Here is a 56995-nt window from a genome sequence, read left to right as displayed (position 1 = left end):
TCATGCCACAGGAACGGTTCGAAGACGTCAAGGCCGAATTCGAGAATTTCGTCAGCCATTTCGCCCAGACGGACGCATGGATGCGCGATCACCCCCCGGCAATCGAATGGGATCTGTTCGGACTGAACTTCCCGCCGATGAATACACCTGTCGACGACCCTCTGGTTTCCTCGCTCGCCGAAAGGGCCAGGCTCGTGCAGCGCAAGGCACCGGAAATCAAGGGGTTCGAGGCCGTCACCGATGCCGCTCATTACGCCGGTGCTGGGGTCGTGCCGGTGATCTACGGACCCGGCGGCGACGGCTTCCATGGCGACAACGAATGCGTGGAGATCGAAAGCCTGATCGAAACGACGAAGGTGATCGCCGCCGCGATCATCGACAACTGCGGAACGCGCTAGGGCAGCTGGGGCAAAAGTGCGCAGCGATTAGCGCCCGCAATTGCATAAAAACAAAGAGTTAGGGCACCTCGACGTTTCCGTGAAGCGGAAACGCTCCAGACAAAACGGCAAGGGGAACGACATGCTGACAAGACGTATTTTCCTGGGCGCGGCATCCGCACTCGCACTGGTCGCCGCAACCGCTTCCGCAAGCGCGGATGTGATCAAGCTGGGCATCCTTGCTCCCCTCACCGGCCCTGCCGCCGCGGATGGTCAGGAAATGGCCAATGGCGTCAAGCTCGCCGTGGAAGACCTCAACAAGGCTGGCGGTGTGGCCGGCCATACCTTCGAAGCCGTTGTGGCCGACGTTGGGGATGCCAGCGCCGACAAGGTCGCCACTGCGGCCGAACGCCTACTCGGCGATCAGGCGACCGGTGCCATCTTCACCGGCTACGCATCCACCAGCAATTTCGAAATCGACATGATGGCCGAGCAGGATATGATCTATCTCGTGTCGGGCAACTCCCAGCAGACGAAGGATATCGTCTCGGCCGATCCGTCCCGCTTCTCTACCGTCTGGTCGCTGACGCCGTCCTATGACGCCTACAATACGGAGATCGTACCAGTCATCGACGAACTCGCCACAAGTGGCAAGCTGAAGCTGCCCAACAAGAAAGTGGCGCTGGTGGCATCCGACAATCCCTATTCCAAAGGCATCGCCAACGGCATGGCCGAGGCTTTCAAGGCCGATGGCTGGGAAGTGACGCAGAACGACCTCCTGCCCTTCGGCGAGATCAACGACTGGCGAGGTTTCCTGGCCAAGGTGCGACAGGACCCGCCTGCCCTCCTGATCAACACCGACTACGTCTCCGCGAACGCCGCAACCTTCATGCGGCAATTCATGGAAAATCCAACCAACAGCCTTGTCTTCATCCAATACGCACCTTCGGTGCCGGAATTCTTGGAACTCACCAAGGAAAAGTCTTCGGGCATCGTCTACAACGCACTCGGTGGCGCGGTTCGCGCGGCCAGCAATCCACGAGCCGACGAAGTCATCGGCAAGTACAAGGCGGCATACAATGTCGAGCCGGGCTCCTATGGCGTCATGCTCTACGAGCAGGTGATGCTCTACGCAGACGCCTTGGGCAAAGTCGGCGATCCTTCAAAACGCCAGGAAATCGGTGCCGAGATCGGCAAAGCCGACAAGCAGACAGCCATGGGGCGCACAAGATTTGATCCGGCCACACACCTTGCGGTCCAGGGCAAGGATGGGATGCCCATCCAGTTCTACCAGATTCAGGACGGCAACCGCGTGCTGTTCTATCCGAAGGAATATGCGGGCGGCGAGTTCAAGCAGCCGGTTTGGATGAAGTGATCCGCCGTGCCGTGCCCTGGAGCAATCGCTCCAGGCGTCCCCCTTCCATCGAGCAAGACGCATGAGCGAAAACATTCTCGAGATCGCCGGAGCCTGCAAGTTCTTCGGCGGGTTGAAGGCTGTCAACGGCGTTAGTTTCACCGTCGCACGAGGTGAGATGCTGGGCATTGCCGGCCCCAACGGGTCCGGCAAGAGCACCTTGTTCAACCTGATCACCGGCGTCCCATTCGGCCCGACATCCGGAGAGGTGCGGTTCATGGGAGAACGTATCGATCGTTGGCCGGCGCATCGCATCTCGCGGGCCGGCCTTGTGCGCACTTTCCAGAAAGACGCCGAATTTCCGGCGCTGTCCGCGCATGACACTTTGCTCGTCAGTGCCACCTACAACGGCCAGCTTTCCCGCGCCCAAGCCGAAGCGCGCATCGACAACGCCTTTCGCTCGGTGGATTTCGGCCAGACGCGCCGCTCGATGCCGTCGCGCGAATTATCCGTCTATGAAAAGAAGCAGCTCATGATTGCCTCGGCTCTGATATCCGAGCCGGCCTTGTTGATGCTGGACGAGCCCGCATCGGGTCTGACCAAGCCGGAAATCCAACGCCTCGACGATCTCCTGGTGGCGGTGAACAGGAGCGGCGTCACAGTGCTCCTGATCGAACATGTGCTCAGTCTGCTGTTGTCGGTTTCGCAGCGCCTGATCGTGCTGAACCAGGGCAGCGTGCTTGCCGCGGGCGATCCGCACGACGTCGTCAAAAATCCGCAGGTGATCGAAGCCTATCTTGGAGGACGCAGTTGATGCGGCGGCTTCTCGACATCATCGGCCTGCAAGCCGGCTATGGGGCGTCCCGCGTCCTGAACGATCTTTCGCTCCACATTGATGAAGGCGAGTCGATCGGCCTGTTTGGACCGAACGGCCACGGCAAGTCGACATTGCTGAAGGCCATTTCCGGCCTGCTGCGCCCGACCGCCGGCTCCATCGCTTTTGACGGCAAAGATATCACCACACAGCGCCCGCCTTCGATCGTAGCGGCAGGCCTAATCCATGCACCTCAGGGCAACACCTTGTTCGGCAACATGCGCATAGCCGAAACGCTGGAACTTGCGGCCTTCAGCAAGCGCGCAAAGGCGGAGGCAGGACGACATCTCGAAGAAGTCTACGCTCTGTTCCCACGCCTCGCCGAACGCAAGCAGCAATTTGCCCGAACGCTGTCCGGCGGCGAACGCCAGATGCTGTCGATCGGCTGCGCACTGATGTGCGCGCCGCGCCTGCTGATGCTGGACGAACCGACTTTGGGGCTATCGCCGCGGTTGAAGGAAGAACTGGCGGCTGCCATAGCCAAGATTTCCAAGACCGGCGTGCCGTTGATCGTCGTGGAGCAGGATGTCGAGTTCCTGCTGTCGCTGACCGACCGTCTCTACATGATCGAACACGGCGAAGTGGTGCGCGAGATCAGCAGCGCCAATGCACCGGACCATGAAGAGGTGATGCGCCTCTACTTTGGTGCGGAGGGAGCACACTGATGGATGCCCTTCTCGCTACGCTCGTCTCCGGTCTCGTGCTTGGTTCGCTCTATGCTTTGATGTCGAGCGGCCTCAGCCTCGTGTGGACCACTTTGGGAGTCTTCAACTTCTCTCACGGCGCACTGATGATGGTTGGCGCGTTCGTTGCCTGGACGGTCAGTGAAATACTCGGCCTCGGGCCGGTGACCGGTATCTTGTCGGGCACGCTTGCCGCCGGCCTGATCGGGATCATCATCGAGCGCCTTCTCGTCCGGCCATTCTACAGCAATCGTAACATGCTCTTGATCACCGCCATGACCACGCTTGCTGCCATGGTCATTCTCGAGCGTGGCGCACAGATGATCTGGGGCGCGCGGTTGAAGCAATTGCCGCGCCTCATTCCTGGCGAGGTACAGATCCTGGGCACTACCATTTCCGCTCATGAAGCCTTGCTGATCGTGCTGGCGCCGCTGATCCTGGTTGCCTTGTGGCGCTTCACGGTAATGACCAATCGCGGTCGTAGCCTTCGCGCCGTCGGCCAGAACCAGGATTCGGCGGCACTTCTCGGCATTGATGTGCCCGTTGCCTTTGCATTGGCATTCGGCATTTCCGCCGCCCTGGCGGGCCTTACCGGCGCCTTGCTTGGCTCGATACGCTTCATCACGCCGACGATGGGCAGCGAACCGCTGACGAAAGCCATGATCGTTGTGATCTTCGGCGGACTGGGCAATCTCGGTGCAACAGCGGGGGCCGCCTATCTCATCGGTTTCATCGAGGCGTTTCTGATCTTCGGACTGGGCCTTTACTGGACACCTTTCGTGCTGTTCCTGCTCATGATCCTGGTCCTGCTTTTCAGGCCGAACGGCGTGTTCGGAGGCAAATGATGGCCAACAAACGTCAACTCTTTGCCATCGCCGCACTGTTCGCGGCCCTGGCGTTCGTGCCCCTGTTCGTCACCGACAGCTACATCCGGCACCTGTTCATCATCGCTTTTGTCTATGCGGTCATCGCCTCGAACTGGAACTTAAGCCTCGGGCACTGCGGCGTGTTCAATTTCGGGCACCTCACCTTCTTCGGCATCGGCGTCTACACAGCCGCCATCGCCAGCAAGACATTTGGCATCAATCCCTGGATCGCCATGCTGCTGGGCGGCGGCACAGCAGCTCTGTCAGCTCTGCTGCTGGCAGCACCGGTCGCGCGGCTGAAGGGCATCTATGTCGTTCTGGTCACCTTCGCCTTCAGTCAGCTGGCATTGCAATTGGTGCTCAGCCAGTCCCAGATTACCGGAGGAGCCGAGGGCATGGTGCGCCTGCCGTTCCTGCAGCTGGGCAGCTACAGCTTCCTGAAGGACTTCAAATTCGGCTACTACTATGTCGGTCTGCTGCTTTTGGCGCTTTCCTGTCTTTTCCTCGCATTCTTGAGCAACTCGTCCTTCGGCAAGTCGCTCAAGGCTGTCCGCGATGCAGAGGATTATGCAGCGGCACGCGGCATTTCCGTTGCCCGTCAGCGCATTCTTGCCTTGACGCTGAGCGCCATTTTCACCGGGATCGCGGGCGGCTTCTACGCGATCTACCTGCGCGTCGCCTCGCCAGAGGTCTTTGGTTTTGGAACGCTATCGCTAGCCCTGTCGATGGTCCTGATCGGCGGCGTCAACACGGTCTTCGGACCAGTGCTTGCCGCGCTCGTTCTCACCTTCGCCACCGAGGCGATGGCTGGCCTGCAGGGTTTTGAGGATGCGCGTTTCATCGTCATCGCGGTTGCGATGATCCTGGTCCTCAGGCTGGCACCCGAAGGGCTGGTGGACCTTCTGGGCAAGCTGCGGCTGCCTGTCCGCCCGGCAAGGACATGATCACAGGCCGGGCGCAATAAGTGGAGGAGATAGCAGATGGTCAAATCGCCGATTGACAACAGCCTCGTTGAGGAGGCTACAGCCTGGCGCCGCCATCTTCACGCTTATCCGGAGACCGCCTTCGAGGAAAAGGCGACTGCCGATTTCGTAGCCACGAAACTGGAGGAATTCGGCATCGAAGTGCATCGTGGACTCGGCGGAACAGGCGTGGTCGGAACGTTGAAGCGTGGCACCAGCCCCGTCGCGATCGGCCTTCGCGCCGACATGGATGCCTTGTTCATCCAGGAAGAGAACACATTCGATCATCGGTCGAAGGTCGACGGAAAGATGCACGCCTGTGGACATGACGGTCATACCGCCATGCTGCTCGCCGCAGCCAGCCATCTCGCCAAGAACGGCAATTTCGACGGAACCGTGCGCTTCATTTTCCAACCCGCCGAGGAAACGGGTGATGAGCATTGCGGCGGCAATGCCATGGTCAAGGACGGCCTTTTCGAGAAATTCCCCGTCGATGCGGTCTTCGGCATGCACAATTTTCCCAACGCTCCCGCCGGCCGCTTCATGATGCGGACAGGGCCGATGCTCGCATCGATCGACACTTTCGAATTTCATGTTTTGAGCCGCATCGCACATCCTGCAACGCAGTTCGCCGTCGCGGATCCCCTGCTCACCGCAGCCACGATCGTGCAGGAAATGCATATGTTCAAGGCGCGTTATCTGAACCCTGCCGAACCTGTGGTGCTATCGATCACGCAATTTCGCAGCGGCGATCCAAGCCATCGCCAAAGCGTCCATGTCACACCGGATGAAGCGGTCGTTCGCGGCACCCTGTACACACTCAACGACAGCGTTCGCGACGCCTTCGAGGCCGGATTGGAGAAGATCGTGCGCAACGCCACCGAAGCTATCGGCGCAGGGCATAAGTTCATTTTTGAGCGAGGCTACCCCGTTCTTCGCAACACCCGGACTGAAACGCGGTTTGCCGCCTCCGTCGCCGAGGAAGTCGTTGGAGAAAAGCTTGTCGACGACGACATGCAACCGATCATGGGGGCCGAGGACTTCGCGTTCATGCTGGGCAGCGTACCCGGCAGCTACGTGTTCCTCGGCTCAGCCAGAGAGGGCGAGGCAGCACCTCGCCCCTTGCACACCGCGCAATACGACTTCAACGACGACATCATCGCCACCGGTGTGCGTTACTGGACGACGCTGGCGGAGCGCTATCTCGCCGAAACGCCAGGCCGGCACTAGAAGCGTTTCCGTTTTTCACGGAAACGCGGAAACGTTCTAAGTTTTGTTTTCGTCGCATTTTTGTAACGCCAAGTGATTCCACTTAGCTACAACCGGCACAGCTTGCGTCAGGCGGCGCCCTTGGCGCCGCCTTGCTTTTTATCTGCCCTGAGCAGCATGCCGAAGAGGTCACGCGGTTCGTCGGGATCGGCAAGCAGGTCGAGTTCCTCATAGAGGCCGGTGGCCTGTAGCTGGTCGCGCACATAACGCAGCGCCGAGAAGTCCTCGGTGGCAAAGCCGACCGAATCGAACAGCGTGATCTGCTTGTCGCTGGTGCGCCCCGCAGCCTTGCCCGTCATCACCTGCCACAGCTCTGTCACCGGATGATCGCCATCCAGCTGCTGGATCTCGCCCTCGATGCGCGTCTGCGGCGGGAACTCAACGAAGATGTCGGAGCGCAGCAGGATGTCGCGATGAAGCTCCGTCTTGCCTGGACAGTCGCCGCCGACCGCGTTGATGTGCACGCCCGAGCCGACCATGTTGTCGGTCAGGATCGTCGCATACTGCTTGTCGGCCGTCACCGTGGTGATGACCTGAGCTCCCTCCACCGCTTCCTGGCCGGAGGCGCAGATGGTGATGTCGAAGCCCATCCCGGCGAGGTTCTTGGCGCAGCGCCGCGAGGCCGACGGATCGATGTCGTAAAGCCGCAGCCGGTCGATGCCGGTGATGGCCTTGAAGGCGATGGCCTGGAACTCCGATTGCGCGCCATTGCCGATGATGGTCATGGTGCGGGCGCCCTTCGGCGCCAGGTACTTTGCGACCAGCGCCGAAGTGGCGGCGGTGCGCAACGCCGTCAGGATGGTCATTTCGGTGAGCAGCATCGGATAGCCCGAGCCGACATCGGCCAGAACACCAAAAGCGGTCACCGTCTGCAGGCCCTCGCGCGTGTTCTTCGGGTGGCCGTTGACATATTTGAAGCCGTAGAGATGGCCATCGCTGGTCGGCATCAGCTCGATGACGCCGTCATGGCTGTGCGAGGCGACGCGCGCCGTCTTGTCGAACAGTTCCCAGCGGCGGAAGTCCTCCTCGATATAGGTGGCAAGCTCGGTCAGGAAGCGCTCGACGCCGATGGCAAGCACTAGCTTCATCATGGAATCGACGCTCACGAACGGAACGATGTTCAGTTTGGCTGCGGGCATGCCGCTTCTCCTTGTTTTGCTTACGAGCGCGGCGTGGCTTCATCGAGCGATCAAGACCACAGTGCCGCTGCCCGGCGGCTTGATGTGTACCGCGATCCCTTCAGAACTCAGCTTCTCTGCACGCGCACGGCCGGGATGAGACCCTGAGGCCGGATCAGCAGCACGGCAATGACACCCGACAGCACGATGGCGTCGCGATAAGGTGCTATGGCAGCCGGCAGCGTCGCCTGCAGGAGGACTTCGATCACCCCAAGGAGGAAGCCCCCCGCCACGGCGCCCGGCAAGCTGCCCAGCCCGCCAACCACGGCGGCTATGAACGCCTTAAGTACGGGGGTGAACCCCATCAGCGGATCGACCGAGGCGCGGCTCGCCACCCACAGCATCGCTGCCAGCCCGGCGAGCAGGCCGGACAGGAGAAATGCCGTAGCGATGATACGGTTGGCGGGAATGCCCATCAGCCGCACGACGTCGAAATCCTCCGCTGCCGCGCGCATGGCCGTACCGGTCACGGTACGCTTCAGGAAGAATTCCAGTGCGATCAGCGCGACGATGGACACAACGATCGAAATCGCTGGCCCGACGCCGATGGTGAAATCGCCAATCGAGAAAGCGCCGGTCATCCAGTTGGGTATGGCGACGGCTTGGGGACGCGCCGACACTCCGTTCTGGAAGATGACCTTGAGCAAGCCGGAAACGGCGAAACTTGTCAGAAGGAGGCTGGTGACGCTGGCGCCACGCATCGGCCGAAAGGCAAGACGCTCCATAGCCACCGCGCCGACGGCCGCGCAGATGACGGCAAGCAGCACCGCTGCCGGAAACGGTACGCCGGCAATGAGGGCTGCCAGCAGCACATAACCTGTCAGCGTCATCAGCTCGCCATGGGCGAAATTGATCAGCCCGACGATGGAAAAGACGATGGCCAGTCCGAGCGCCAGCAGCGCATAGACGCCGCCGAGGCTCACTGCATTGATGATCTGCTGGGCGATCATGATCAGGCTCCGAGATAGGCTTGGCGCACGAGATCCGAACTGGCGAGTTCGGCGGCCGTGCCTGCCAATGCGACCTCGCCATTGGCAAGCACCGTGGCGCGATCGGCGATCTCGAGCGCGAGCGCGACGTTCTGCTCCACCAGAAGCACCGTCAGCCCGTCGCTGCGCAGCTGCGCGATAAGGTCGAACACGGTATCGATGATCTGCGGGGCAAGTCCGAGCGACGGCTCGTCGAGCAGAATGAGCTTCGGGCGCGCCATCAGCGCGCGGGCTATTGCCAGCATCTGCTGTTCGCCGCCGGATAGGTTTCCACCTTTGACCTGATGGTAGCGGCGTAGGATGGGAAAGAGCTCGAGCATCTCCTCTTCCCGCGCCTTCGCCTCGGAAGCGGTCTGGTGGACAGCACCGCCCAGGCGAAGGTTCTCGGCCACGGTCAGGCTTGCGAAGATGCGTCGTCCCTCAGGCACCAGCGCCACGCCGCGGCGTGCGATCGCTTCGGCAGGCATGCCGGTGATGTCGTTGCCTTCGAGCAGCACCCTGCCGCCGGCAGCCGGCACCAGCCCGGCGATGGCGCCGAGCGTCGAGCTCTTGCCAGCGCCGTTGGCACCGACCAGCGCGACGATCTCACCGGCGCCAACCGTGAGGTCGACGCGGCGCACCGCCTCGACTTCGCCATATCGGATCCTGAGGGCGTCGACGCTCAGCATGGCGTCACGGCGCCGGAACGTCGGCCGCGGCCGGCACGACGGTTTCGACATATTTGGGCTCTCCGTCTTCGTAGCGCATCAGCACCACAGGTCGCAGCGGCATGCGGTCGGTACCGGCATAGGTGATCTTGCCGGTGATACCTTCGAAGTCCTTCAGATTGGCAATCGCATCACGGATCGCCTTGGGATCATCCGAACCGGCCGTCTTCACTGCCTCGTCGAGGATCAAGCCGATCTCGTAGCCGTTGACCTCGTAGGTCGATTCCGGCGCGTGGCCGGCGTGTTTGGCGAAGGCAGCGTTGAAGGCTTCCAGCTTGCTGCCCGCTTCCGGATAGCCGGCCGCGGTGTAGACGACACCGTCCACCAGCTTGCCGAGCGCCTTGATGGTCGGGGTCCCGATCGCGTCGGCACCATAGACAGGAATATTGATACCGGCGCCGCGCAATTGCTGGATGAAGGCGGGAAAATCCGGCTCATAAGCTGCCGTCATGATCAGATCGGGTTGCTCGGCCAGGCCCTTGATGTTGGTGATCTCGGCTGAGAAGTCTGGCTGGTTCATCGTGAACGTGCCCCGCCCGACAATCTTGCCGCCCTTCTTCTCGAAGACCTTGCCGAAATATTCCGGCAAGTTGGCAACATAGGTCGCGTCGGGCGATGTCAGCAGGAAGACCTTGCGTTTGCCTTCGGCAATGGCGAAGTCCGCGACGGCGGTCGCCTGCAGATTGTCGGCAGGATAGGTACCGAACATAACGTCACCGACCGCCTGGGTCAGCACCGGTGCCGAGCCGCAGAGTGTCAACGACGGGATCCCGAGCGGCTGGGTGAGTTGGCCGGCCGAGATCGATGGGTCGGCATCGCAGGGCGTGATCATGATCTTGGCGCCGGCATCGATCAGCTCCTGCGTGACGGTGGCCGTCTGCGCGGTATCGCTGCGCGTGTCCTTGATGATCAGGTTGACCTTGTATTTGCCGGCCAGTCCGCCCTTGGCGTTGAGTTCGTCGATCGCCATGCGCAAGCCGGCCAGCGCTGGCTGGTCGTAAGGTGCAAGTCCACCCGTCTGGGCGGTCGCCGCTCCGATGATGATCTCTTCCGCGAAGGCCGGCGCGGCGGTCGCGACGGTGATGGCGGATATGGCTGTCAGTAATGCTGAACGCTTCCGAATATGCCTCATGTTAGTCTCCCATTTAATGTCCGGTTGTTCTTGTTCATTGGACGTCGTTGCCTTGGCGGGCACGTGCCGTGCGGCTGCCGAGATAGGCAGCTACGACCGCCGGGTTGTTCTGCACCTCTGCCGGTGCACCGTCGGCGATCACGCGGCCGCGGTCGACCACGACGATGCGCTCGCACAGGTTCATCACAAGCCGCATGTCATGCTCGATCAGGATCACGCCGATCCGCCGTTCGCTGCGTACCGCCGCCAGGATCGACACAAGCTCGGCTGTTTCGACCGCGTTCATGCCAGCGGCAGGCTCATCAAGCAGCAGGAAACGAGGTTTCAGCGCCAGTGCGCGTGCCACCTCCAGCCGGCGGCGCTGGCCGTAAGCGAGACTGGCCGCAGGACGATCAGCGAAGCGCTCCAGCCCCATGCGGGCAAGTTCGCGCCTCGCGGCTGCCTCTGCGGCTGCCAAGCCAGGCTCCACCACGCGCGCCGCCACGACAACGTTCTCAAGCACGGTCATACGCGGAAAGACGCGGATGTTCTGGAACGTGCGGGCGATGCCGGCGCGGGCGAAACGGAAAGCGCTGGCCTGCCGTACCGGCGCCCCGATACGTACGATTCCGGAACTCGGCATGACGTCGCCGGCGATCATGTTGAGCAACGTCGTCTTGCCCGCGCCGTTGGGACCGATGATGCCTGTGATGCTGTCGGGCTCGAAAGAAAGTGTCACATCATCCACCGCCACCACGCCGGCATAGCGTCGAGACAGGTGGTCGACCGAGATCGGCCCAGCTGCCGCGCGCGTCGGCGCGACATCCGTAGCCGGTTTGACAGGGTCCATTTTCGCGTTGGGACGGCGCAGAAGGTTGAGCTCACGGTCACCGAACAAGCCAGCAGGCCGTCGCCAGATGACGAGGATCATGGCGACTGCCAGAACCCCTTGCGTGAGGCCGAAGAGGACTGGCATCTGCAAGCCGAAAATGACCCCACCGCCCTCGAACCGGCGGACCACCTCGACCACGAGCACTGTTACGACAACGCCGGCGAATGCGCCGAGCGAGGACGTCATGCCACCAACGATCAGCATGGCGAGCATGGTGAAACCGAAATCGAAATAAAAATCCTTGGGCGAAAAGGCCCCGAGGAACTGAGCCATCATAGCGCCGGCGGCAGCTGCGGCCACAGCGCCCAGAACCCATGCAGCCAGCCTCGCGACACGATGGTCGACACCGACGGCGGCTGCACCGCGCTCATCGTCGGCGGCCGCGCGCGTGGCAAGGCCGAAGGACGTCTCCCTGAACAGCCTCGCCAGGATGATCGCCATGGCCGCGACCCCAACTGCCGTCCACAGACCGATCTCGCGCGGTACACCATAGAAAGGTTGACTGCCCCGGGTGATCTCACGTCCCGCCACGAGCAAGGTGTAGACGATGATGAGCAACGCCAGCGTCGCGATCGAAGCACTCGAGCCGGAGAGCCTGAACAAAGGTATGCCCGTGACCAAGCCGACCAACATGGCCAGCACCAGCACCACCACGAGTGCCGTGAAGAAGGACATCTCATGCCCGGCCAGGAATTGAGGCAGGTCGCGCAGAGCAGTGCGTTGCAGGGCGGCGGGCATGGTCAGGATGCCCGTGGCATAAGCACCAAGCCCGACAAAGGCGGCATGGCCGAAGGAAACGATACCGGTGTTGCCGGAGAATATTTGAAGACCAAGCACCGCCGTCAGCATGATCGCGGCATAAGTTACCACGCGCTGCATGGCGGCATTGCCGAACAGGTAGATCGCCAGAGCCGCCAGCACCATGGCAACGATCATCGCCAGCGCATCGACCCCGGCAGTGCGGAAGGCTGCCGGCAGGATCGATCGGGATGTGCTCTGTTCCATCGTCATGACCGCCATCACGCGACTCCAAAACGGAGCGGCGAAAACGGCGCCAGAATGGGTTGGGCACCATACAGTGCCAACTGACCGACAGCCTCGCCCACCGCCGGCCCAGTCTTGAAGCCGTGCCCGGACGAACCCGCCGAAACGATCAGACCTTCAACACCCGGCATGGTGCCGATCACTGGCAGATCGTCAGGGCTCATGTCGTAGAGACCTGCATAGCCGGGTCTGATTCCGAGTTCCATCATCGCCGGAACACGAGAGGCGAAGGTCTCAAGAATGTCGACCGACTCGCCTTCTTCGACACCCTCCATGTAAGTGTCGGGATTGTTGACCAACCTGGGCCGAATGGCCTCTTCGTGACGCACTCCAGTGCCGCCACCGGCCCAGGTGCCGGCGAGGATCACGCCGTCATTATCGGGCCTCGCATAGTTGCGGGAAATGTCGTCGCACCAGGCCCACGGCATGACCTGGCGAGCCTTGCCGCGGGCATCCAACACCGCCATCGGATGGCGTTCCACATGCAGCGGCAGGTCGAGCGACACCGTCGCGAGGAGGCGACGCGTCCACGGCCCGGCGGCCAGGATGACCGTGTCGGCTTCGAGCACTGCTCCATCGGCAAGCGTGACTCCTGCGATCCGATCCCCCCTGCGCAGTAGTCTGGAAACCGGGGTGTTCTGCAGGATCTTGGCACCGCGTGCACGCGCTGCGCGGGCTATCGCGTTTGTGGCTCCGAAGGCGTCGGCATAGCCATAATCAGGTTCCCAGATGGCTAACGCCACACCGTCGGTCGAAAATCCAGGCGCTTCGGCGGCGAACTCGGTCGCGGTCAGCGTCTCCATCCGGGCGCCCTCCCCGCGAATACGCTCTGCGGCAGCTGACCAGCTTGCGGCATTCTCCTCGCCGCAGACCCACATCATGCCGACCTGTGTCACGAACGATCCCTCCTGCGCGATCACCGGAAGCGCGACGAGGATCTCCCGCCCCCGGATGGCGAGTTGCGACAGCTCCGGCATCAAATAGAAGGCATGGAGAAGCGCCGATGACTTCCCGGAAGGTCCTCCTGCGGGATGGGTCTGCTCGATGAGCGTTACCCGCGCGCCTTCCCCGGCAAGATGCATCGCCGCGCTTGAACCTACAATTCCGGCGCCCACGATGATGATGTCATCGCCGTTCTTCATTCGTCGTTCCCCACAGTCTGTCGCTGCTTTGCGGCCAGCTAAGACGACATCCGACGCAATGTCAATATTTCTTCATTATTGACCGACAATTCACTTTCTGTAATAAACTCTGCACCGAAAAAAACACTATCAGGGGAGGCAAATGGCGATACGCGATGTTCTGATGCGGCAGGATCTGGCGCTGACTCCTTCCGAGGAGAAGATCGTCCGCCTGCTGCTCACGGACTATCCGGGCGCCGGCCTCGGCAGCGCTTCGAGTCTCGCCCGTCGTGCCGGCGTGAGCGACCCCACCGTTGTACGGTTGGCTGTCAAGCTCGGCTACGAAGGCTATCCGGACTTCCAGGCAAAGCTTTTAGCAGAGGTCGAAGCGAGGCTGCATTCGCCGCTGCTGATGATGGAGGCCAAGCGTCCGTCCGGCTCGGAGGACAACCCTATCTTGGCCTATCTGGCGTCCGTGAACGAGGCGATGGGAAAGGCCGCAGGTATCACGCCCCTGACCACTTACGACCGCACCGCCCGCCTCATCATGGAAGCCAAAGGTGAGGTCGTGCTGGTCGGCGGACGCTTCAGCCGCCACGTCGCAGGCATGTTTGCTGGATATCTGCTGCAATTCCGCCCGAATGTTCGTGAGATCGGCGTCCTTTCCAGCCAGTCTTTCGACATCCTCGCCGACCTTGGGCGCAAGGATGTGCTCGTCGTTTTCGACTATCGTCGCTATCAGCTCGACGTCGTCTCGTTTGCCCGGCAGGCTGCAGCGCGCGACGTCCGCATCGTGCTGTTCACCGACCAATGGCTGTCGCCGGTGGCGGAATTCGCGGAGACGACCATCGTCAGCCCGCTCGAAGTCGCCTCTCCCTATGACACGCTGGCGCCAGCGATCGCCCAGATGGAAGCGCTCACAGCGCATATCCTCTCGACACTGGGTGACGACGGCCGCGCCCGCATCGAGCGGCTGGAGGAGGTGCGGCACGCCAACGCCGTCACCCTCGACAATGAGCCCGCGCAGGATGGCGCCAGGACAACCCCCGGACCGAAATCATCAAGGCAGGACCGCAGATCATGATCCAATCCCTTCCCAAGCGCGACGAACCGTTTCGGCGCGGCGAAACCGCGCTGCTGCTCGTCGATATGCAGCGGATCTGGTTGGAGCCGGGTGCCGATCCCGACCATCCGGAACTCGGCCCGGAAGACTATTTCTACCGCCAAACGGCGACGGAGACGATCCCCAACCAGGAGCGGTTGCTGAAGGCGGCTCGTGCCAACGGGGTCGAGGTGCTGCACACCATCATCCAGAGCCTGACCGAGGACGGGCGCGACCGCTCGCTAGACCACAAGCTCACCCCTATCCACATCCCGCCGAGCCTGCCGGAAGGGCTTCCGATCGCGTCACTCGCTCCTGTCGGCGACGAGATCATGCTGCCCAAGACTTCATCAGGCATCTTCAACTCGACCAACGTCGACTACCTGCTGAAGAACCTCGGCATCCGCTATCTTATTGTGGTCGGCGTCCTCACGGACCAATGCGTCGACATGACGGTGCGCGATGCCGCCGACCGCGGCTATCTCGTCACATGTGTGTCGGACGCTTGCGCCACCCGCACCCAGGAACGCCACGACATCGCGCTGAAAGCATTCGGGGGCTATTGCTGGGTCACCGATACCGACACAGTCGTTGCCCGCATCGAAGCGATGGGGAAGGCCGCATGACCATGCCTGTCGAATCTCTTGTCGCCGTCGTCACGACAGACCTCGCAGCGATCACGCGCGGCCGCTCTGTCACTGAGAGCCGCCTGGACAAGGTCGCCGCCACCGGTGTCGGCTGGTTGCAGGCAAACCTGTCGCTTACGCCGTTCAACTCCATCGTCGTGCCCAATCCCTGGGGTTCGTCGGGAGACTTGCGCCTTGTTCCCGATCTCAAGGCGCGCTTCCGCACGGCGTTGACCGGCTCCGCGACACTATTCGACATGGTGGCGGGCAACATCGTGGAACTCGACGGAACGCCATGGCTCGGGTGCACACGCACCATGCTCATCGACGCGCTGGCCGAGCTGAAGGCCGCGACCGGTCTCAGCCTCACGGGCGCCTTCGAGCAGGAATTCCAGATTTCCGGTGCCGATTTTGCGCCTGCCCATTCGCTTTCATTCGCGGCGCTGCGGCGTGCTGATCCCTTCGCGCCGACGCTGATGGCAGCACTGGAGGAAGCCGGCGTCGCGCCAGAGGTCATCATTGCTGAGTTCGGCGATGAGCAGTTCGAGGTCACGCACGCCCCGGCCGATGCGCTAGCGGCAGCAGACCGCGCGGTGGCGATTCGCGAGATCACCCGCGAACTCGCCCGCAACAATGGCTGGCATGCGACATTCGCACCGAAATCCGTGCCGGACGGGGTCGGCAATGGTGTGCATATCCACTTCAGCTTCACCGACGACGCCGGCAAGCCGGTGACATACGACGCCAGCAAGCCGGGCGGCCTCTCGGCCATTGCAGGCGCGTTCTGCGCTGGTGTCCTGAAGCATTTGCCGGCGATCACCGCGTTGACCGCCTCGAGCGTCCCTTCCTTCTACAGGCTGAAGCCGCATAGCTGGAGTTCTTCCTACACCTGGCTTGCTGACCGCGACAGGGAGGCTTCCTTGCGCATCTGCCCGACTGTCACGATTGGCGGACGCGATCCATCGCGCCAGTACAACATCGAGTATCGTGCAGCCGATGCGACCGCCAACCCGTATCTGTCCATGGCAGCCATCGTTCGCGCTGGGCTGGAGGGCATCAAAGCCGGGCTCGCCACGCCGCCATTGGTAACCGGCGACCCCGAACAGATGACCGAGGCAGAAAAGACGAAACTTGGCCTGACGCGATTGCCGGAAAATCTTCCCGCAGCGTTGGACGCCCTGCTCGCCGACAAAACAGTCACGGGGTGGTTCGCTCCGGTTTTCATCGAGACCTTTGTGGGCGTCAAACGCCATGAAGCCGAACGTCTCGCCGGGCTCGACCCTGTCGGCGTATGTGACCTGTACCGAAAGCTCTACTGAATATGGATGCCGAACCTGAACACGACTGGCCTCAGGCCGTCGAGGTGCTCAATGAGGACGGCCGTTCCGGTATCGTGCTTCTGTGCGAACACGCTTCCAACCACATGCCCGCCCGCTACCATGGGCTGGGCCTGGAAGCGCCACATCTGCAGCGCCACATCGCCTGGGATATCGGCGCGGCAGAAGTGACGCGACGTTTGTCGGAGCGGCTGAACGCGCCCGCTTTCCTCAGCAACTACTCGCGTCTGCTCATTGACCTCAACCGGCCGCTGGGCTCGGAGGGCAGCATTCCCGTGCGCTCTGAAGACACCGACATTCCCGGCAATATCGGTGTGGACGAAGCTGAGCGGATGCGACGGGCAGCGATCATGTTCACGCCGTTTCACGACGAAGTCGCACGCCATCTCGATATCCGCCAAGCTGCCGGGCGGCCGACGCTTATCGTCACGATCCACTCCTTTACGCCGATCTTTCTCGGCAAAACACGCCCATGGCATGCGGGCGTGCTTTATGACCGGGCCGTTACGTTGGGCGAAGCCATCATCGACGGGCTGCGTCTCGACCCATCGCTCAACGTGGCGCCCAATGTCCCCTACGTTATTAGCGAAGATGCCGACTATGCTGTTCCGGTCCATGGCGATCGGCGCGGCATCGAGGCGGCGCTGGTGGAGATCCGGCAGGATCTGCTGGCCGACGAAGCCGGCATCGAGGAATGGGCCGGAAGGATGGCCGCAGCGCTCACACGCATTCAGGAAGCTCAAAGATGAGCCATGTGGGGCTGCGCCAGCGCGATGCACGGGCAATCGCCGAGATCGGACGGTTGCGCTTCTCGCCGCTTTCGCTGGTTGGTGGTCGCGGCAACAGGCTGATCGAGGAAGGCGGCCGCGCGGTGCTCGACCTGTCCGGCTCCGCAGGCCCCGCCCTGCTAGGCTATGGTCATCCGGCCATCGTCGAGGCGGTAGAGAAGTCTATACGCAACATGGCAGGCGCCAGCCTGCTGCTCTACCCGAATGAACCGGCCGTTTCGCTGGCGGAAAAACTGCTGGCGGTGACGCCTGGGGAAGGCGAGCGCCGGGTCTGGTTCGGTCATTCCGGGTCCGACGCGAACGACTGCGCCTTGCGCGTGCTGGCGGCCGCAACAGGCAGACCGCGGTTCATCTCCTTCATCGGCTCTTACCACGGCAATCTCTCCGGTTCGATGGGCATCAGCGGCCACACCGCGATGACGCATACGCTTCCGAGGCCAGGCGTCCTGCTGCTCCCTTATCCCGACCCTTACCGGCCGCGCTTCAGCGCCGAGGCCGTGCTGTCCATGCTCGACTACCAGTTCGAGACCACGTGCCCGCCTCACCAGGTCGCGGCCGTCTTCATCGAGCCGATGATGTCCGACGGTGGCTTGATCGTGCCGCCGCCAGGATTCTTGAAGGCGTTGCAGGAACGCTGCCGCCGGCACGGTATCAAGATCGTCGTTGACGAGGTGAAGGTCGGTCTGGCGCGCAGCGGTCTCATGCATTGTTTCGAGCACGAGGGGCTGACACCCGACATGGTCGTGTTCGGTAAAGCGCTGGGTGGCGGCCTTCCTTTGTCGGCCGTGGTCGGTCCGAAAGAGATCATGGATCATGCGGCAGCCTTCGCCTTGCTGACGACCGCCGGCAACCCGGTTGCGACGGCGGCCGGCGGCGCGGTGCTTAAGGCGATCGAAGACGAGCGCCTGCCAGGACGCTCTGCCCGCATCGGCACGCTGTTCGCTGAAGGTCTGCGCGCGCTGGCCGGCCGGCACGAGATCATCGGCGAAGTGCGTGGCAGGGGCCTCGCTGTCGGTGTCGACCTGGTCGTGAACCGCGACACGCGCGAACCCGTGCCCGCGACCACCACGGCCAAGATCATCTACCGCTGTTACGAATTGGGCGCGGCACTCACCTATGTCGGGCTGAAGGCCAACGTGCTTGAATTCATGCCGCCGCTGACGCTGACCGCGGACGACGCCGCTGAGGGCGTCGCCATCGTCGACCAGGCGATCGCCGACGTCATGGCCGGCAAGGTCTCGGATGCGGATGTCGCTTCCTTCATGATGTGGTGAGGAGAGAGCCATGGGACTGGGTTGGCGCACGATCCCCGACGAGATGCGTGCCTTCATCGAGGCGCAGAAACTGTTCTTTGTCGCGACGGCGCCGCATGACGGCCGTGTGAACCTGTCGCCGAAGGGGCTCGACACGCTGCGCGTACTGGATGAGCGCACCGTGACCTATCTCGATCTGACCGGCTCGGGCAACGAGACCGCCGCTCATGTCACCGAGAACGGACGCATGACCATGATGTTCTGCGCCTTTTCCGGCAAGGCTATGACCTTGCGCCTCTATGGCAGGGCCGAACTGATCCGGCCCGATCATCCCGAGTGGCCAGCTCTGCGCGCGCCGTTCCCCGACCTGCCTGGCGTGCGCCAACTTTTCCGTCTCAATGTCGAGAGCGTGGCGACCTCCTGCGGCTGGAGCATCCCCCTCGTCGGCGAAATGCAGGAGCGCGACGAACTGGTGAAATGGGCCGGGGCCCAGAGCGAGGACCAGATCGAAGCCTATCGTCTCGCCAACAACGTTGTCAGCATTGACGGGCTTTCCACCGGCTACGTGTCCGACGATTTCTGATGGAGAGCCCAGATAATATCCGCATCACCTTTTCCGATGGCGAGGCCATGGACTTCCCGCCGATCAATGGCGAGTCGATCCTAGGCTCGGCGGAGAAGGCCGGCAATACGCTGGCCAGCAATTGCCGCGAAGGCACCTGCCGCACATGCATGGCGCGCGATGCAGATGGCAACGAAGTGCTTTTGTGCATTACCCCGGCACAACCTGGCATGGCTTTGAACCTGCCCTATCAGCGCCCCGACGTGATGCCCCCTTCCCTGCGGCGCGCCAAGATCAATGCGTTTTCCCGCGCATCCCGTTCGGTCTGGGAAATCCGCTACAGGTTGCAGTTCCCCCTGCCCTTCCTGCCCGGCCAATATGTCGAGGTGCTTTTTCCCGGCATGGCCAGTCCGCGCCGCTTTTCGATGGCCAACCCGCCCTCCGGCAAGGAGCAGGTGCTGCATGTGCGTGACCTGCCGGGCGGCGCCATGTCCACCTATCTCAATGAGCGGGCCAAGCCCGAGGACGCCTTCACGGTGCGCGGTCCTTTCGGTGTCTTCTACCTGCGCTCGACCGCGCGGCCCAAACTGTTCGTCGCCGGTGGCACCGGCCTGGCACCGATCGTATCGATGCTGTCAAGCATCGACCCTGCAACCACGCCGCCGCTGGCCGTGATTGCCGGTTTTGCCGACGCCGAAGACGCTTATGCGTTGGAGGCCCTGCGCACGCTCGCCAAAACGCTGCCTCTGGAGCTGATACTCGCTGCCGACAAGGCCAGCGAAGCGTGGAGGGGTTTCGTCGGCAACCCAATCGCGGCGCTGGGAGAGATCCGTACGATCCCGCTCGACAACAGAACCGAGGCCTATCTGTGCGGACCGCCCGGAATGGTCAACGCAGCACGCAGCGCGCTTTTGGCGCGCAACCTCCAGGCCGCGGCGATCTTCAACGAAGAGTTCGTCCACTCCTCTTGATGTGGCGTGAAGGCCGCGCGCAAATCCGGTTGCATGAGCCCCCATTCGCAGCTAAGGAAATCGCCATGAACATGCTTTCGATCAAGACCGTTTGGTGGTGGGCCAGCTAAGAGCGGCCTGTCGGAACGCGTGTGCGTGAAAGACCAGAGTGGCCGCAGGAGAAGTCCGGCGGCCTTTTGTTTTCCAGAAATGCCTCCAGACCTCACCGCGGCGGAACAGGGAGATGGCAATGACGGTGGAAATCCTGGAAAACGGCGCGGAGCGGTTCGTGACCGCCGGCGGCATCGCGATCACGCGACAGCGGCATGACACACCCTATCAGGGCGCGATCGAATCCTACCTTGACGGGCTGAACTCGCGGCGCGGCGCGGTCTTCTCTTCCAACTATGAATATCCTGGCCGCTACACGCGCTGGGACACCGCCATCATCGATCCCCCGCTCGTCATCTCCTCGCGCGGCCGCGCCATGAAGATCGAAGCGCTGAACGCTCGTGGCGAAGCGCTTCTGCCGACGATCAACAAGGTATTGGCGAACCTTTCGGAAATCGCGATCACCGAGAGCACCAAGGCGCTGACCAGGCTGGAAGTTGCCAAACCCGGCCGGATATTCACCGAAGAAGAACGCAGCCGGATGCCCTCGGTCTTCACCGTGTTGCGCGCCATCACCGGCCTGTTCAAGAGCCCCGAAGACAGTAATCTCGGCCTCTATGGCGCTTTCGGCTATGACCTTGCCTTCCAGTTCGACCCAGTCGAGCTGAAGCTGGAGCGCAAGGAAAGCCAGCGCGATCTCGTGCTGTTCCTGCCCGATGAGATTCTCGTCGTCGACCACTATTCAGCCAAGGCCTGGACCGATCGTTACGACTATGCCGGCGACGGGTTTTCCACCGAGGGCCTGCCACGGGAACCGGTCGCGGAACCTTTCAAACCAGCCGATCGTATTCCGCCACGCGGCGACCACGAACCGGGCGAATACGCCAAGCTGGTGCGCCGGGCGATGGACAGCTTCAAGCGCGGCGACCTGTTCGAGGTCGTGCCTGGCCAGATGTTCTACGAACGCTGCGAAACCGCGCCTTCGGAAATCTCGCGCCGTCTCAAGACGATCAACCCCTCCCCCTATTCCTTCTTCATCAATCTCGGTGAGGGCGAATATCTGATCGGTGCCTCGCCGGAGATGTTCGTGCGCGTCAATGGCCGCCGTGTCGAGACCTGCCCGATTTCCGGCACCATCAAACGCGGCGACGACGCCATCTCGGACTCCGAGCAGATCCTCAAGCTGCTCAACTCCAAGAAGGATGAATCCGAACTCACCATGTGTTCGGATGTCGACCGCAACGACAAGTCCAGGGTTTGCGAGCCGGGCTCGGTGCGTGTCATTGGCCGTCGCCAGATCGAGATGTATTCGCGCCTTATCCACACCGTCGATCATATTGAAGGCCGCCTGCGCGAGGGCATGGACGCTTTCGACGCCTTCCTGTCTCACGCCTGGGCGGTGACCGTCACCGGTGCACCGAAACTCTGGGCGATGCGCTTCATCGAGCAGAATGAGAAGAGCCCGCGCGCCTGGTATGGCGGTGCCATCGGCATGGTGCATTTCAACGGCGACATGAACACCGGCTTGACGCTGCGCACCATTCGCATCAAGGACGGCATCGCCGAAGTGCGCGCCGGCGCCACGTTGCTCTTCGATTCCGTTCCCGAGGAAGAAGAAGCAGAAACCGAACTGAAGGCCTCCGCCATGCTCTCTGCCATCCGCGACGCCAAGGCCGGCAATTCCGCTGGCATCGAACGTGCAACCGCTCGTGTCGGCGAGGGTGTCCGTATCCTGCTCGTCGACCATGAGGACAGCTTCGTCCACACGCTGGCGAACTACTTCCGCCAGACCGGCGCAGATGTGTCCACCGTGCGCACACCAGTGCCGGAAGAGGTATTCGATCGCTTTAAGCCGGATCTCGTGGTGCTCTCGCCCGGCCCCGGCACGCCGAAGGATTTCGACTGCGCCGCAACCATCAAGAAGGCGAGAGCGCGCGAACTGCCGATCTTCGGTGTCTGCCTAGGCCTGCAGGCACTTGCAGAAGCTTATGGTGGCGAGTTGAGGCAACTCGCCATCCCCATGCACGGCAAGCCGTCGCGCATCCGGGTCTCGAAACCCGGCGTCGTCTTCTCGGGACTGCCGAAGGAAGTGACGGTCGGCCGTTATCATTCGATCTTTGCCGATCCGGTTCGTCTGCCCGATGACTTCGTCGTCACTGCAGAGACGGAGGATGGTGTCATCATGGCCTTCGAACACAAGAAGGAGCCGATTGCCGCGGTGCAATTCCATCCCGAATCGATCATGACCCTCGGTCACAATGCAGGCATGCGCATGATCGAAAATGTCGTCGCGCATCTGCCGCGCAAGGCAAAGGAAAAGGCAGCCTGAGCGGAATGACAGCAGTAACGGCCAAGGACGCGACCAAACGGAAAGTCGCCACGCTCGCTTTTTGGTCGATCGTGGTGGCATTTGCCGTTCTTGGCCTGAAGCTGCTCGCCTGGGTCATCACCGGCTCTGTCGCTCTCTACTCGGACGCGCTGGAATCGATCGTCAATGTGATCGCTTCGGCCGCCGCCTTCTGGGCGATCCGCATCAGCCACAAGCCAGCCGACCAGGATCACCCCTTCGGCCATCACAAGGCGGAATATCTATCGGCCGTTCTCGAAGGCGTGCTGATCGTCGTTGCTGCCATGCTGATCCTCAATGAGGTTTGGCGCACCTGGCAAAATCCGGCTCCCCTCGAGCAACCTTGGACGGGTCTCGCCGTCAACGGCCTTGCGACCTTGCTCAACGCCGTCTGGGCTTGGATCCTGATCAGCATAGGTCGTTCAGCACGGTCCCCCGCCTTGGTCGCCGACGGCAAGCATATCATGACCGATGTCGTCACCTCGGTCGGCGTCTTCGTTGGCTTGGTCGGCGCTGTCTTCACCGGTTGGCACGTCCTCGATCCCGCACTTGCCGTCATCGTTGCGTTGAACATCCTGTGGCAGGGCTGGCACGTCATCGGCTCATCAATGAGCGGGCTGATGGACCGCGCTGTCGATATGGATGAGCACATCCGCATCCGCGACATCATCTCGGCCAATTCCAAGGGTGCGCTGGAAGTCCACGACCTGCGGACCCGTATCGCCGGGCGCGCTACCTTCATCGAATTTCACATGGTGGTCGATGCGGATATGTCGGTCGGCGAGAGCCACATCATCTGCGATCGCATCGAGGATGCCTTGAAGGCTGAAATCCCATCGGTGCGCATCACCATCCATGTCGAGCCGGATGACGAAGCCAAACTGCCGAAGGGGACGGTCGCCGTTCCCTTCGCCTGAGCCCCGCCTACTGCGCGCAGGCCAACTGCGGCATTGCCTCCAGTCGGAAAACCTTGTCGTCCGACTTCGTTTCGCCGCTGATTTGACAAAGATTGGCTAAGGGCAGGCTCTCGTTAGGATTGGCCAGCATCATCATGCCATTGGCACCGCGACGCAGATAGATCTCCTTCTCCGACAGATCGCAGGAGGCTCCATTGGCGGCGGCGATCGCCACACAGCGCCATTGGTCGGCCTCGCCTTGGCAGGAATAGGTTTGTGTGGCCTTCGCCGCCCCCTTGCGGGAGGTCATGGCGACAACGAGGTCAGCCCCGTTCGGCCACTCGGCAATCGTTCCCTTGGTCGCAAAGGAAGCAAGCTCCGCCTTGCCGCGAAACACACGGATTGCCTGCGTCAATTGATCAGGATGTGACGCGAGATGTTCAGCCGAATAGTCTCTTCCAAAACAAAAAGGTTGGTCTGGCTTCAACCGCACGCGCAACGGATCGCCCAGCGCTGGGTTGACTGGATCGATCCGAGCGAACTCGGCGTTGCAGTCCGCCACGGGCCTTCGTTCGAGCAGAAAACCGTCATCATCCGTTCCAAGCGCCTGCCGTTCGTACTCCGCCTTGCCGAGTTCTTCTTCCGCGCCGACGTCGAGGTAGATGTCGCGGTCGAAGGCATCGACTTTCAGCCGTCCGTTTGCATCCAGGCTGAGCTCGGACATGGTCCTGTCGCATTCCATACCGCAGTGGATCGGACCCTTTTCCTCGCCTTCTCCGAATGTATTGCACCAGCCACCGACCCAATCCGGCTTGGAAGCGCCCCGCACGGTTGTCGTCATGAAACCGTTGAAGCCAGCGGAACCCACGCCATCATATGGGTCCTCGCTGACCCGACTGACCGGGTCAGGGCCGTGATAGAAGAATATCCGTGCCACCTTCTGGTGCGGATGGGCTTTCAGATGACTTGCGTCGTAGATCCGGCCGAAACAGGCACTGCCACCATCCGGGCTGAGTTCTTTCAGCATCCGTGGCTGGTCGGCGTATGCGCTTCCTTCCACGGTGAGCATGGCAGCAACAGCGCCCGCAACTGCGATCTTCGTCGACGTCACCATCGGCCCTCTCCCACCAAGATCCGCTGGCCAGGATTTTATGCTAGGAACCTGCCGAAGGCCACGTGCATTATGCTGTCGAGAACGGGACGGTTTTCATGCTTCGCAGGGATATTTTCCGCGGGTTCTTGGCTTCGGCCGGGGCTGTCTTCGGGGTAAAAATGGCAACTGCCGCACCGGCGGCATCTCCCAGGCAGAGAGTTGCCTACCATCTCAACGACATCGACAAGGTTGCTTTCGTGCTCGGCAACATCAAGAACCATTATGAGGGCACAGCTGGTGATGTCGAGATCGTTCTGGTGGTTCACGGCCCTGCGCTTGCTGCGTTCAAACGCGATGGCGCTTCCGCGGCGATCTCCAGCCGTTTTGCCGGACTGGTGAAAAAGGGTATGACACCGCATGCCTGCGCCAACACCATGCACGGCATGGACATCGCGCTACCCGATCTGTTCGAAGGCTTTGCCAGCGCCGATGCCGGCGGCGTCGTGAAGCTCGCCGAGTTGCAAATGGCGGGTTATGTTTATCTAAGGCCTTGATACCGGGCTCGTTTTCGTTCGATGATCGGTCCAGCGCATCGGCCGAAAACTGAAATCGCTTTTAGGAATGCAGGATGCGCGAGTTTAAGGTCCGAGAGCGTCCTCTGCGTGTCCAAATCGGCCCGCGCGGCGCTCTGGAGGGGTAACGATCGAAGGAGTGCCTGATGTATGGCCTGATCGGAAAGATGCGAGCAACTCCCGGCAAGCGAGAGGAACTCTTGCAGCTCTTGCTCGAGGCGACCGATTCCATGCCCGGCTGCCTGAATTATATCGTTGCCCGTGACCCAGCCGATACCACGGCTATCTGGGTCACCGAAGTCTGGATCGACGCGGCAAGTCACAAGGCGTCGCTTCAACTTCCGCATGTGCAGGAAGCAATCGCGCGAGCCCGTCCGATGGTGGCTGGCTTCGATTTCCAGTTCGAAACCGAGCCCGCAGGCGGATATGGGTTGAACCAACCCGCCGAGGCGGGCGGCGAAGTGCGGGGCTGACGCCCCGCACAGCGTGTTTGAAGGTCAGGCGGCGGAAACGCTCGATCACTCGACCTGAATTTTGGCCTGCTTGACGATCGGTTCCCACTTGGCGAGTTCTGCCTTGACGTGAGCTCCCAGTTCTTCCGGCGTCGAACCGACAATGGTGGCGCTGAAATCGCCCATCTTGGCGATCACTGCCGGATCCTTCATCGCCTTGTTGGCCGACGCGTTGAGGCGATCGACGACCTCCTTCGGCGTGCCGGGCGGCGCAAACAGCGCGTTCCATGTATAGGTTTCATAGCCGGGCACCCCGGATTCGGCGATGGTCGGGAGGTCCGGGAACGACGTCACACGCTTGGCTGTCGTCACGCCGAGCGCCTTCAGTGTCCCGCCCTTGATGTGCGACGAGGAGGACGGCAGGTTGTCGAACATGATCGGCACTTGGTTGGCGATCACATCGTTGAGTGCCGGGCCAGCGCCTTTGTAAGGGATGTGCTGCATCTCGACGCCAGCCATGATTTTGAACAGTTCGCCCGAAAGATGCAGCGGCGTGCCGATGCCCGATGAGGCATAGGAGTATTTATCTGGCTCCGCCTTCAGCAGCGCGACCAGTTCCTGGACATTCTTGGCCGGCAATTCCGGATTGACCACCAGAACATTAGGCACGATCACCAGCAACGAAACCGGCGAAAAGTCCTTCTCGGGGTCGTATGGCTTGGTTTTCAGGATCAGCGGATTAAGCGCATGGGTGGCCACGGTGCCCATGAGAATGGTGTAGCCGTCCGGATCGGCCCGAGCGACACGGTCGGCGCCGATATTGCCACCTGCACCCGCAACGTTCTCCACGATCACCTGCTGGCCAAGATCGTCCGACATCTTCTGCGCGATGATGCGCGCGACGAGATCGGTCGAGCCGCCAGCCGCAAACGGCACCACCAACGTCACCGTGCGATTGGGAAACTCCTGCGCAACCGACTGCGATGCCATGCCGGCCAGCGGCAGCACCGATAGCCCAAGCGCCAGGACGGCGCGCCGCGTGAATTTAGAAAATGCCATGCTGTTCCTCCTCATCCCTCGCCCATGCGCGCCTCGCGCCCGAATTGGTTACGACAATCGCTGGGAGCAGACAACAAGGGCAGGCTGTGGAAGATCGCCTAGTCCAATCGATGCTTCAGGTCCTCATCAAGCCATCGGCTGAAAAAGTAGGAAAGCTGCTTGTGCCACCAGGGCCAGTCATGGTCGACATCGCCGCCCCAATAGTCGACCCATGCTGGAATGGCTTTCTCGCGCAATACACGCTCCAGCGCATGCGTCTCGGCCAGCATCTGTTCCTCCCAGGCGCCCTGCCCGCAACAGAAGATCAGCCGCAAGGAGCGCAGCCGCGAAAGCAGGGCTTCATCGGAAACACCCGGCAGGTAATCGAGCGGAGAGTTGAAGTAGATATCGCCCGCCAGACCGTCTCCGAGAAAACCTCGCGTCGAATAGACACCCGAAAGAGAAATCACACCGGCTGCAAGGTCGGGATAGCGGAAGACAAAGTTCGACGAATGATAGCCGCCCATCGAGCAACCGGAAAACAGCGGTTTCAAGGATCGGCCGCTGTTGGCCTCTGCGGCGGTGACCGCAAACTCCGGCAAGGCTTCCTCGCGCAGATAGCGAAAATAAGCTTCATGCCGGGCGATACGACGAGCAGGGTCGCCGCTTTTATCGAAGAAGCTCTCGCTGTCTATTCCATCGACCGTGAATATCTGGATGCGGCCGGTATCTATGAATTCGGCAAGCGCACCGACTCCGCCGGCATCTTCAAACTGATAGAAACGCCCTTGCGAAGTCGGGAAGACGATGACCGGACGTCCGGCATAGCCATAGCGTTTGTATTCCATGTCGCGGCCGAGTTTGCCGCTCCAGCGCTTATGATAGGAAATGTCCATCGCTTATGCCTCCTCGGCATGGATGTACTCGACCGCTTGGCGCAACGCATCCCGATCGCGCGAACGCAACTGATAGGCGTAGTTTCCCATTGCGCGGCTGAAGACCTCTTCGATGTCCTGATGATGGACGATCTTGTCGGCGTGGGCGGCTAACACATCCGCATGGCTATGGCGATAGCGGATATGGTTCTTGCGGCTGGCATAGACAGTGAAATATTTTCCTTCAAACGGCCCGCCAACCTCGTTCTTGACGACCATGTTGGCCCATTCGGCGTAGATATCGACGTCGAAAGTGTAATTGATGGCGTCCGGCATCCAGGCGCCGGGTGGGCGGATATTGACCTCCAGTGCAATGATCTTCCCTTGCCTGGTTTCAAACAACTCGATGTGAAAGAAGCGCTCCCTAAGGTCGAAGGCTTTGACGATCCTGCGTCCGGCATCCTCGATCTCAGGCGGAATTTCGGGCCGGCATGTGTAGCTCATGTGCTTGTTCTTATTGACGACATCCATGATGGAGTCGTCGTATTTGGTGCTCGCGGCAAACACGATCACACCGTCGCGGTTGACGAGACCGTCATAGGTCACGACGAGGCCGTCGATGAATTCCTCCATGACGAAACTCATACCCTCCGGCTTGATCCGGAAGAACTCGTCCAGTTCGGCAACATTGGAGATCTTGTAGGTGTGCGTGGCGCCTGCGCCTGAATCCGGCTTCACCACCACAGGATATCCGACCTTGCGCAGGAAAGTCATGGCGCCGGCGCGGTCGGACGTCTTGCGCTGTGCGATCACATTGACGCCGGCCTTGCGGAACGAGGCCCGCATGCGGCTCTTGCGTTTGATGTTCTTCACATAGTCGAGCTTGATACCCTCGATGTTGAAGTCGGTGCGGATACCGGCCTCCAGATCAAGCCAATGTTCGTTAAGCGACTCGAACCGGTCGATCCGTCCCCATTCGTGGATGAAATGGCCCATCGCGCGATAGATCTGATCGTAATCCTCCATGTCGGTGATGCGGTAATATTCGCTGAGCGCGCTTTTGAGTGTGGGAGCCAGCGCTTCGAAAGGCGCGTCGCCGATCCCCAGCACCGTCGCGCCAGCCTTTCTTAGCCGATCGCAGAAATCGGCGCCATTGGCGGGAAAATGGGGCGAGAAGAACACGAAATTCATGATCAGCCCTCCGTGGCGCTGAGCATGCGCCGCGCGATTGGGGAACTCTGCCGCATTTGGATGAAACCGCAAAGGAAAACCGCGTCGGCGGCCCGAAACCGGCGATAGCACCACGCCTCGCTTGCCTTGGGCAAAACGCTCCTGTATGAGAGCGGCCATGAAGACGCGCCCAGCATCCTTTGCTTTCCGTCCGACCGGCCTCGCCGGCGAGACCGTGCGCGCCCTTTCCTCGACCCTTCTTCTTCTCGGCCTTATCGGCGATCGCCGGGTCCGCTGAAGGAGCGCCCGGCGGTCGTTGCCGCCAGGGCTCGATCCCAGGCAAGCTCCTCAAGTCACCAAACCGATTGACTTAGCCTAAAGGCGCTGCTTGTGCTTCGGCGATGCCGGCCAGCAGCCGGGAGACTGAAAGATGAGTTCCACACAACGAAAGAGCGTCGAGGTCGACATGCCACAAGCTTTTGCCCCCAAAGGCATGCCGAATGCCGTACGCAAGTACGAGCCCTATCCTTTGGTTGGCCTCACCGACCGCACATGGCCGAACAAGAAGATCGAGAAAGCGCCGATCTGGTGTTCCGTCGATCTGCGCGACGGCAACCAGGCATTGATCGACCCGATGGGACACGAGCGCAAGGCGCGCATGTTCCAACTGTTGCTCGATATGGGCTTCAAGGAGATCGAGGTTGGCTTTCCGTCTGCTTCGCAGACCGACTTCGACTTCGCGCGCTGGTGCATCGAGGAAAGCGGCGTGCCTGACGATGTCGACCTGCAAGTATTGGTGCAATGCCGGCCCGAATTAATCACGCGCACCTTCGAGGCACTCGAGGGCGCCAAGACCCCGATCGTCCATTTCTATAACTCGACCAGCGAGTTGCAGCGCCGTGTCGTCTTCCAGAAGGACGTCTCCGGCATCAAGCAGATCGCTACCGATGCCGCCAAGATGATCACCGATATGGCAGCCAAGGCTGGTGGCGGCTATCGTTTTCAGTACTCGCCGGAAAGCTTCACCGGCACTGAGCTGGAAGTCGCGTTGGAAATCTGCAACGCGGTTGCCGAAATCGTAAAGCCGACGCCCGACAACAAGCTGATCATCAACCTCCCGTCGACCGTCGAGATGTCGACGCCCAATGTCTATGCCGACCGCATCGAATGGATGATCCGCCATCTCGACAACCGCGACAGCCTGATCATCTCGCTGCATCCGCACAATGACCGCGGCACCGGCATCGCAACGACCGAACTCGGCCTGATGGCCGGCGCCGACCGCGTCGAAGGCACATTGTTCGGCAATGGCGAACGCACCGGCAATGTCGATGTCGTCACGCTGGCGCTCAACATGTTCACGCAAGGCGTCGATCCGGAGTTGGATTGCTCCGACATCAACCGCATGAAAGACGTCTATGAGTATTCCAACCAGCTCAAGATTCCCGAACGCCACCCCTATGTCGGTGAACTGGTCTACACCGCCTTCTCCGGCTCGCATCAGGACGCCATCAACAAGGGAATGAAGGCTATCCAGTCCGCCAACAAGGAAGTTTGGGAAGTGCCGTACCTGCCAATCGACCCGCAGGACGTCGGCCGCAGCTACGAAGCGATCATTCGTATCAACTCGCAGTCGGGCAAAGGTGGTATCGCTTATGTGCTGCAGGCCGACTATGGCCTCAATCTGCCACGCAGCCTGCAGGTCGAGTTCAGCCAGGATATCCAGGCCATTACAGACGCGGAAGGCAAGGAAGTCTCCGCGAAGCGTATCCATGAGCGCTTCATCGACCGCTATGTCGAGCAGCCTGGGGCAAGGCTGAAATTCGTCGATCACCAAACTTTCCCCGATACGACGGCGAAAGGCCGCCGCGTTGTCGAGGCGGTGATCCTCGACAAGGGCAAGGAAACCATCATCAAGGGCACCGGAACCGGTCCGATCGATGGTTTTGTCGACGCGCTTTCGCGCCATCTCGGCGTGGCACTGTCGGTTCTCGACTATTCCGAGCATTCGCTGCAGCGCGGTTCGAACGCCTCCGCTGTTTCTTACGTCGAAATGGAGCACGAAGGCGGCAAAACTTTCGGTGTCGGCATCAACACCAACATCGTCGGTGCTTCGCTCGAAGCGGTCGTCTCGGCGGCAAACCGCATTATCGGCTTCAAAACCCGCTGATTTATCCCAATTTCGGCAAACACCCCGGCTGGATTTTTCCAGCCGGGGTTGTAATGATTCAACCGGGCTTGGGGCGATGTTGGCACGGAAGTGCGGATATCGTGGATAACTTAATACGACTTGTGCCGGCTTGAGAGGTTCGACACTTGCAGCATTCCACGCCTGCCGCCCCCGCAGTGCGCGAAACGCTTGATAGATTGCTGGCGAGCCAGACTTTTGGTCGCTCGGAACGTGCGCGTGAACTTCTGCGTTATTTGGTCGAAAGAGAGCAGTCCGGCGAAGCCGACAAGCTCAAAGGATTCTCCATCGCTGTCGATGTGTTCGGCAAGGACGCCGGTTTCGATCCCTCGACCGATGCCGTGGTGCGCGTACAGGCAGGCCGGCTAAGAGAACTGCTAGAACAATATTTCACGACCGAAGGTGCCGCTGAACCGATCCGGATTGTCATTCCGCGTGGCAGCTATATTCCCAGCTATGAACCGAATGGTGTCGGTATCCCATTTCAGCCGTCGACGGGACAGCGGCAAGCGCCTTTCGTTCTGGATCACATACCGGCAACCATCTCTCCGGAAGCGATCGCCATACAGACACCGTCCAACAGTGTATCAGGTGACGCCTCTGGCGCCACGGCCACCCTGTTCAGGCACTTGCATGTCTTCTGGGTCGCCGTCGCCGTCATCTTCATCGTCATGATCACCTTTACGGTGCTCATGCTCCGTCAAACTTATGGGCCCGGCCTCAATCCAGCCGGTTCAGCAAATGGTGGAGGGCCGGCAGCCGCCTCGGCCACCGCGACAACCTTGGAGAAACTGCCGTCCGTCTATTTGATCGCCAGTCAGAAAAATCCTCAGATACAGCGCGTCGAAACCATATTACGGGCTGGTCTGTCCAACATGGAAACGGTCCAGTTCATCGACTTGAACCCCGACGGGGACGCTGCCCGCATGGAGGACCCGACCGCTTTCGTCTTCACATTGGGATCGGGTGCCGCAGTCGGCAGCGTGGCGATTGAAGTCAAGAACCTGAAAACCGGCCGCATCCTGACTTCGGAAACGCTGTCCGCATTCGAAACCACGGCGTCGCAAGTGGCCGATCGTATCGCCAAGATCCTTGGCAGCGTCACCGGCCCGTTCGGGTCGATCTATGGCTATATCGAGCAAAACCGCCTGCAGAACGATTTGACCAGCTGCCTCATCCTCTCGAAGACCTATCCATCCAACCAAAGTGCAGAGAACCACGAAGCCGCATACCGCTGTCTCGAAAATCTGATTGCGCATGGAGAAGCATCGGCCTTGATCTACGCGGCCCTTGCCGGTCAGCAATTGGATGCGGTCGTCTGGGGGTATGCTTATCCGCCCAATCCGAGCGTCCAGCAGGCGATGGCCTATGTCAACAAGGCGATCCAGATCGATCCGAGCAGCTCGCGTGCCTACCGCATGGCAGCCTATGCAGAAGGTGTTCTCGGAAACCAGAAGGAAAGGGTTCGCTGGGCGAAGAAGGCCTATGATGCAGCGCCATACGACCTGAGAGCCGTCTATCACTACGGCTGGGCGCTCGTGATGGTGGGCGACTATCGGGAGGGAACGGCACTTTTGGCGCGCAGCCTCAACCTTGCCAATCCGCATAGCAAATGGCTTGATTATGCCCTATTCCAGGGGGCATTCATGCTGGACGATCTCGAGCTGCAGAAGCGGGCGGCGCAGGCGCTTTCCACGGTCGAACCGCAGCCCGAATATCTCGTGGCGCAGCTCATCGTCGCAAGCAAGGACGGCAAGCGGGATGAGGCAGCACGCCTCTTGTCGGATTTGAACGCCAGGTTTCCCGATTTTACCGCGAACCCACGAGAAACTTTCGCCAAACGGAGCTATCCGCCTGAAATGATAGAGAAGTTTATCAGAGGTCTTCAAGCTGCGGGATTAAATGGCGCCACGTAAACGTCCCCTTTCGACAAATCTCTTCGTCCACGAAAGCGGCACCGGGTCCGAAACGCTTGTGCTGTTGCACGGTTTTGGTGGATCGCACGCCACCTGGGCAGGGATTGCCTCTCAACTTTCCGATGAGGCAAAAATTCTTGCTTATGACCTTCCCGGACATGGGAAGTCGCGCGACGCGGATGTTTCCTCCTCGCCCAAAAAGATGGCTGCGGCAATCCAGAGCGATCTGCGGGAACGCGGTGTCGGCCGGCTCCATCTGGTAGGCCACTCGATGGGCGGTGCCGTGGCGACATTGATGGCATTGTCGGCACCGGAAGACATCGCCTCGTTGACCCTGCTTGCTCCCGGCGGCTATGGAGCCGAGATCGATGCGCCGCTGCTGCGTCGATTTGCCAAAGCCACGAAAAGCGATGACATCCGCGCATGCCTGGCGGCAATGTCCGGTCCCGGGCACGTCGTCACCGACAAGGCGGTGGCCGATGCCCTGGACATGCGCGCTTCTCCTGGCCAGATGGAAAAACTTGCGGAAATCGTTGCAGCGATCACCCGCGGAGGACGACAGGGTGTAATCCCCGCCGAAGCAGTCTCCGCACTGTCCATGCCTGTCGCTGTTGTCTGGGGCGTGCTGGATAGTGTCTTGCCGGTCAGCCAGAGCGAGCAACTGCCCTCTCATTTCGAACTGCATCTGGCGCCGGTCGCCGGCCATATGCTGATTGACGAAACACCCGGGCTGATCGTCGAATTGCTTCGAGGCATCCTGAGAAATCAGGTCTGAAATCATTCCGACACAATCGCGGAGGATGAAAATTGTCCCGGTTCGTGTTAACCGGTGGTTTACCAAACCGCGAGGCGAGCGATGCCGGAAGCAGGCGAGACCGTCACCCCGATCGATAAGACGCACAGCAAACTGTCGGAAGCTGTTCGCGAAGTGAAAAACGCGCTGGCGGACCGCGACGACGTTGTCGTGGATATGCGCGAGGCCCATCGCACGCGCCTTGAACTGCTTGCAACCGAGTTGGCGCCGGTCTTTTCCGATGTGCCTTCGGAGATCGACTATTTCGATTTTGCTTTGTCGTCCGGGCTACAACCGCGCTTGTGGATCGACGCAGTCAGCCATGTCGCAATGGGTCGCGATCGGCGCACCTACCGATTCCTCAAGGACACCCGCCTTGGCCGCATCGTACTGGCCGAATCCACCGACATGAAAGTGGTTGCCGATCAGGTTACCCGATACGTGGCAGAACGACTGGTCGAGCGGCAACGCCTGATGGAAGGTGACATAAAGCCGATCGAACGATCGGGGCCGCAAACCAGAATGGACGCGGTGGAGGCTACAAACAGCCGGCGAAGCGGAAGCCTCTTCCTGCGCGGGCTGGGTTTGATCCTGGCTGGGGCTGTCGTCGGACTAGGCATCTCGGCAATCCTGTTCTGGGATCGTATAATGCCATTCATCGAAAATCTCAGACCGTAGATTTTTCCGGCGCAGCACCCAGTTCCAGCGATTGCAGGTCGGCCGGGGCCAATGTCGGCCCCGTCAATCCCCTTCGCGTCAGACCTATGCGCCAGCCGCTAGCCACCCTGTCGATCTCGATCAGGTTGTATTGCGCCGCCGGATGCCGTCCGCCCGGCCCCTGGCCGGCAGCAGCGACACCAACCACCGGCACGCGTTGCACGCGACCGATCCAGAACAGCGAAGGATCATGCGAATGGCCATGCAGCACCAGCTCGGCGCCATGGTGCCGGACCACGCTTTGGAAGCGCCGGATGCCGAGCAGGCGCTTGTGTTGGGACACTGCCGCACGCACCGGTGGATGATGGATCATGATGATCCGGCAGAGCCCTCGCTTGCCTGTTTTATCAAGCAGTTGGTCAAGGCGCGCAGCCTGTTTTTCCTCGAAGAAGCCGTTTGCCATGAACGGCGCGGTTGCCCTGGCTGTCGATACACCGATCAGCGCGACCTCTCCGCGCACCCGCAGATAGGGGAATGTATGCCGATCGACGGGATGGGTTGCGTCGTCGCCGCACATCCACGGTGTCCACGCGCGACAGGCCTTGTCGAATGCGCCAGGCACATAGGCATCATGATTGCCGGGAACCACCGAAACGTCGTGCGGCGCGCCGAGGGTCTCGAGCCACAATCGGGCCATCTCGATTTCGCCGTCCAATGCCAGATTGACGAGGTCGCCGGTCACGGCGATGTGGTCGGCGCCACTTGCCTTGAGATCAGCCACCAGCGTGTCGATGACGGCATCGTGCATCGTGCGGCGCCGGTTGCGTTGCCAGTTGACGTAGCCCAGCACACGCTTGGAGGCGAGATCGCGATACGATACACCGGGCAGCGGACCAAGATGGGCGTCGGAAAGATGCGCGAGCCTGAACATGGAAACCTTCATATGCGACCGGTCGTCCGCAATCCACCTATGGTTCACCTGAAATGATCGGCAGCGACCCGGAACAACCTTTCCGTCAGACCGGCTGGCCGGCTCTGCGGGCGAAAGTCTTTCACACTCTGTTCCTGCTGCGACGGCCGATGACCCTCGGCGTGCGCGGACTTGTCTATAACCGCGAGCGCAATTCCATCTTTCTCATCCGCCACACCTATGTTCCCGGCTGGCAGTTGCCGGGTGGAGGCGTCGAGAAAGGTGAGACGATGGAACAGGCTTTGAGCCGAGAACTGGAGGAGGAAGGCAATATCGTTCTCTCAGGTTCACCTGCCCTGAAATCCGTTCATTTCAACAGGATTTCCAGCCCGCGCGACCATGTCGGGCTCTATCTGGTCGAGGCTTTCCGCCAGACGGGGCCGAAGCTTCCCGACCGCGAAATTGCAGAAGCCGGCTTCTTCCCGCTCGACCAGTTGCCGGACCGCACGACGCCCGCGACGCTGAGACGTATCGCTGAAACAATGCGCGGGGTTCCGGTTTCGCCCTACTGGTGACGACTAGGCGGCTTTCGTGAAACGGTCGCGGTCGTGCGCGGCCAGATGATCGATCTCCGGCCCGAGAGGGATGATGCCCGTCGGATTGATGTTGAGATGGCTTGCGTAATAGTGCGCCTTGATGTGACGCATGTCGACCGTCGGTGCGACGCCCGGCACCTGATAAAGGTCGCGCAGGTAGTTGGACAGGTTCGGATAGTCGGCGATCCGCTTCAAATTGCATTTGAAGTGGCCGACATAGACGGGATCGAAACGGACAAGCGTGGTGAACAAGCGCCAGTCTGCTTCGGTGATGTGGTCCCCGACCAGGTAACGTTGGCGCGATAATCTTGCTTCCAGCCTGTCCAGCTCGGCAAACAAGTCGCCGAATGCTTCTTCATAGGCAGCCTGGCTCGTCGCAAAACCGGCGCGATAGACGCCATTGTTGACTGCACTGTAGACCTCGGCGTTGACCTCATCGATCTCGGCGCGCAGCGATTGCGGATAGAAATCCACCGTGGCGTCACCCCACTCGTTGAAAGCCGAATTCAACATGCGGATGATCTCGGACGACTCATTGGAAACGATCGTCTGCTCTTTCTTGTCCCAGAGGACCGGAACGGTGACGCGACCGGAATAGCCGGGATCGGCCTTGGTGTAGATCTGATGCAGGAAATCAAGGCCGTAGAGTGTATCGCCCGTCGCGCCATCCTCGGCCAGGAAGGTCCAGCCGTTTTCAAGCATCAGGTGATGCACGACCGAGACGGAGATCACCGCCTCCAGCCTCTTCAGCACACGAAAGATGAGCGTGCGATGGGCCCACGGGCAGGCGAGCGAGACATAGAGATGGTAACGGCCGGGTTCCGCTTTGAAACCGCGCTCGCGGCCCTCTCCCGCCTTGCCGTCGCGGGTGATCCAGTCGCGCCACTGCGATTGGGATCGTTCGAACCTTCCGCGGCTACTCTCCGTATCATATCCACGGTCCTGCCATCTGCCATCGACCAGCAATCCCATCGCGACTTTCCTCCTGTCTTCGGTTTCCAATTTAGGCAGCGCATTGCCGTTGGGAACGTGTTTTGGCTGAACACACTGTCAAATGCTGGCGCAACACAGACGAAAACACCGATTGCGGTCGAGAAACTTTGATGCTAGCGGACAATTCGCATGTTCGACTTTGCAACGATCCGGTTCGACCGACGACGAAAGTGCGCCCGCGCTTGAAGCGCTGACTGGCGAACGCTGCCGCTTGCAGCACTCTTTCCCGCATACCGGAACGCAAAGACCATGAGCCTTGCCGACGTGACTTACCTGCCGGAAACTCCGGCGCACGATCTTGAAATCGAATCCATCAACGAAGAGGCTTTCGGCCCCGGCCGCTTTGCCCGCGCTGCCTATAAGATCCGGGAAGGCGGCCCCCACGAGCGCGACCTCTCTTTTGTCGCCACACATCTCGGCACGGTGATCGCTTCGGTACGCATGACCCGTATCATGGCAGGATCAGGCAAAGCCCTGTTGCTCGGGCCCTTGGCGGTGCGGCCTGCTTTCAAGAACCTCGGCATCGGCCGCAAGCTGGTGGCAATGGCATTGGAAGCCGCCGCACAGGCTGATTGGCCGTGCGTCGTCCTGGTAGGCGATGAACCCTACTACGGTCCGCTCGGCTTCAAGCGCATTCCGCGCGGGCAAATTTCCATGCCGCGCCCGGTCGACCTGGATCGACTCCTGGCGCACGAAATAGAACCGGGAGCCACGGTGCGGCTGACCGGAATGGTACGCCATGCCGACCAGGTCGAGGCGAATGAACCGGCCTAGTTCGTCGGTCATCGTCTCCGTCCTCGCCTGTTGCGGCTGTCGCGACAGGCCCGTAGCATGCCACCGATCATGAAGGAGGACAGCGCATGAACCCAAACGGCCAGATCGCGATCGTGACCGGCGGCGGCTCAGGCCTCGGCGAAGCGACGGCGCGCGCGCTCGCAGCCAAGGGCGCCAAGGTAGCGTTGTTCGACATCGGCATCGATCGTGCGGATAAGGTGGCGGCCGATATTGGTGGCATTGCGGTCAAATGCGACGTCTCCAGCGCCGAGAACGGTTCTGCCGCTGTGGCCGAGGTTGCGAAGTCGCTCGGGGAACCGCGTATCCTGGTGAATTGTGCTGGCGTCGCCATCGGAGTGAAGACCGTTGGCAAGGACGGTCCCCATCCACTCGATCAGTACCGCAAGGTGATCGAAGTCAACCTGATCGGCACCTTCAACATGATCCGCCTCGTGGCTGACCGCGCTGCCAAACTCGAACCGCTGACCAGCGGCGAGCGTGGCGTTGTCGTCAACACCGCATCGGTGGCCGCCTTTGACGGACAGATTGGACAGGCTGCGTACTCGGCATCCAAAGGTGGAGTGGTTGGGATGACCCTGCCGGTGGCACGCGACCTTGCCCGGTCGGGCATCCGCGTCTGCACCATCGCTCCCGGCATCTTCAAGACGCCGATGATGGCAGGCATGCCCCAGGAAGTGCAGGATTCACTCGGTGCCGCCGTGCCCTTCCCTTCTCGGCTCGGCGAACCGTCCGAATATGCAGCCCTGGCTCTTCACATCATCGAAAACCAGATGCTGAATGGCGAAACCATTCGCCTCGACGGCGCCATCCGCATGGCACCGAAATAAGAAGGCAATGACAGAGGCCGCGCGACAGGAAAGCCAAAGCGGGCCTCTGGCCGGCCTCACCGTCATCGAAATGGCCGGTCTCGGTCCGGTGCCACTGGCCGCGCTCATGCTCTCCGAAATGGGCGCGACGGTGCTTCGCATCGAACGCGACGGCCCCAAGCGGGATTTGATCCCCTTGCCTGCTGAATACGATCTGGACCGGCATGGCCGCTCCATCCTTGCTCTCGACTTGAAACGTCCCGAATGCGCCGAACTGGTGCTACGGTTGGCAGAAAAAGCCGACGTCCTGGTCGAAGGCTTCCGGCCGGGCGTGATGGAACGGCTGGGGCTTGGCCCGGACACGATGCTGGCGCGGAATCCGGCGCTGATCTATGGCCGTATGACCGGCTTCGGTCAGGATGGTCCATTGGCCGACCGTGCCGGCCATGACATCACCTATCTGGCCTATTCCGGCGTGCTGCACGCCATTGGTCGTGAAGGCGAACGGCCATTGCCACCGCTAAACCTGATTGGCGATTACGCAGGCGGAACCATGATGCTGATTACCGGTGTGCTTGCAGCGCTCTTCCAGCGCTCGCGCGGCGGCAAAGGGCAGATCATCGATGCAGCGATGGTGGAAGGGGCCTCGATGCTCGCCGCTCCTCTTCAGGCCGTTGTGGCGGCAGGACTATGGAAGGAGCAGCGCGGGGTCAATCTGCTCGATTCCGGCTGCCCCTTCTACGATACATACGAAACTGCCGATGAGCGCCATATCGCTGTCGGTTGCCTCGAACCCCAGTTCTTCGCGGAATTTTCCCGCCTGTTGCCGCTCGATCAACGTTTCATTGCACGCCAGTACGATTTGAAATTCTGGCCCGAGATGCGCCGGGCGATAGCGTCCCGGGTGCAGGAAAAAAACCGCGACGAATGGGAGCAGCTTTTTTCCGGCACCGACGCCTGCGTCGCGCCGGTGTTGTCTTTCGGCGAGGCGCGCCGGCACCCGCACAACCGCACGCGAAACGCCTTCGTCGACGTCGGCGGCTTCACTCGGCCGGTTCCCGCCCCACGATTTTCGGCAACTCCATCCACCGCGTCTCCATCCGACAGCCAGCGGGCCGGGATTGAGATCCTCGCGCGCTTCGGTTTTGGCGAGGACGAGGCCGAAGCCCTTGTCAAAGCCGGCGTTGTCAGCCGATAAGCGGATAGAAACGTTCAGCTTATGGCGGGTGAATGCCTTGGAACAGCCGAAGAAAGACATCATCCGGGAAACCGACGCTCAATCCATTCGACTGGCCAAGACCCTGCTGCGCACAGCACGGTTCGGAGCACTGGCCGTTATCGATCCCACCACCGGCTCACCACTCGCCAGCCGCGTCGGCGTTGCCACCGATATTGACGGCACGCCGCTGATCCTCATTTCCATGCTGGCTGCCCATACGGGCGCGCTGCTCGCCGATTCTCGTTGTTCACTGCTGCTCGGCGAGCCCGGCAAAGGCGACCCCCTCGCCTATCCACGCATGACGCTGATGTGTCGCGCCGCGCGGCTGGAACGGGGAGCGCCCGAACAAATCCGTGCCGAGCGGCGCTATCTGAACCGGAACCCCAAAGCCAAGCTATATGTCGGGCTCGGCGATTTCTCTTTCTTCAGGCTCGAAGTCGATCGCGCTTCGCTCAATGGCGGGTTCGGCAAGGCCTATTTGCTCGAACGTTCGGATCTGCTCCAGGCGGGCCCGATCAATGACGCCTTGGCCGAAACCGAACAGTCCGCGCTGGACCATATGAACAGCGAGCATCTCGACGCGGTTGCAATTTACGCGCACCATTATGCGAAGGCAGCGGGCGACGGCTGGTCGCTGACCGGATTCGATGCGGATGGGATGGACTTGGTCAGCGGCGACAGGGCGGAACGGGTCTTTTTTCCCAAGCCCCTGGAAACACAGCAGGATCTACGCAAGACCCTGGTGGAAATGGTGAAGGCTGGCCGCGCCGCCATGACCGCCGAAGCAACGTGAACCTTTTCTACGCGATTATGTCCACGCGTATTGAAGTGTGACCTGTGGTTGTATCTGAGACTTGCATCACTGAATAAAATTAGTGTATGAGTGATTCATCGTCGCCATTGCCCCCATGGCCACAAATTTGAATGAAGGTGGGCAGCTGATGCTTCCAGAAAATCAGGTCTCCGACACCGAAACGGCCGCTGCATTCCTCACATTGATGGGGAATGAAAAGCGTCTCGCCATCATGAATCATCTCATCGACGATGAACTGACGGTGGGCACGATCGCCGAAAAGGTGGATCTCAGCCAATCGGCCCTGTCGCAACATCTTGCGAAACTGCGTGCGTTTGGGCTGGTCCAGACTCGCCGAGACCGCCAGATGATCTATTATTCCTGCCGTTCAGATGCCGTTCGCCAGTTGCTTCGCACTCTCGGCAGCATTTTTGGCGGCGGCACCGAGAAGCAACTCAACACGCGGCTGTTCAACGGCGGCAAATAAAGCGAAAACGCCAACACGATTGAACGGATCACCTGGCATCTGACTGTCGGGGGGTCACCCAGCAGTTGAATGCAGTCCGTTCAATCTCGTTGGCGCTCCTTCCGAAACCAACACCACCCGGCTATAGCGACGGCATCTTTGCGCATCGGGAATCGTTGCCGCAAATTGAGAAGTCGTTCGCTTCCCGTCGGTGCTGTATGGAAATTATCCGAATAGACGATCCCGCAGACTCCAGAGTGACCCCCTTTCTTAGCATTCGTGAGCGCGACATCGTCGGCCGCCAGGGACGCTTCATTGCCGAAGGCAAAGTCGTTCTGAATGTGCTTCTCAACAGCAGCCGCTTCCGGGCGGAATCCATTCTCGTCCTGGAGAACCGGTTGGCCGGCCTCAGCGAGATCGTTGAAAACGCGCCGGTGAAGCCGCCAGTCTACGTGGCGAGCCGGGAGGTGATGGATCGGATCGCCGGCTTTCCCATTCATCGAGGTGTGCTCGCGATAGGGGAAAAGGGCCCGGCGCTCGATGCAGCCGACATTTTCGACGGCCTTGCCGACCAGGCTCTGATCGTAGTGGCCGTGGGCATCGCAAACCACGACAATCTGGGAGCGATCTTCCGTAACGCCGCCGCCTTCGGGGCTGACGCGGTGCTCATCGACCCCACTTGCTGCGATCCGCTCTATCGCAAGGCAATTCGCGTCTCGGTCGGCGCGGCGCTCAAGGTGCCCTTCGCGACTGTCCCTAACCCCACCAGCTTGGCTGCCGATCTCATGGCAAGGGGCTTCGATACTTTCGCACTCTCCCCGCGCGGCAGAACGGATATCCGCCATATCAAAACCTCAGGGAGGGTCGCGCTCTATCTGGGAACGGAGGGAGAAGGTCTGCCGGATGCCTTGCTGGCACGCATGCAGACCGTACGCATCAATATGGCCAAGAACTTCGACAGCCTCAATGTGGCGGCGGCATCGGCCATTGCCCTTCACCACTTCGCTTCAACGGAAAGCGAACCGCAACACTGGCCCGAATATATGGATCGGACACTCGCTTCGTAGCATGGGAGCCGTCAGCCGGTCGGCGCGACCTTTTGCAGTGCACGAACACGTTCGGCAATGCTGCGGATAGCGGTGCTATTGCCGGTCCCTTGCGTGTCCGCGTCCGGTGCAGCAAGTGCCTTGGCGACTTCCGAATTCGGGCCTTCCAGAGCGGCTGTAAGGGTAATGATCTCCGCTGCAAGATCCTGCATTTGTTCGCGCAGCAATGCACCCTCGCGCTTTTCTCTTGCGCCATCATTCTGGCCCGCTTCGAAAGAGGCCCCTCCCGCGCGTAGCTTCTTGTTCTCACGCACGAGTGTGGTGAGTCTCGCTTCCAGGCGCTCACGATCGTTGTTGAGCTTGGAAACTGCCTTTTCGGTTTCACTCCCAGTTGCCCCTGCGAGCAACGGGGATAGTTGCGTCGCGGCACGATCCTCCTCGCGGCGCTGGTCGCCTGTGCCACCAACACCCCGTCCATTTCGAAGAAACACTTCTGTCGACGGCCCCTTCTTCTTCTTCATCTCTTCCCTAAGCTTCGCCAGTTCCCGCTCACGCCGATCCAGCGTTTCATCGCGGTCGGCCAATGTCGACAGAAGTTGCTCGAGTTTCTTTTCCCGCTCCGCCAGCTTCTTCTTTTCGTTGGCCAGGGCATCGATGGCGGACTTGCCCTCTCTCGCAATCTCCTGATGTCGCTTGTCCGCTTCCTTGCGTTGCGCTCTCAGCACAGACACATCATTGTTCAGCTTTTCGATTTCGGATTCACGCGCCGCCAGCTCGATCTGCCTGTTCGAAGATGCGAAGCTTGCCTCTTCGTAAAGACGCTCAAGCTTCTCTATCTCTTCCTTCTTCTTATCTGCGCTGACCTCCAGTTCGCTGAGTCTGGCCGACAGGCGGGCAATCTCTGCTTCCCGCTGCTGCAATTTCTTTTGCAGCTCTCCTTCCGCCATTTCGAGCGCAGCGATGGCTTCGCTCTTCTTCGCGGCATCGCCTGCAACTTGCTTCAGTTCCTCGCGGACGCGGTTGATCTCGATGAAGCGCTCATTGGCGCTTTCCTTGGAAGTCTTGGCGTCCATCTCCAACCGACGCGCCGTCACAGCGAACTCCGCGCGCAGGCGGTCCTTGTCTGCCCTGAGTTCGGCAGAGGTTAGAGGCATCGCCGCCTCGATGCGCTTCCGTGTCAGCGCGACGGCTCGCTTCCAGGCAGCCGGGGCGATCAGAACCACAAGAAATCCGGCGCAAAGGAAGCCGAGGAGGAAGAAGAGGATCGATTGAACCAAGATGGCCTATCCGTAAGGTTCGGCGGCAGCGCCGGCAGGAGAAGTTTTGCATGGTCTGATATGCAAAATCCAGTATTTCGGCGGATCGCCTCCCTCTCACGATCCGCCGGTCATTGTCACAAGATTTCTCTCAGAACGGATTCCAAGTCGGTTGCTGGGTAAGCTTCAAATAGCCCAGATTGACACCGAGCCTGGCCCCGACACCGGTGCGGATCGGCACCAGAAGCACGTTACCGGCCTTGAGCACGTTGAAGCCTAACCCTGCGACGATGTAGGCTGAACCTGCAACGCCTGCAAAGCGGTTGTAGAGGTTGCTGACGTCGTCGAGATTGTAGACGAGGATCATGACCCGCGAGCCCTGACCGCCAAAATCCCAGCCCAATGAGGGACCTTGCCAATAGACCTTATGGTCGCCGGCATTCTTGGTGTAGAGCTTGCCCTCGCCATAGGTAAGGCCGCCCACGAAGGCACCGGAGCCCTCTTCGCCAAGCACGTAGCCATTCGGCAAGCCGTAAGTGGAGAAGATCTTCTCAACCACGGTAGCCAGCCCACCCGAAGTTTCGCCGAAGAACTTGTGGCCCGAATCGACGATTTCCTGCGACGTGTACTGCTGGGCATATGACGCCTGGAGCGAAAGGGTGAAAAAGCCCAAAAGGGCGATCGTCAAAGCGAAAGCGCGGGGGATGCGCCAATCGCGAAATCGGGAATGCATGCTTCCAATCTCCGTCTGGGAGCACCTTCGCCGACGCCTCGCACCCGCGACTCTCAAGCGGCCGCTTCCGGTGCCATTTCCTTGCAAATTATGCCGTAATTCTTTTTCAACCATTAAGCTCTCATCCGATGATGGCGGTTCGAAGGCCGGGAAAGCTGTTTCTTGCCGCCCGGCGGGAACGGCGCTTCCGGCGCGCCCCTCCAGGAATGTTGCTCCGCCCGGACGCGACGTATATCCAGACAGAATTGGGGAAAGCGTGATTCGCGCGATCGGTGCGATGGACAAAGATCCAAGCGCTGTTGCTTCTTTTCTTGAGGGTTCCATGGCTGACCTTTTCACCCTGACTCCATCCGAACTCGCGGCGCTGCTTTGCAGCAAGGTTTGCCACGACATCATTTCGCCGGTCGGCGCAATCAACAATGGTCTGGAACTGCTCGATGAAGGTGGCGCCGATGAGGACGCCATGAACCTTATTCGACAGAGCGCTCGCAACGCCTCGGCCCGGCTGCAATTCGCCCGAATTGCCTATGGCGCTGCCGGGTCAGCCGGCATGCTCATCGACACCGGTGACGCGGAAGCGGTCACGGTCGCCTACCTCAAGAATGAAAAACCCGAATTGACCTGGACAGGTGGCCGCGCTCTGTTGCCGAAAAACAAGGTCAAGCTGCTGCTGAACCTGGTTCTGATCGCCAACGCGGCCATTCCACGGGGCGGCAGGCTTGCCATAACGCTGGAAGAGCTGGAAACCGAACCGCGCTTCACCCTCGCGGCAAGCGGTCCGATGTTGCGGGTTCCGCCGAAATTCCTCGAACTTCATTCGGGTGGCAAACCCGACGAGCCGATCGATGCCCATTCCGTCCAGCCTTATTACACATTGCTGCTGGCGCGGGAGGCTGGCATGACGATCACGATCCGTGCCACGGCAGACGAAATCGTTCTAACGGCCGCCTAGGCTGCACGGGATCTGCGCATTGCGTGCGCGAGCAGCCTTCGCTGCAACGCAGGACGTATGAACGCCAATTGCACGAGGCTGGCTGTCTCGTGCAAATTTTACGCATTGCCTTTTCCGCTTTTTAAACGCCCACCCCTAATATTCTAACAGAAGGGCAGGACCCGCATCCTTGTGCGGGAAAGGAGGGTGGCATGAAACGCTGCATGTTCGTCGACAAGTCGAGCGTGATCCGCAAGGTCGCCAAGCGGATTCTGACCAGCGAAAGCATGCTGGTCATCGAGGCTGCTGCCGGCAGGGAAGCAATCGACCTATGCGCTGCCGAAATGCCGGATATCATCGTTTTCGATGTATCGATGCAAGACATGCAACTGCCCGAATTCATCGGCCACATACGCGCACTCGGCAGCCCGGTCGCTCCGCAGATCGTCGCTCTTTTGGTGGAACTCGATCTCGGCACAATCATGCGCGCGAAGCGCGCCGGCGCGCATGGCTACCTGCTGAAGCCCTTCAATCGTGTCCAGTTGCTGGATCGGTTCCGGGCGCTGCAGACCAGCCAGGAGGCGGTACATAGCCGGGCTCCGACCCCAACAAAAAACCCGGCACAGGCCGGGTCTTTCGATGTTCGATTGTGAGCGCGGTCACGCGCTTTCGCGGATCTCTTCCGGTTCGCGCAACACGTAACCGCGTCCCCAGACCGTTTCGATGTAGTTCTGGCCGCCGGAGGCAGCGTCGAGCTTCTTGCGCAGCTTGCAGATGAAGACGTCGATGATCTTCAATTCCGGTTCGTCCATGCCGCCATAGAGGTGGTTCAGGAACATTTCCTTGGTCAGCGTCGTGCCCTTGCGCAACGAGAGCAGTTCCAGCATCTGATATTCCTTGCCGGTCAGGTGCACGCGCTGGCCAGCGACTTCGACGGTCTTGGCGTCGAGATTGACGATGAGTTCCCCGGTCGCGATGACCGACTGGGCATGCCCCTTGGAGCGGCGCACGATGGCGTGGATGCGCGCTACCAGCTCGTCCTTATGGAAAGGCTTGGTCATATAGTCGTCGGCACCAAAGCCGAGGCCACGCACCTTGTCCTCGATACCAGCCATGCCGGAGAGGATCAGGATCGGCGTCTTCACCTTGGAAAGGCGCAGCGTGCGCAGGACTTCGTAACCCGACATATCCGGGAGGTTCAGGTCCAGGAGAATGATGTCGTAATCATAGAGCTTGCCGAGATCGACGCCTTCCTCACCGAGATCGGTGGTGTAGACGTTGAAGCTTTCGGACTTGAGCATCAGTTCGATGCTCTGGGCGGTTGCACTGTCATCTTCTATCAGCAGAACGCGCATTTCATTCCCCTTTCTGCTGCCGGACCATTTCAAGACCCGTCCGGGACCGGAGCAGTGATTGCCTAAGCCGAAGCTGCCACTGAATGGTTAACAAATCCTAATTTCGTGTTCGAAGCGATACCAGAATTTTTAACCTCTTTCCACACACACTTGAATCCAATGATGATTCCTCGAGCAAATTATTGAATCAGCACTTTAAGAAAGTGCCGTAACCGACTCTACGGACTCATCTCTTGCGCCCCACGCCAAGGTCGAAATTTTTACCCGGCCTTAAGCCCTGGCCCGTATGATTAACAATGCCCGTAAACGAATGGTTACCGTCCGGAAAAATCTTTAGGAATTTGTTTTCCATAGAATTTCGGAAACCAAGGGGAGAATACGGGCGACACCAGTGCCTCGCGAGGCCAGCGAGGCAATTGTGCATGTGTGCGTTGGCAGGAGTACCGAATCATGAAGTCACGCGAGAACCTCGTTCGACTGAAGCAGTTTCAGGTGAATGAGAAACGGCGGCAGCTTCTGCAGCTCGACATGATGATCGCCGAATTCGAGCGCATGGCCGGAGAGTTGGAATTCCAGATCTCCGCGGAAGAGAAGAAAGCCGGCATTACCGACATCAATCACTTCGCATACCCAACCTTCGCCAAAGCTGCGCGATTGCGGCGCGACAATTTGAGAAACTCCCAGGCGGATCTTGGCCAGCAGCGCAGTGCTGCCGAGGCGCTTCTCACCGAAGCCGAAGCCGAACTGGCCAAGGCCGAGATGTTGGAATCACGTGATTCGCGTGTACGCGAGCCGGAAACCGGTAGCCGCAGCGCGATGATAGGCTGATGGCGTATTCCAGCCGTCTTTAGCCGCCCAGAACCTTTAATTCCGCCCGTGGCGCTACGGTCAGCGGGCGGCCCGTCTACAGAGTGCCCTCTTGCGCCGCAAGGCGCGCGCTTCTGATATCGGGCACATGAACCTCGGACCACTGGCGAATTTGGTCGAGCAAGCCGGCAAGGTCGTGCCCCAACGCTGTCAGCTCGTATTCGACCCGCGGCGGAATGACCGGGAAAATCTCGCGTCGAACCAGCCCGTCCCGTTCCAGGGTACGCAAGGTCTGGGTAAGCATCTTCGGCGTGATACCCTCCATCTTCCGCGCCAGCTCGCCATGACGCATGCGGCCGCGCCGCAACGCGCCCACGGTCAGATAGACCCATTTACTCGATAACATCTCAAGCACCGCATGCGACGGACAGGTCCGCCGGAACGCATCGTAGCCATAGGGTTCGCAATCATCACTATACATAAGGTATCTATATATCAAAAAGGTACGTACTAGACAATGGATAGGCACTATCTTTTGTATAGTGACCATCAAACAGGAGATACCCATGCGTGCCATTGTTCAGACCAGCGTCGGCGGCCCCGAAGTACTGACCCTCGCAGATCGGCCCGACCCGATCCCGAACAAGGGCGAGGTTCTCGTGCGGGTGCATGCCGCGGGCATCAACCCGGTGGATACGGCTGTCCGCAGCGGTGCCTATCCACTGCTTGGGCAGCCGCCTTTTACCGTCGGCTGGGATATTTCCGGTGTCGTCGAAAAAGTCGGCCCGGACACAAACGACTTCGCGGTCGGCGATGAAGTTTTCGGCATGCCAAGGTTCCCGAAGGAGGCGGCCGCCTACGCGGAACTGGTAGCATCTCCAGCCCGAGACCTTGTCCGCAAGCCTTACAATATCGATCACCTCCATGCCGGCGCCCTGCCCCTCGCCGGGTTGACCGCGTGGCAGGCATTGGTCGGCGCCGGACGGATAGCATCCGGCCAGCGGGTACTTATCCAGGCTGCGGCCGGCGGCGTTGGACATCTGGCCGTCCAGATCGCCAAGGCACGTGGAGCCCATGTCGTAGCAACGACCAGTTCGTCCAAACTCGATTTTGTACGCAACCTCGGCGCGGACGAGGTGATCGACTATGCAGCGACCGACTTTTCCGCTGCCTTATCGGACATGGATATCGTGCTTGAACCGATCGGCGGTGAAAACGCGGAGCGCTCGCTCAAAACGCTGAAAGCTGGCGGGGTCCTGGTATCGTTGCTTGGCATTTCCGACGAAGCCAAGGCCGAGGCCAGGGCACGCAACATCCGTCACGAGCACATTTCGGTTGTGCCGGACCAGACTGGTTTGAGCGAACTGGCCAAGCTCATCGAAGCAGGCAAGCTCGACGTGCAGCTCGCCAGGACATTTCCATTGGAAGAAGCCGGAGCAGCTCATAGTTTCCTGGCCGGCAAACCTGCGGGCAAGATCGTTCTTACGATCTAGTCCCGCCCGTAGGCGACTGCATGCAACAAAAAGGCGCGGACACCGCGCCTTTCCACGCCTGATATGGCACAATCAGTGCCGGTATTGCTGAATCCGCGTGGTGCGTAGGCCGGCCAATCCATACTCGTCAATGGAAGCCTGCCAGGAAAGGAATTCTTCGGTGGTAAGCTTGTAGCGCTGACAGGCTTCGTCCAGGCTGAGCAAACCGCCCCGCACTGCAGCAACCACTTCCGCCTTGCGCCGGATAACCCAGCGGCGCGTGTTCGTCGGCGGCAGATCGGCAATCGTAAGAGGGCTGCCGTCAGGCCCAATAACATATTTGACTCGCGGTCTAACCAGATCGGTCATCGTACTCTCTACTGAAAACTCACAGAACCAATCCCTGCCACAGTACCGCCACAGCTTTAAAAATTGCCTAAGCGGTTGCTCATGGATAAGTAACGTTCATGAATCTCACGTTAGGCTTTTCATAAGCTTTTGAGATAATTGCCGCATTTCGCGATGCAGTAGGCCTGCCCGCACGCGCTGGCGTCTGCGTTGCCTATACCCTATATAGTCGGAGCCGCTCGTTTGCGGTTGGATTTCGGAACTGACACTATGAACAGCCTGGACCTTCCTGGACGCCCAGAAGACACACGTGTCGTCGTCGCCATGTCCGGCGGCGTCGACTCCTCGGTCGTGGCAGGCCTTCTGAAGCGCGAGGGCTACGATGTCGTGGGTGTCACCCTGCAGCTCTATGATCACGGCGCCGCCACACACCGGGCCGGATCCTGCTGTGCGGGTCAGGACATCGATGACGCCCGCCGTGTCTCGGAAACGCTCGGAATACCGCATTACGTGCTCGACTATGAAGAGCGTTTCCGTAAGGCCGTGATCAATCCTTTTGCCGAGAGCTACGTTGCGGGTGAGACGCCTATCCCCTGCGTTTCGTGCAACCAGACCGTCAAGTTTGCCGACCTGTTGGCGACCGCGCAGGATCTGGGCGCCGATGCCTTGGCCACCGGGCATTACATTCGCTCCAGGGCCAACGGCGCCCATCGCGCGCTATACCGTCCGGTCGATGCTGACCGAGACCAGAGCTATTTCCTGTTTGCGACGACCCAGGCACAGATCGACTATCTGCGCTTCCCTCTCGGTGGTCTTTCGAAGCCCGATGTGCGCGCCATGGCCGAAGAGATGGGGCTGGTGGTGGCTGCTAAGCAGGACAGCCAGGACATCTGTTTCGTGCCGCAGGGCAAATATTCCGACGTCATTGCGAAGCTGAAGCCTACAGCCGCCAATCCCGGTGACATCGTTCACATCGACGGGCGCGTGCTGGGCCGGCATGAGGGCATCTTGCGGTATACGATTGGCCAGAGACGCGGCATCGGCGTCGCTTCGGGTGAACCGCTCTACGTCGTTCATCTCGACGCCGACCGTTCGCGTGTGATCGTCGGGCCGCGCGAGGCGCTGGAAACGCACAAGATCTATCTGCGGTCGATGAACTGGCTGGGTGACGGCGATCTCGCCGATATTCCCGCCGCCGGCCTCGAGCTGTTCGCCAAGGTTCGCTCGACACGTCCACCGCGTCCGGCCGTGCTGCACCATCACGGCGGCAGCACATGGGTCGAACTTGTCGATGGCGAATCCGGTATCGCGCCGGGCCAGGCCTGCGTCCTCTATTCAGACGACGCCAATGAGGCTCGGGTCTTCGGCGGCGGCTTTATCGAACGTTCGGAGAGAGGTGCGGAAGCGGAGGCCATGCTGAGCCGCTTGACCGGCAAGCCCTCCTCGGCGATCGCCGCAGAATAAGCGCCGCTCTATCGCAGAATATCAGCCCGCGAGGCGACCGTGGGCCACCGTGCCTGCCGTAAGGATGCGCAGCACGCGGATTGCTTCCTCGCCATCCGTGCGTGGTTCCGCTCGCGTTTCGATGCACTGGATGAAGTGTTGCAGCTCCCGCGTCAGCGGCATGCCCTGTTCGATCCCGACATAGGTCGGCTCGTTGGTGGTGAATGCCCACTGGCCGCTATCCTGCCACACCGCGTGATGATAGACGGCGAGCTTTCTTTCCCAAGGCTCGACGTCGTCGAACACCGCCATGGCCTTTTCGCCGACCACGGTCAGCCGCCGTTCGCGGTAGGGGTTGAGGCGGGAAGCGAACAGGTGGCTTCTCAGATTGTTCGGAAAGCGCATATGCAGATGCGCGAAATCACTGAGATGGTCGAGCAGAGCAGCCCCTTCACCGCGAACCTCCAGCGGCTCCGTTCCGGTGAGCGCCAGGATCATCGACAGGTCATGCGGCGCCAGGTCCCATAGCGCGTCGTTCTCGGTGTGGAACTTGCCGAGGCCGAGACGGTGGGAGTGAATGTAGCGGATTTCACCGAGTTCACCTTCGTCGACCAGCGCTTTCAGCTTCTCGAAAGCCGGATGAAAGCGCAGCACATGGCCAACCATGAACACGCGACGGTTGTCTTTTGCGGCTTGAACCGAGCGTTCGGCATCCGGCACGGTCAGTGCGATCGGCTTTTCCACCAGGACATCCTTGCCGTTCTCGACGGCGCGGATCGCGAACTCGGCGTGGAATTGCGGCGGCAGCGCCATGACGATGGCATCGACATCTTCACGACCGAAGAGGTCGTCGGGTGCGATGGCAAGGCATTCCTGCTCGCTGGCAAATCCTTCAGCGCGCGCAAGATTGACGTCCGAAACCGCATGAAGTGCGCCTAGCCCCTTCAGCGTCCGGATATGGTTGCTGCCCCAGTACCCGCATCCGAGGACTGCTATACGCGGTTTCATCAAATCAGGAACTCAAACATTTCGCGCGAAAATCGTCGGTTGAGACATAGCGGTGCACCTCGCCGAACTCAACCCCGTGGCCTTTGCCAGATGGATTGGCCATACCCCGATACACCGCTTTTCGGTGAGGCGGCACAACGAAGGCTAAGTGATTTAGCTCCGCGAGAGCCTTCTTGCATGAGGAATCTCATACGTGGTTGCGCCACAACCTGCCTGCCCTCCTGGGATTCCGCCCGAAAACAACTTGTGTGCTTATTTCTCCAATCACGCCGCTTCTGCGTGCTTGACAGGGTTGCTACCACCACCTTATATCCGCGCGACCTTGGCAAGGCCCTTGGCTCTGCAGCGATTTTCGTGGCGTGCCAAACCCTTGCCAGCCAGTGTGGCGGAGTAGCTCAGTTGGTTAGAGCAGAGGAATCATAATCCTTGTGTCGGGGGTTCAAATCCCTCCTCCGCTACCACCTTTCACCCGACGCAGCGATGCGCATATTCGGATAGACTTTCGGGGCGTTCATCAGCAGCGCCGACCGCCCCTGAAGCTCAAGTTGGAACCCCGTCGGCCTGTGGTTTCACCGTGACACGCGCAATTTGGCCTGAGGGCATACAACCAAGTTGAGGTCGTGCGATAAGAGACAGCCCGGCAATCATGTGAAGCATGACAACGGGCGGGAACCTATTCGTTGTCCAGACGATTGGCGTTCCCAGTGCTCGGTTTGACTGTCGCATTTTCGCGACGCATAAAAATCGCCAAGCCGACGAGAGCTGCCGCAAAGATCTGCACAAGAGTGAGCACCACCAGTCCGATCTCCCCGGTAAACACCTGATCGTTTGGAAACAAAAGAACTCCTATTGCGGCGAACTTGCTGGCTGGACTTTTTGCTGATTGCTATCTGCGCCTACTGACAAGCCAGGAGCTCGATCTGCCTCGGCTTTTTGCGTGATGGGCCCTTCACCCTTCTGAATCGGGGGACCGTCGTCGCATCCAACAGCGGTCAGCATGGCGATCAGAATGAAAACTCTCATCGGTTTTCCTCCGCCAGAACGAACGGATCGTGCCAATGGAAGTTCCAAATTTGTTACGTTCGGCGGACACCTTCCCACTAATTGCAAGGCGTTCGGCGTCGGCAAAAGGACGCGGCGATCCCTGACATGCCTGTCAGTCACGCTGCTCCCGGGCAGCTCCGGCGCGCTTTCCGTCACCCGCGGTGTGGCCCGCGTTCCGAGAGCCCAGCTTCCTGATCAAAACCTCAGTTGCAATGTCGCGTCGAAGCCGTTTTGCCGGGCACCCTCGCCGAACTGGCCCTCATAAGAGAGACTCAAAGTGGCGGCCTTCGTCATAGCGAAGTCCATCCCGGCTTCGATCACAGCCGCATCCTTGGCGATCGGCGTTCCGGCGATCTCGAAAGCACCGGAGCCGACAAAGCGATGGGTGGACAGCGGTGTCGTGTCGCCCAAGGCGTGCCGCCATCCTACCATGCCACGAACGGTCGCCTGCATGGAGGAGACAGGCACGTCTGCCGACGCCCTTACGCCCAGGGTCGTGAAGGTGGTCTGGGTTGTGCCGCTTGCGCCCGATAGAGCCGCCGCGCCACCGTTCTCCGAAAAAGCATCTGTGTGGAGATTGACGTAGGCGAGATTGGCGAAGGGTTCGAAGGAGACGCTTGCCGTATCCACCCGATAGCTCAGTTCGCCGAACGCCTGGAAAGTTCCGGCGTCATAGGAGTTGTTCAGGCTGTCACTGAAACCGGGAATGGCGACAGAGCGCTCTGTATCGAGATCATGCCAGGTATAGGCGAGGCCTGTGCGGATGCCGAGCGCTCCATATTGCGTGCCGCCATACACACCCAAGTGATAATTCTCGAACGAACCGGACGAGGCCCGGTCATCGACATGCAAGGATGTATGGCTGTAACCGGCCAGGAGACCGATGCGCCATGTCTCGCCGAGCGCAACGTCACCGCCGGTGATGAAGCCGCCGGTGGAATGGTCGAGACGCGCAGCGTTGCCATCGCTGTCAAGAGTTTTCCAGGCACCGAAGGCGCGACCCCAGACCACAAGGGCCTCACCCGTCGCCGGGGTCAGGCTGGCCTCACCGCCGGCGTAGGAAAGGACCGGAACCGGTGCCGCGCCTACACCTTCAAAAGCCGCGCGGATACGATCGCTGGCAGCATCGCGGACAAAATGACTGTCCTCGACGAGCGCGCTGCGCGCCGAGGCGTGGATCTCGCCGGACAGCGTGTCGAAGGAAGCGCGGATCAGGCCGGTGTCGTCCGGGAGCTGGGCGATGGCGTCATAGACGCGGTTGCCGCCATCAAGGCCAATGCTTTCGATGCCGGCGGCCGTCGCCTTCTGGTTGGGAGTGAGTGCCGCGGACGCGAAGTTCCGATCGTTGCGGCTAAGTTCCAGATCAACCTTACCCGCACCGTAGTCGTAAATCAGCTGTGGTGTCAGGAACGCGAAATTGGAGGTGACCGTTTCGAACGTTCCGCTCAATGTCCCCGCCGACAGGATGGTGTAGGTCGAACGGAGATCGTAGTTTCCGTTTGCGCCGATATGGGTGACCGAACCTCCGTTCAGCAGCGCCTTGCCGCCCACCTTGATCAGATCGCTGTCGGTTCCCCCTGGATTGGCTTCCACGAGCAAGCGTGAACCAGCCTGAAAGGTGAGGTCGCCGTTGACGGTCAGGGTGCCGATGGAGTTTCCGGGCGCAAGCGTGCCGGCCGACGCAATGGTGGCTGTGCCCACGGTGCCGGTCCCGGCAAGCGTGCCACCACTTGCGACCATAAGCGTTCCGCCGAGGACAGCGCTGCGCTCCAGCGAGAGCACGCCGGCCGCAACGGTCGTGACGCCAGCGAAGCCGGAGCTGTTCTCCGACAACTGCAGGACGCCGGTTCCCGTTTTGGTGAAATGGCCCTCACCGGAAAGCACCCCGGTGTAGCGGCTATCGGTTCCCTGGTCGAAGGTGAACGTGCCCGCCGCGCCGATTGCGACGCTGCCCGCAAATCGCTCCGCCGCCGAAACCAGCCGGCCCGATTCCACGGTCCAATCGAGGCCGGAAGCGCCGGCAAGGGTCAGCTCGCCACCGCCGCGCTTGACCATCCGGCCATTCGCGCCGTCCAGCCCGCCAACGTTGCCGAGAAAGCTTGCATCGACCGACTGGTCAAACACCAGCGTTGCCGCATTGCCGATATCGCCGCGGATCGAGGCCGTGTTTCCGATCAACTCACCGGCCTCCACCAGCGTGTTGCCGCCATAGCTGTTTGTACCCGTCAGCGCGAGCGTACCGCTTCCGCGCTTGAGCAGATCGCCGGCACCGCCGACGACGCCGCCAAGCGCCAGCGTCGCACCACCATCCACATCGAAACCGCCCTGGCCCGACAGCAGGACGGCGCGGCTGCTGTCGAAGCTCGCGCTGGCTTTCAGGAAGCCGCCGTCAAGCGTAAGCCCACCCGCCGCGTCGCCCAGATTGGCATCGCTGGTGACCTCGAGCGAACCGCCCGAGACGGTCGTGCCGCCGCTGTAAGTGTTCGCGCCGGAGAGTATGAGCGTTCCGGTGCCCGACTTCACGAACGAACCGCCTTGCCCGCTGACGACGCCACCGATAGCGCCGCTCGCGTTGAGATTGCCGATCGTCAGCACCTTGGACCCGAGAACGACCGACCCGTCGCCGGAGAGCGCTCCGATGGAAATGCCCGTCGCCGTCAACCCGCTGATATCGACCACGCCGCCGGCGCCATTCGCCACCGTCGCATTCAAAGCTGTGCTCGTATCGAAGAAGCGCAGCGCGCCGCCATTATTGTTGGTGATCCGAGCGCCGCTGGCAGCCGAGGAATTGCGGAATTCGGTGGTCGCGCCTTGGTTGTTGACGATCGTTGCGGATCCAGCGCTGCTGGTCTGGGTAAACCAGGTCGTCGCGGCATTATTGGTGAGCTGGGCCGTTCCGGCGTTGCTGCTGCCGGAAAACGAGACGATCGTCCCGTTGGAGCTGTTGATCGTGGCATTACCCGCTGTGCTCTGTTGGCGGAAATAGACACCGACCGCGCCAGGCGCTGCGTGGCTGTTGATCGTCGCCGAAGCTGCGCTGCTGGTGCCGGTGAACTGGACGCCACCGATCCCGCCCGAGGCGATGTCGATGGTCGAACTGCCGGCATCGGTGTTGTCCCTGAAGACCAGCGAGCCGCCGTCCTGCAGCGTGAAGCCGCGAGCACCGGCACTTGTCCCCGATCCGCTGAATTCAACGCTCGATTGGCCGAGACTGCCATCCACGACGACGGCGCCGCCGCCGAGCGCACTGCTGTTGGTGACGGCCAACGTGCCTTGCACGACGTTCCAATCCGCGTTGGTCGTCGCGACGCCGGTCAGCGTCCAGGTGCTGGAGCCGGACTTCCGGAGATGTTCGAAACCCTGATATTGAGCGACGTCGTCGACCTGCGACATGTCGAAGGTGTCGTTGGCGGCACCGCCGAGCGCCAGCGTGTCGGAAAAGCCGTTGCCCACCACGTCGCCGACGATGGTCGAGCCGGAGTGGATTTCCAGGCTGTTGGTCCCACCTGTGAACATGATCGCGGCAGACTGTGCGCCCGTCCCGTCATTTGCCCGGCCGCCAACGATGCGGCCGGCATTGACCACGTCGGCGTTGTAGCCGCGGATGGCAGCGGCCCCTTGCGAGGCCCCGTTGCCATGACCGCCTTCGATCGACCCGGTAGCGTTGTTGAGCACCAAGGCGTTGGTGAGTTCGGCGCCGCTTCCGGCGATCACACCTCCGGTGCCGGCAATCGTGCCGGCGTTGCCGACACTGGCTCGATTGCTGAGCTTGACGCCGACACCACCAGAGGTGTTTTGGGCGGCCGCGCCGCCGGGCCCGCCAAGAATGGAGGCGCCGGCTCTATTGTCGATCACGACATCACCAATGGCCTCGATGCCGACACCGCCGACATCGCCGCTTCCGGGAGCGCCGCCGAGGCCTCCGATAATGGTCGCGCCGCTCAGATTGAAGATATTGATGAAGCCGCTGCCGGAATTGGCCTTGAGGCCCGTGCCGCCGTTGCCGCCGCCGCCATTGGTGCCTCCGACACCGCCTTCGATCAGGTTGCGATTGAAGATCACGGCATTGCCGGTGACGGACAGGCCAACGCCGCCGGTGCCATAGTCACTGAAACCAGGGGCAACGTTGCCGCCGGTGCCGCCGACGATCTTCCCGTAATTGTCGAGATTGCTGGCGCCTGCCCCGGACGAGGTTAGGACGACACCGGCGCCGCCGGCTCCCATATGACCATTCGAATTGCCACCGGCAATGACGCCGTTGATGGAGTTGCCAATCTTGAGGTTATCTCCAGCGACACCCTCGCCCCCGACGCCGGCATGTCCGGCCCGGCCGGGGCTTACGGCAGCGCCGCCTGCGCCGCCATTGCCGCCCCTAACGGTGCCATCGTTTACGAATTCCGCGCCCGGTACAACGAAATAGACGCCGACCCCGCCGCTGCCGCCGTCGCCACCCGTGTCGGGGTAGGGAAAGTTCCCATAATTGCCCGATGCACCGCCCCTCCCGCCGTTGCCGCCGGTGATGACGCCGTCATTGACGCTGATCCCTGTGCCGGTGGCGACTGCACCATAGCCGCCCGCACCACCGCCGCCGCCACCGCCAACAAGGCTTGGGTGGGCATCGCCGCCCTTGCCGCCATTGCCTCCGGACAGCGTGGTACCGTTCATCAGGCTGGGCGTGACGATGCCATTGTAGCCGCCGCCACCGCCGCCACCGCCATCGCCCGAGGTTGCATTTTCGCCGTCCTGTCCATCGCGAGAAAGCGCGGTGCCTCCGGCGCCGCCATGGGCCACAGCGGCATCGCCGCCGGCGCCGCCCCCGGC

The 56995-nt window shown here is 60.9% G+C and carries 53 protein-coding genes and 1 tRNA gene (1 of these 54 cut by a window edge); 35 read left to right on the top strand and 19 right to left on the bottom strand.

Going from position 1 to position 56995, the window contains the following annotated elements; all coding sequences use genetic code 11:
• From L4923_RS23840 to L4923_RS23810, 7 genes are all read left to right on the top strand, one after another.
• Positions 1-398 carry the end of a M20 family metallopeptidase gene (locus L4923_RS23840; RefSeq protein WP_239369596.1) on the top strand. Its footprint begins 913 nt before the window's first position, so the window shows 398 of its 1311 coding nt (coding positions 914-1311); its start codon lies off the left edge, out of view; it ends in the stop codon at positions 396-398.
• Between the two features lie 121 nt (positions 399-519).
• Positions 520-1752, top strand: coding sequence for an ABC transporter substrate-binding protein (locus L4923_RS23835; RefSeq protein ID WP_239369595.1), 1233 nt, complete (start codon positions 520-522; stop codon positions 1750-1752).
• A gap of 61 nt (positions 1753-1813) precedes the next feature.
• On the top strand, positions 1814-2545 hold the full coding sequence (locus L4923_RS23830; RefSeq protein WP_239369594.1) for an ABC transporter ATP-binding protein: 732 nt from the start codon (positions 1814-1816) through the stop codon (positions 2543-2545).
• Positions 2545-3270, top strand: coding sequence for an ABC transporter ATP-binding protein (locus L4923_RS23825; protein WP_239369593.1), 726 nt, complete (start codon positions 2545-2547; stop codon positions 3268-3270). The genes L4923_RS23830 and L4923_RS23825 overlap by 1 nt, the downstream gene beginning before the upstream one ends.
• Positions 3270-4133, top strand: coding sequence for a branched-chain amino acid ABC transporter permease (locus L4923_RS23820; protein ID WP_239369592.1), 864 nt, complete (start codon positions 3270-3272; stop codon positions 4131-4133). The genes L4923_RS23825 and L4923_RS23820 overlap by 1 nt, the downstream gene beginning before the upstream one ends.
• The gene (locus L4923_RS23815; RefSeq protein ID WP_239369591.1) at positions 4133-5098 is read left to right on the top strand and encodes a branched-chain amino acid ABC transporter permease; all 966 of its coding nucleotides are present in this window, start codon (positions 4133-4135) and stop codon (positions 5096-5098) included. The genes L4923_RS23820 and L4923_RS23815 overlap by 1 nt, the downstream gene beginning before the upstream one ends.
• A gap of 36 nt (positions 5099-5134) precedes the next feature.
• Entirely contained in the window at positions 5135-6346 is a 1212-nt protein-coding gene (locus L4923_RS23810) for an amidohydrolase (RefSeq protein ID WP_239369590.1), read from the top strand.
• A gap of 107 nt (positions 6347-6453) precedes the next feature.
• Here the strand turns inward: L4923_RS23810 and L4923_RS23805 are convergent, their stop codons facing one another.
• The 6 genes from L4923_RS23805 to L4923_RS23780 all read right to left on the bottom strand — a co-directional run bounded on the left by L4923_RS23805 (position 6454) and on the right by L4923_RS23780 (position 13448).
• On the bottom strand, positions 6454-7524 hold the full coding sequence (locus L4923_RS23805; protein ID WP_239369589.1) for an ornithine cyclodeaminase: 1071 nt from the start codon (positions 7522-7524) through the stop codon (positions 6454-6456).
• Positions 7525-7631: 107 nt separating this feature from the next.
• A complete protein-coding gene (locus L4923_RS23800) occupies positions 7632-8513 on the bottom strand; it encodes a branched-chain amino acid ABC transporter permease (protein WP_239369588.1) in 882 nt (293 codons plus the stop codon).
• 2 nt (positions 8514-8515) lie between these two features.
• The gene (locus L4923_RS23795) at positions 8516-9220 is read right to left on the bottom strand and encodes an ABC transporter ATP-binding protein (RefSeq protein WP_239369608.1); all 705 of its coding nucleotides are present in this window, start codon (positions 9218-9220) and stop codon (positions 8516-8518) included.
• A gap of 4 nt (positions 9221-9224) precedes the next feature.
• A complete protein-coding gene (locus tag L4923_RS23790) occupies positions 9225-10391 on the bottom strand; it encodes an ABC transporter substrate-binding protein (protein ID WP_239369587.1) in 1167 nt (388 codons plus the stop codon).
• A gap of 34 nt (positions 10392-10425) precedes the next feature.
• Positions 10426-12273 carry a branched-chain amino acid ABC transporter ATP-binding protein/permease gene (locus tag L4923_RS23785; RefSeq protein ID WP_425530999.1) on the bottom strand — a complete coding sequence of 616 codons (1848 nt, stop codon included), beginning with the start codon at positions 12271-12273 and terminating at the stop codon, positions 10426-10428.
• Between the two features lie 8 nt (positions 12274-12281).
• Positions 12282-13448: an NAD(P)/FAD-dependent oxidoreductase gene (locus L4923_RS23780; protein WP_239369585.1), complete on the bottom strand. Its 1167-nt coding sequence runs from the start codon at positions 13446-13448 to the stop codon at positions 12282-12284.
• Between the two features lie 142 nt (positions 13449-13590).
• Between L4923_RS23780 and L4923_RS23775 the strand changes: the two genes are divergently transcribed.
• From L4923_RS23775 to L4923_RS23735, 9 genes are all read left to right on the top strand, one after another.
• Positions 13591-14511, top strand: a complete 921-nt coding sequence (locus L4923_RS23775) for a MurR/RpiR family transcriptional regulator (RefSeq protein WP_239369584.1) — start codon at positions 13591-13593, stop codon at positions 14509-14511.
• The gene (locus L4923_RS23770) at positions 14508-15155 is read left to right on the top strand and encodes a cysteine hydrolase family protein (protein WP_239369583.1); all 648 of its coding nucleotides are present in this window, start codon (positions 14508-14510) and stop codon (positions 15153-15155) included. Before L4923_RS23775 ends, L4923_RS23770 begins: the two co-directional genes overlap by 4 nt.
• Complete coding sequence (locus L4923_RS23765) at positions 15152-16474, top strand: type I glutamate--ammonia ligase (protein ID WP_239369582.1); 1323 nt, start codon at positions 15152-15154, stop codon at positions 16472-16474. The genes L4923_RS23770 and L4923_RS23765 overlap by 4 nt, the downstream gene beginning before the upstream one ends.
• Positions 16475-16476: 2 nt before the next feature.
• On the top strand, positions 16477-17241 hold the full coding sequence (locus tag L4923_RS23760; protein ID WP_239369581.1) for an N-formylglutamate amidohydrolase: 765 nt from the start codon (positions 16477-16479) through the stop codon (positions 17239-17241).
• On the top strand, positions 17238-18554 hold the full coding sequence (locus L4923_RS23755) for an aspartate aminotransferase family protein (protein WP_239369580.1): 1317 nt from the start codon (positions 17238-17240) through the stop codon (positions 18552-18554). The genes L4923_RS23760 and L4923_RS23755 overlap by 4 nt, the downstream gene beginning before the upstream one ends.
• 10 nt (positions 18555-18564) lie before the next feature.
• Positions 18565-19116, top strand: coding sequence for a pyridoxamine 5'-phosphate oxidase family protein (locus tag L4923_RS23750; protein WP_239369579.1), 552 nt, complete (start codon positions 18565-18567; stop codon positions 19114-19116).
• A complete protein-coding gene (locus L4923_RS23745; protein WP_239369578.1) occupies positions 19116-20066 on the top strand; it encodes a 2Fe-2S iron-sulfur cluster binding domain-containing protein in 951 nt (316 codons plus the stop codon). The genes L4923_RS23750 and L4923_RS23745 overlap by 1 nt, the downstream gene beginning before the upstream one ends.
• A 229-nt stretch (positions 20067-20295) precedes the next feature.
• Complete coding sequence (locus tag L4923_RS23740) at positions 20296-22485, top strand: anthranilate synthase (RefSeq protein ID WP_239369577.1); 2190 nt, start codon at positions 20296-20298, stop codon at positions 22483-22485.
• A 5-nt stretch (positions 22486-22490) separates the two neighbouring features.
• The gene (locus L4923_RS23735) at positions 22491-23420 is read left to right on the top strand and encodes a cation diffusion facilitator family transporter (RefSeq protein ID WP_239369576.1); all 930 of its coding nucleotides are present in this window, start codon (positions 22491-22493) and stop codon (positions 23418-23420) included.
• 7 nt (positions 23421-23427) lie between these two features.
• Here the strand turns inward: L4923_RS23735 and L4923_RS23730 are convergent, their stop codons facing one another.
• Positions 23428-24513: a hypothetical protein gene (locus L4923_RS23730; RefSeq protein ID WP_239369575.1), complete on the bottom strand. Its 1086-nt coding sequence runs from the start codon at positions 24511-24513 to the stop codon at positions 23428-23430.
• 95 nt (positions 24514-24608) lie between these two features.
• Between L4923_RS23730 and L4923_RS23725 the strand changes: the two genes are divergently transcribed.
• Positions 24609-25046 carry a DsrE family protein gene (locus tag L4923_RS23725; protein WP_239369574.1) on the top strand — a complete coding sequence of 146 codons (438 nt, stop codon included), beginning with the start codon at positions 24609-24611 and terminating at the stop codon, positions 25044-25046.
• A 164-nt stretch (positions 25047-25210) separates the two neighbouring features.
• Complete coding sequence (locus tag L4923_RS23720; RefSeq protein ID WP_239369573.1) at positions 25211-25537, top strand: putative quinol monooxygenase; 327 nt, start codon at positions 25211-25213, stop codon at positions 25535-25537.
• A 45-nt stretch (positions 25538-25582) separates the two neighbouring features.
• On the opposite strand, the gene L4923_RS23715 is transcribed toward L4923_RS23720, so the two are convergent.
• The 3 genes from L4923_RS23715 to L4923_RS23705 all read right to left on the bottom strand — a co-directional run bounded on the left by L4923_RS23715 (position 25583) and on the right by L4923_RS23705 (position 28620).
• Positions 25583-26575, bottom strand: a complete 993-nt coding sequence (locus L4923_RS23715) for a Bug family tripartite tricarboxylate transporter substrate binding protein (RefSeq protein ID WP_239369572.1) — start codon at positions 26573-26575, stop codon at positions 25583-25585.
• Between the two features lie 98 nt (positions 26576-26673).
• Entirely contained in the window at positions 26674-27450 is a 777-nt protein-coding gene (locus L4923_RS23710; protein WP_239369571.1) for an esterase family protein, read from the bottom strand.
• A 3-nt stretch (positions 27451-27453) separates the two neighbouring features.
• Entirely contained in the window at positions 27454-28620 is a 1167-nt protein-coding gene (locus tag L4923_RS23705; RefSeq protein ID WP_239369570.1) for an ATP-grasp domain-containing protein, read from the bottom strand.
• A gap of 472 nt (positions 28621-29092) precedes the next feature.
• Between L4923_RS23705 and leuA the strand changes: the two genes are divergently transcribed.
• From leuA to L4923_RS23685, 4 genes are all read left to right on the top strand, one after another.
• Positions 29093-30769, top strand: a complete 1677-nt coding sequence (gene leuA / locus L4923_RS23700) for a 2-isopropylmalate synthase (protein WP_239369607.1) — start codon at positions 29093-29095, stop codon at positions 30767-30769.
• 146 nt (positions 30770-30915) lie between these two features.
• Positions 30916-32703, top strand: a complete 1788-nt coding sequence (locus L4923_RS23695; protein ID WP_239369569.1) for a tetratricopeptide repeat protein — start codon at positions 30916-30918, stop codon at positions 32701-32703.
• On the top strand, positions 32690-33478 hold the full coding sequence (locus L4923_RS23690) for an alpha/beta fold hydrolase (RefSeq protein WP_239369568.1): 789 nt from the start codon (positions 32690-32692) through the stop codon (positions 33476-33478). The genes L4923_RS23695 and L4923_RS23690 overlap by 14 nt, the downstream gene beginning before the upstream one ends.
• A gap of 81 nt (positions 33479-33559) precedes the next feature.
• On the top strand, positions 33560-34174 hold the full coding sequence (locus L4923_RS23685) for a hypothetical protein (protein WP_239369567.1): 615 nt from the start codon (positions 33560-33562) through the stop codon (positions 34172-34174).
• On the opposite strand, the gene L4923_RS23680 is transcribed toward L4923_RS23685, so the two are convergent.
• Complete coding sequence (locus L4923_RS23680) at positions 34164-35084, bottom strand: metallophosphoesterase family protein (protein ID WP_239369566.1); 921 nt, start codon at positions 35082-35084, stop codon at positions 34164-34166. The two genes, L4923_RS23685 and L4923_RS23680, sit on opposite strands and share 11 nt — an antisense overlap.
• A gap of 53 nt (positions 35085-35137) precedes the next feature.
• Between L4923_RS23680 and L4923_RS23675 the strand changes: the two genes are divergently transcribed.
• Positions 35138-35638 (top strand): NUDIX domain-containing protein, encoded by a 501-nt coding sequence (locus L4923_RS23675; RefSeq protein WP_239369565.1) that lies wholly within the window; start codon positions 35138-35140, stop codon positions 35636-35638.
• Positions 35639-35641: 3 nt separating this feature from the next.
• Here the strand turns inward: L4923_RS23675 and L4923_RS23670 are convergent, their stop codons facing one another.
• Positions 35642-36631: a glutathione S-transferase family protein gene (locus L4923_RS23670; RefSeq protein WP_239369564.1), complete on the bottom strand. Its 990-nt coding sequence runs from the start codon at positions 36629-36631 to the stop codon at positions 35642-35644.
• Positions 36632-36901: 270 nt separating this feature from the next.
• Between L4923_RS23670 and L4923_RS23665 the strand changes: the two genes are divergently transcribed.
• The 6 genes from L4923_RS23665 (at position 36902) to L4923_RS23640 (ending at position 41798) form a co-directional block, all read left to right on the top strand.
• Positions 36902-37426, top strand: a complete 525-nt coding sequence (locus L4923_RS23665; RefSeq protein WP_239369563.1) for a GNAT family N-acetyltransferase — start codon at positions 36902-36904, stop codon at positions 37424-37426.
• Between the two features lie 86 nt (positions 37427-37512).
• Entirely contained in the window at positions 37513-38274 is a 762-nt protein-coding gene (locus tag L4923_RS23660; RefSeq protein WP_239369562.1) for a 3-hydroxyacyl-CoA dehydrogenase, read from the top strand.
• A gap of 7 nt (positions 38275-38281) precedes the next feature.
• Complete coding sequence (locus L4923_RS23655) at positions 38282-39451, top strand: CaiB/BaiF CoA transferase family protein (RefSeq protein WP_239369561.1); 1170 nt, start codon at positions 38282-38284, stop codon at positions 39449-39451.
• A gap of 37 nt (positions 39452-39488) precedes the next feature.
• A complete protein-coding gene (locus L4923_RS23650) occupies positions 39489-40265 on the top strand; it encodes a HugZ family pyridoxamine 5'-phosphate oxidase (RefSeq protein WP_239369560.1) in 777 nt (258 codons plus the stop codon).
• A 148-nt stretch (positions 40266-40413) separates the two neighbouring features.
• The gene (locus L4923_RS23645) at positions 40414-40752 is read left to right on the top strand and encodes an ArsR/SmtB family transcription factor (protein ID WP_239369559.1); all 339 of its coding nucleotides are present in this window, start codon (positions 40414-40416) and stop codon (positions 40750-40752) included.
• Between the two features lie 197 nt (positions 40753-40949).
• Complete coding sequence (locus tag L4923_RS23640) at positions 40950-41798, top strand: TrmH family RNA methyltransferase (protein ID WP_239369606.1); 849 nt, start codon at positions 40950-40952, stop codon at positions 41796-41798.
• A gap of 11 nt (positions 41799-41809) precedes the next feature.
• Here the strand turns inward: L4923_RS23640 and L4923_RS23635 are convergent, their stop codons facing one another.
• Together L4923_RS23635 and L4923_RS23630 are read right to left on the bottom strand one after the other, a co-directional pair.
• On the bottom strand, positions 41810-43054 hold the full coding sequence (locus L4923_RS23635; RefSeq protein WP_239369558.1) for a coiled-coil domain-containing protein: 1245 nt from the start codon (positions 43052-43054) through the stop codon (positions 41810-41812).
• Positions 43055-43184: 130 nt separating this feature from the next.
• Positions 43185-43766 carry a DUF1134 domain-containing protein gene (locus L4923_RS23630; RefSeq protein WP_239369557.1) on the bottom strand — a complete coding sequence of 194 codons (582 nt, stop codon included), beginning with the start codon at positions 43764-43766 and terminating at the stop codon, positions 43185-43187.
• Between the two features lie 322 nt (positions 43767-44088).
• On the opposite strand from L4923_RS23630, the gene chpT reads away from it, so the two are divergent.
• The gene (gene chpT / locus L4923_RS23625) at positions 44089-44718 is read left to right on the top strand and encodes a histidine phosphotransferase ChpT (protein ID WP_239369556.1); all 630 of its coding nucleotides are present in this window, start codon (positions 44089-44091) and stop codon (positions 44716-44718) included.
• Positions 44719-44909: 191 nt separating this feature from the next.
• On the top strand, positions 44910-45350 hold the full coding sequence (locus tag L4923_RS23620) for a response regulator (protein WP_239369555.1): 441 nt from the start codon (positions 44910-44912) through the stop codon (positions 45348-45350).
• Positions 45351-45356: 6 nt separating this feature from the next.
• Here the strand turns inward: L4923_RS23620 and ctrA are convergent, their stop codons facing one another.
• The gene (gene ctrA / locus L4923_RS23615; RefSeq protein ID WP_101939002.1) at positions 45357-46052 is read right to left on the bottom strand and encodes a response regulator transcription factor CtrA; all 696 of its coding nucleotides are present in this window, start codon (positions 46050-46052) and stop codon (positions 45357-45359) included.
• Positions 46053-46502: 450 nt separating this feature from the next.
• Between ctrA and L4923_RS23610 the strand changes: the two genes are divergently transcribed.
• A complete protein-coding gene (locus tag L4923_RS23610) occupies positions 46503-46880 on the top strand; it encodes a flagellar export protein FliJ (protein ID WP_239369554.1) in 378 nt (125 codons plus the stop codon).
• A 76-nt stretch (positions 46881-46956) separates the two neighbouring features.
• Here the strand turns inward: L4923_RS23610 and L4923_RS23605 are convergent, their stop codons facing one another.
• Positions 46957-47340: a winged helix-turn-helix transcriptional regulator gene (locus L4923_RS23605; protein WP_343303998.1), complete on the bottom strand. Its 384-nt coding sequence runs from the start codon at positions 47338-47340 to the stop codon at positions 46957-46959.
• 85 nt (positions 47341-47425) lie between these two features.
• Between L4923_RS23605 and L4923_RS23600 the strand changes: the two genes are divergently transcribed.
• Positions 47426-48352 (top strand): NADP-dependent oxidoreductase, encoded by a 927-nt coding sequence (locus tag L4923_RS23600; protein ID WP_239369552.1) that lies wholly within the window; start codon positions 47426-47428, stop codon positions 48350-48352.
• Positions 48353-48424: 72 nt separating this feature from the next.
• Here the strand turns inward: L4923_RS23600 and sciP are convergent, their stop codons facing one another.
• Positions 48425-48700, bottom strand: coding sequence for a CtrA inhibitor SciP (sciP, locus tag L4923_RS23595; protein ID WP_013529904.1), 276 nt, complete (start codon positions 48698-48700; stop codon positions 48425-48427).
• A gap of 249 nt (positions 48701-48949) precedes the next feature.
• Here sciP and mnmA point away from each other — a divergent pair, with 249 nt between their 5' ends.
• On the top strand, positions 48950-50143 hold the full coding sequence (gene mnmA / locus L4923_RS23590; protein WP_239369551.1) for a tRNA 2-thiouridine(34) synthase MnmA: 1194 nt from the start codon (positions 48950-48952) through the stop codon (positions 50141-50143).
• A gap of 21 nt (positions 50144-50164) precedes the next feature.
• Here mnmA and L4923_RS23585 read toward each other — a convergent pair whose 3' ends face one another.
• Entirely contained in the window at positions 50165-51130 is a 966-nt protein-coding gene (locus L4923_RS23585) for a Gfo/Idh/MocA family protein (protein ID WP_239369550.1), read from the bottom strand.
• Positions 51131-51514: 384 nt separating this feature from the next.
• Here L4923_RS23585 and L4923_RS23580 point away from each other — a divergent pair.
• Positions 51515-51591 (top strand) — tRNA-Met (locus L4923_RS23580).
• A gap of 778 nt (positions 51592-52369) precedes the next feature.
• Here L4923_RS23580 and L4923_RS23575 read toward each other — a convergent pair.
• A partial coding sequence (locus L4923_RS23575) for an autotransporter domain-containing protein (protein WP_239369549.1) occupies positions 52370-56995 on the bottom strand: 4626 nt, incomplete at its 5' end.

The organism is Terribium retamae (assembly GCF_022347545.1).
Classification (GTDB): Bacteria; Pseudomonadota; Alphaproteobacteria; order Rhizobiales; family Rhizobiaceae; genus Mesorhizobium; species Mesorhizobium retamae.
Note: the sequence above shows the minus strand (reverse complement) of the source record. Positions and strands in the feature narration are given on the sequence as shown.

What these genes read in the sequence shown, in the direction of transcription:
- L4923_RS23600 (WP_239369552.1), top strand. Translation starts at nt 47,426, where the DNA reads ATGCGTGCCATTGTTCAGACCAGCGTCGGCGGCCCCGAAGTACTGACC.
- L4923_RS23680 (WP_239369566.1), bottom strand. Translation starts at nt 35,084, where the DNA reads ATGTTCAGGCTCGCGCATCTTTCCGACGCCCATCTTGGTCCGCTGCCC.
- ctrA (WP_101939002.1), bottom strand. Translation starts at nt 46,052, where the DNA reads ATGCGCGTTCTGCTGATAGAAGATGACAGTGCAACCGCCCAGAGCATC.
- L4923_RS23630 (WP_239369557.1), bottom strand. Translation starts at nt 43,766, where the DNA reads ATGCATTCCCGATTTCGCGATTGGCGCATCCCCCGCGCTTTCGCTTTG.
- L4923_RS23810 (WP_239369590.1), top strand. Translation starts at nt 5,135, where the DNA reads ATGGTCAAATCGCCGATTGACAACAGCCTCGTTGAGGAGGCTACAGCC.
- L4923_RS23640 (WP_239369606.1), top strand. Translation starts at nt 40,950, where the DNA reads ATGGAAATTATCCGAATAGACGATCCCGCAGACTCCAGAGTGACCCCC.
- L4923_RS23705 (WP_239369570.1), bottom strand. Translation starts at nt 28,620, where the DNA reads ATGAATTTCGTGTTCTTCTCGCCCCATTTTCCCGCCAATGGCGCCGAT.
- L4923_RS23655 (WP_239369561.1), top strand. Translation starts at nt 38,282, where the DNA reads ATGACAGAGGCCGCGCGACAGGAAAGCCAAAGCGGGCCTCTGGCCGGC.
- L4923_RS23800 (WP_239369588.1), bottom strand. Translation starts at nt 8,513, where the DNA reads ATGATCGCCCAGCAGATCATCAATGCAGTGAGCCTCGGCGGCGTCTAT.
- L4923_RS23805 (WP_239369589.1), bottom strand. Translation starts at nt 7,524, where the DNA reads ATGCCCGCAGCCAAACTGAACATCGTTCCGTTCGTGAGCGTCGATTCC.
- L4923_RS23730 (WP_239369575.1), bottom strand. Translation starts at nt 24,513, where the DNA reads ATGGTGACGTCGACGAAGATCGCAGTTGCGGGCGCTGTTGCTGCCATG.
- chpT (WP_239369556.1), top strand. Translation starts at nt 44,089, where the DNA reads ATGGCTGACCTTTTCACCCTGACTCCATCCGAACTCGCGGCGCTGCTT.
- L4923_RS23825 (WP_239369593.1), top strand. Translation starts at nt 2,545, where the DNA reads ATGCGGCGGCTTCTCGACATCATCGGCCTGCAAGCCGGCTATGGGGCG.
- L4923_RS23620 (WP_239369555.1), top strand. Translation starts at nt 44,910, where the DNA reads ATGAAACGCTGCATGTTCGTCGACAAGTCGAGCGTGATCCGCAAGGTC.
- L4923_RS23735 (WP_239369576.1), top strand. Translation starts at nt 22,491, where the DNA reads ATGACAGCAGTAACGGCCAAGGACGCGACCAAACGGAAAGTCGCCACG.
- L4923_RS23665 (WP_239369563.1), top strand. Translation starts at nt 36,902, where the DNA reads ATGAGCCTTGCCGACGTGACTTACCTGCCGGAAACTCCGGCGCACGAT.
- L4923_RS23795 (WP_239369608.1), bottom strand. Translation starts at nt 9,220, where the DNA reads ATGCTGAGCGTCGACGCCCTCAGGATCCGATATGGCGAAGTCGAGGCG.
- L4923_RS23690 (WP_239369568.1), top strand. Translation starts at nt 32,690, where the DNA reads ATGGCGCCACGTAAACGTCCCCTTTCGACAAATCTCTTCGTCCACGAA.
- L4923_RS23740 (WP_239369577.1), top strand. Translation starts at nt 20,296, where the DNA reads ATGACGGTGGAAATCCTGGAAAACGGCGCGGAGCGGTTCGTGACCGCC.
- mnmA (WP_239369551.1), top strand. Translation starts at nt 48,950, where the DNA reads ATGAACAGCCTGGACCTTCCTGGACGCCCAGAAGACACACGTGTCGTC.
- L4923_RS23605 (WP_343303998.1), bottom strand. Translation starts at nt 47,340, where the DNA reads ATGTATAGTGATGATTGCGAACCCTATGGCTACGATGCGTTCCGGCGG.
- L4923_RS23835 (WP_239369595.1), top strand. Translation starts at nt 520, where the DNA reads ATGCTGACAAGACGTATTTTCCTGGGCGCGGCATCCGCACTCGCACTG.
- L4923_RS23725 (WP_239369574.1), top strand. Translation starts at nt 24,609, where the DNA reads ATGCTTCGCAGGGATATTTTCCGCGGGTTCTTGGCTTCGGCCGGGGCT.
- L4923_RS23715 (WP_239369572.1), bottom strand. Translation starts at nt 26,575, where the DNA reads ATGGCATTTTCTAAATTCACGCGGCGCGCCGTCCTGGCGCTTGGGCTA.
- leuA (WP_239369607.1), top strand. Translation starts at nt 29,093, where the DNA reads ATGCCGAATGCCGTACGCAAGTACGAGCCCTATCCTTTGGTTGGCCTC.
- L4923_RS23660 (WP_239369562.1), top strand. Translation starts at nt 37,513, where the DNA reads ATGAACCCAAACGGCCAGATCGCGATCGTGACCGGCGGCGGCTCAGGC.
- L4923_RS23785 (WP_425530999.1), bottom strand. Translation starts at nt 12,273, where the DNA reads ATGACGATGGAACAGAGCACATCCCGATCGATCCTGCCGGCAGCCTTC.
- L4923_RS23710 (WP_239369571.1), bottom strand. Translation starts at nt 27,450, where the DNA reads ATGGACATTTCCTATCATAAGCGCTGGAGCGGCAAACTCGGCCGCGAC.
- L4923_RS23755 (WP_239369580.1), top strand. Translation starts at nt 17,238, where the DNA reads ATGAGCCATGTGGGGCTGCGCCAGCGCGATGCACGGGCAATCGCCGAG.
- L4923_RS23760 (WP_239369581.1), top strand. Translation starts at nt 16,477, where the DNA reads ATGGATGCCGAACCTGAACACGACTGGCCTCAGGCCGTCGAGGTGCTC.
- L4923_RS23675 (WP_239369565.1), top strand. Translation starts at nt 35,138, where the DNA reads ATGATCGGCAGCGACCCGGAACAACCTTTCCGTCAGACCGGCTGGCCG.
- sciP (WP_013529904.1), bottom strand. Translation starts at nt 48,700, where the DNA reads ATGACCGATCTGGTTAGACCGCGAGTCAAATATGTTATTGGGCCTGAC.
- L4923_RS23610 (WP_239369554.1), top strand. Translation starts at nt 46,503, where the DNA reads ATGAAGTCACGCGAGAACCTCGTTCGACTGAAGCAGTTTCAGGTGAAT.
- L4923_RS23645 (WP_239369559.1), top strand. Translation starts at nt 40,414, where the DNA reads ATGCTTCCAGAAAATCAGGTCTCCGACACCGAAACGGCCGCTGCATTC.
- L4923_RS23830 (WP_239369594.1), top strand. Translation starts at nt 1,814, where the DNA reads ATGAGCGAAAACATTCTCGAGATCGCCGGAGCCTGCAAGTTCTTCGGC.
- L4923_RS23765 (WP_239369582.1), top strand. Translation starts at nt 15,152, where the DNA reads ATGACCATGCCTGTCGAATCTCTTGTCGCCGTCGTCACGACAGACCTC.
- L4923_RS23585 (WP_239369550.1), bottom strand. Translation starts at nt 51,130, where the DNA reads ATGAAACCGCGTATAGCAGTCCTCGGATGCGGGTACTGGGGCAGCAAC.
- L4923_RS23790 (WP_239369587.1), bottom strand. Translation starts at nt 10,391, where the DNA reads ATGAGGCATATTCGGAAGCGTTCAGCATTACTGACAGCCATATCCGCC.
- L4923_RS23685 (WP_239369567.1), top strand. Translation starts at nt 33,560, where the DNA reads ATGCCGGAAGCAGGCGAGACCGTCACCCCGATCGATAAGACGCACAGC.
- L4923_RS23670 (WP_239369564.1), bottom strand. Translation starts at nt 36,631, where the DNA reads ATGGGATTGCTGGTCGATGGCAGATGGCAGGACCGTGGATATGATACG.
- L4923_RS23815 (WP_239369591.1), top strand. Translation starts at nt 4,133, where the DNA reads ATGGCCAACAAACGTCAACTCTTTGCCATCGCCGCACTGTTCGCGGCC.
- L4923_RS23820 (WP_239369592.1), top strand. Translation starts at nt 3,270, where the DNA reads ATGGATGCCCTTCTCGCTACGCTCGTCTCCGGTCTCGTGCTTGGTTCG.
- L4923_RS23770 (WP_239369583.1), top strand. Translation starts at nt 14,508, where the DNA reads ATGATCCAATCCCTTCCCAAGCGCGACGAACCGTTTCGGCGCGGCGAA.
- L4923_RS23780 (WP_239369585.1), bottom strand. Translation starts at nt 13,448, where the DNA reads ATGAAGAACGGCGATGACATCATCATCGTGGGCGCCGGAATTGTAGGT.
- L4923_RS23775 (WP_239369584.1), top strand. Translation starts at nt 13,591, where the DNA reads ATGGCGATACGCGATGTTCTGATGCGGCAGGATCTGGCGCTGACTCCT.
- L4923_RS23750 (WP_239369579.1), top strand. Translation starts at nt 18,565, where the DNA reads ATGGGACTGGGTTGGCGCACGATCCCCGACGAGATGCGTGCCTTCATC.
- L4923_RS23720 (WP_239369573.1), top strand. Translation starts at nt 25,211, where the DNA reads ATGTATGGCCTGATCGGAAAGATGCGAGCAACTCCCGGCAAGCGAGAG.
- L4923_RS23745 (WP_239369578.1), top strand. Translation starts at nt 19,116, where the DNA reads ATGGAGAGCCCAGATAATATCCGCATCACCTTTTCCGATGGCGAGGCC.